The following is a 40,408-nucleotide window of genomic DNA, read 5'->3' as shown; positions in this document are numbered from 1 at the left end:
GCATCGATGGTCTTGGCCGCGTCGGCCGGCGAGATCGTCTTCAGCGCCGCGATCTGCTCACCCGTCACCGGGCTGCGCACGATCAGGTCGCCGCCGACAAGCGCGTCCTTGGCCACACCCAGTTTCGCAAGAAGCGCGGCCGTTTCCTTCGCAATGGTCATTTTTTGTCCCTTTCAGATCCCGTCGCCATCATATGGCGCGGGGTCAAGCCTTGCGCCATGTCGCCCGCGTGCCGAAAGGCACCTCAGGCACTGTCATGGCGTGGCATTACTCGTTCCAGGGGAAAATCGCCACCCCGGCATGGTCCAAGCCGAGAGCAGACCGTTGAACCAGACCAAAAGTCAGTCATTTCGCCGTGCGGGCAGGTCCCCGTACGGCACCGTCTTTCATCAGCCGGTCGATATGCATGCGGATATGGGCGGCTTCCGCGGCCGTGTTGGCAAGCGCGATGGCGCGGTCGAAGGCGACACGCGCCTCTTCGCCCCGGTCAAGCTGCATCAATAGGCCACCCTTGAGGCCGAAGAAGTGGAAATAGCCGGAAAGCCTCTGTTCGAGCGGCTCGATCATGGCGAGCGCCTCCGCCGGTCCACGCACCTTTGAGACCGCGACCGCGCGGTTGAGCGTGATCACCGGCGACGGCTGCATCTGTTCGAGCAGGCCGTAGAGCAGGTCGATCTCCACCCAGTCGGTGTCCTCGGCCTTCTCGGCCCGCGCATGCAGCGCGGCAATCGCGGCCTGCACCTGGTAGGGGCCGGGCTGGCGATGGCGCAGCGCCTTGTCGACCAGCGCCAACCCCTCGTCGATCATCTTGCGGCTCCACAGGCCGCGATCCTGATCCTCGAGCAGCACGATCTCGCCGTCTTCGTCGAAACGGGCCGGCGCACGCGCATGCTGCAGCAGCAACAGCGCCGTCAGTCCCATGATCTCCGGCTCGGTCTGGAACAGCCTGAGCAAAAGCCGCGCCAGCCGGATCGCCTCCTCGCACAGCGGTGCGCGCGCCGGCGCCTCGCCCCTGTTGGTCGAGTAGCCCTCGTTGAAGATCAGGTAGACCATGGCGGCGACAGCGGCGAGCCGTTCCGAGCGCTCGACCGCGCCCGGCGTCTCGAACGGCACGCCGGCGTCGGCAATGCGCGCCTTGGCGCGGGTGATGCGCTGTTCCATGGCGCTTTCGCCGACCAGGAAGGCGCGCGCGATCTGCTTGACGGTGATGCCCGAGACGATGCGCAGCGCCACCGCGATCTGCTGCGTCGGCGACAGATCGGGATGACAGCAAATGAACAGCAGCCGCAAGATGTCGTCGCGGTAATGCGCGCCGTCCAGCCGCTCGGCCATATCGCTCTCGGCATCTTCCAGGTCGGAGATCTGCTCTTCCTCCGGCATCGGCGCCTGCTTGGCACGCTTGCGCACCGCATCGATGCCGCTGTTGCGGCCGACAAAGATCAGCCAGGCCGCCGGGTCACGCGGCGGCCCGTTCTGCGGCCAGTTCTTCAGGGCTCTGAGACACGCATCCTGGAAAGCTTCCTCCGCCGTATCGAGATCGCGGAAATAACGCAGCAGCGCGCCCATCGCCTGCGGACGGGCGGTGTTGATTGTCGAGCTTATCCAGGCGAGTTCGGTCATGCGGGAATCTTGTTGGTGTGAAACATCTGAACCGGCCGGATCTCGTAGGAGCCGCCGCTCGGGTTGACGTCGGACAGTTCACGAGCGAACTCGACAGCCTCGTCCAAATCTGCGCATTCGAGCGTGTAGAAGCCGAGGAATTGCTCCTTGGTCTCCGCGAAAGGCCCGTCGATGACGACGGCTTCGCCCTTGACCTTTCTCAGCGTCGTTGCCGCCGTGGTCGGCAACAGCCGCGCCACTGGGCCAAGTCGTCCGGCCTGGACGTACTTTTCCTGAACGTTGAGAAGCTTGCCTATGACTTCATCGTCCTGCGCCTTGCTCCACGAGCTGACGACGTCTTCGGAGGCATAGCAGAGGATTGCGTAGAGCATGGTTGGTCCTTTTCTCTGTCAAAGGACGAAACACTAGGACCGATCCCGACACGACGTCGATAAAAAAATCTGGGTGCCGCGCATTTGGTAACCGCCCTTGCCGCCGGTTAGCTTTCGCGCACCTTCAGCCATCTCAGCACGAGAGCTTCCTCGCCATCGAGGCCCTCTATCGAGCGCTTGCGCTTGTTGGCTTGCGCCATGTCGTCGAGCAATCGTCCTTGCGACCAGGCCTCGAACACCTGCGGATGGATATAGCATTTGCGGCAGACGGCGCGCGTATTGCCCAGTCGCTCGGCGACCTTGTCGATGAGGCTGTTCATCACCCGCTTTTGCTGCGCCTGGCTTTCCGGCAATTCCGCCTGCGCAAACAGTGACGCGGCGTGGATGGTGCCGCCCCAGGTGCGGAAGTGCTTGGAGCTGAACGCATCGCCAACGGCCTCCCTGATATAGCAGTTGACGTCCTCTGAACGGACCGGCCGCCTGTTGCCGTCTTCGTCGAGATACTGGAACAGTTTTTGGCCGGGCAGGTCCTGTGCGCCGCGCACGATCCCGGCGATGCGGCGATCGACCAGCTTGAGCTTCCACTCCTTGCCGGACTTTCCCTTGAAGGCGAAGCGCAGGCTTGAACCGACGATGTCGACGTGGCGGTCGCGCAATGTGGTCAGCCCGAAACTCTTGTTGTCGCGGGCGTAGGCGGCGTTGCCGACGCGGATCATCGTGTTGTCGAGCAGCCAGACGACGGCGGCGACGACACGCTCCAGCGGCAGGCCGCGACGGCGCAGATCGCTGTCGATCCGGCGCCGCAGGGCCGGCAGGCTTTCGGCAAAGGCGACAAGGCTAGAATATTTGGCGCCGTCGCGTTCTTCGGCCCAATGCGGATGGTAGCGGTATTGCTTGCGTCCGCGCTGGTCCCTGCCGGTCGCCAGGATATGGCCGTCGGCGTCCGGCGAAATCCACACATCCGTCCAGGCTGGCGGAATGACGATAGCCTCGATGCGCGCCCGCGTGACGTCGGGAACTGGCCGCCCGTCCGGTCCCTTGTAGGAAAACCCCTTGCCTGTCTTAAGCCGCCTTATGCCGGGCTCGGCATCGCTGACATAGGTAAGCGATGCATGATCGGCCGAGGTTTGCGCCCCGTTCTTCGGCACAGCATCTTCGTCAGCCGGCCGGCCGTGCGACGATCCGGATTTTTGCAGCATGTCTGCTCCACGCAAATATCCGTAGATAAGCTGCGGGCCGATTGCTGGTTCCAAAGGTCGTGCGAAAAGCCGGCGACAGCGCTGGCGCCGAGCCTGCTTTCAGGCTTTTTCGAGCACGACCGGAATGACGTCGACAGCCTGTTCGCCGACCTGTCCGCCGGTGGTCTTGAGGACGCCGACGATCGGCGCCACGTCCGAATAGTCGCGGCCGTAGCCGACGGTGATGTGGTCGTTGCTGGCCCGCATGCCGTTGGTCGGATCGAATTCCTGCCAGCCGGCGTCGCGCCCGCACCAGACCTTGACCCAGGCATGCATGGCATCGGCGCCTTCCAGCCGAGGCTTGCCTTTCGGTGGGATGGTGCGCAGGAAGCCGCTGACATAGCCGGCCGGAATACCAAGCCCGCGCAGGCCGGCGATCATGATGTGCGAAAAATCCTGGCAGACGCCGCGCTTCAGCCTGAAGGCGTCGCTGGCCCGGGTCCGCACCGTCGTCGCCTCGCCGTCATAGGTGAAATCGCGATGGATGCGATTGCACAGGTCCATCGCCGTTCCGGCGGCCGACCCGCCGACGCTGCCTTGCGCATAGAGGGTGATCGCACCATCGAGGCCGGCATGGGTGCTGCCCGTCAGGAAATGATGCGGTGCATCAGGCGCCAGCGACCGCACCGCTGCGAGCTCCTGCCTGAGCCGGCCGATATCGGGCGACACGTCGAGCCCGGGCTCGGGCCGCGACACCGATACGCGTGCGCTCATCCGGATGTCGAGCGCGTCATGCGCGTCGCGAAAGGCGATCGAGGTGACGTTGTTGCCGAAGAAGTCCAAAAAATCCGAACGCTCGTTGGGCGCCGGCGCAAAGGACAATGACGCGGCGATGACGCGCTGTACTCCGGAAATCGTCGATGGCAGCACGCGGATCTGGTGGCGGCCGCCGCCGGCCGCCGCGGCATAGTCGTAATGGAGATGGAGCCGGATATCGTAAAGCATGCGCTACTTTTCTTGTCTTGGCGCAGGGTCTTGTCGCAAAACCATGTGACCCTTTTGCGGAACCTGCCTAGCCGAAATAGGCTTTGGCGAGGCTGTTGTAGAGGCCGCCGATTTCATAGGCGAGATCGTCCAGCGCCTTTGCCGTCATGTCCGAAGGCTCCTTGATGGCGATCTGGGTGTTGAGCTGCAGGATCTCCTTCGCCGCCGGCGACATGTGCCCCTCGCCGCCGAGCGACGGCAACAGGCCGATCTCGGCCTTCAGCCGTTCGAGCTGGAACAGGATGGAGCGCGGGTTAAGCGGGTCGAGCGCCAAGAGATCGATCACCGTGCGCCGGCCGGCCTGCACCGGATATTGCCGGCGGTGGGTCATCACGCTGTCGCCGATCTCCAGCATCATGTCGAGCGCGCCGTCCGGCGCCTTGGCGCTGGTCAGCCGGGACAGCGTGCGGGCGATCTGGATGCCGCGCTCCAGCCGTCGGCCGATCTCCAGGAAACGCCAGCCCGCGAAGCGGTACATGTTCTCGTGCAGCAGGCCGGAGAAGCCGGCGAGCTTGCGCAGGATGACCGTCATGGCCCGTGTCGCGTCGTCGCCCGGCGCCACCGTGGTTGCGAACTGATGGATGGTCTTCGACAGGTCCTTGAGCGCCAGCCAGCCATCAGGTGAAAAGCGGTCGCGGATCTGCCCGGCGCTGTAGACCGCACTATCCAGCGTGCCGATCAGCCCCGACGGGATCGCCGTCTCGACGTCGATGCCGAACGGTTCGAGATAATCCCTGATGTCGGCGAGCAGCGGCATGTCAGGGTCGGAGGTCTCGGCGAGCCGCACATGATAGGCGCGCAAGATGCGCACCGTATCTTCCGAGCGTTCGATATAGCGGCCGAGCCAGGTCAGGTTTTCCGCCGCGCGGCTGGGCAGGCTGCCCGGCCTGGTGCGGCTGAAGCTGTCGCTCTCTTGCGGCAGCAGCGTTTCGCGCTCCACCGGCCTGTCGCTGACCACCCAGACGTCCGCCGCCTGGCCGCCGCGCTGCATGGCGATCGCCGTCGGGTCAAGCGACAGGCCGACGCGGGCAAAACCGCCCGGCATCACCGTCCAGCCCTCGGGCGTTCGCGCCAGGTAGACGCGCAGGCTCGCCGGCCGCGGCTCCAGCCAGCCGCCGACAAAGACGGGTGTCGTCGAAAGCGTCACCGCCTCCTGGCCGACGAAGGCACCGCCTTCACGTTCGATGCGCGCCACCAGCTCCGCCCGCTCCCCGGCGGACAGCGCCGAGCCGAGCTTCGTCGAATCGTCATCCTCGAAGGCAAGCCGTGTCGACAGCGCCGGACCGATCACCATGCGGTCGATATTGGCCAGCACATGCGCGCGCTCGGTCGCCTGCCCGCACCACCATGTCGCGACGCTCGGCAGCAGCAATTCCTCGCCCCGCAAGGCACGTGAAATCTTGGGCAGGAAGGCGAGCAGCGCGCGCGTTTCCATCAGGCCGGAGCCAAGCGCATTGACGGTCGCGACCGCGCCCTGGCGGATCGCCTCGACCAGGCCAGGCGTGCCGATCTGCGAATCCGAGCGCAGTTCAAGCGGATCGGCGAAGGCTGCGTCAAGCCGCCGCCACAACACGCTGATCGGCATCAGGCCGGAAACCGTGCGCACCATCAGCCTGCCGCCGGAAACGGTGAGGTCCTCGCCCTCGAGCAGCATGATGCCGAGATAGCGGGCGATATAGGCGTGTTCGTAATAGGTTTCGTTGAGCGGCCCCGGCGTCAGGATGGCGACACGGCCTTCGGTTTCCTTGGCCATGCCGATCAGAGCATCGCGAAAACGGCGGAAGAAGCCGGCAAGGCGATGCACATGCATCTCGCCATAGATATCGGACAGCGCGCGTGTGGTGGCGACGCGGTTCTCCAGCGCAAAGCCGGCGCCGGATGGCGCCTGGGTGCGGTCGCCCAGCACCCACCACTGGCCGTCGGGTCCACGGCCGAGCTCGAAAGCGCAGAAATGCAGGAAATGGCCGCCAGCCGGCCTGGTGCCGACGACAGGCCGCAAATATTCGGGGCTGGCCGCGATCAATCCTGCCGGCAAGATGCCTTTTTCGACCAGCCGGTTTGGCCCGTAAATATCGGCAATCGTCTCTTCGAACAGTTCGGCACGCTGCACGAGGCCGGCGCTGATCGCGGCCCACTCGCCCTCTTCGATCAGAACCGGGACATGCGCCAGCGGCCATTCGCGCTCATTGGCGCCGGCCTTGTCATACACGCGATAATAGACGCCGGCGTCGCGCAGATACTGGTCGGCGCGGGCGAAGCGCTGGCCGAGCTTTTCAGCCCCCAGTTCGTCGAGCGCCTCGATGAAGTGCTTCCAAACCGGGCGGGGATTGCCTGAGGCGTCGACCATCTCGTCGACGACGCCGTCGATCGGCTGGTAGTGCTCCAGCAGGCTGTGGACCTGCGGCTTGCCGCGTACCCTCTTGTGATTCCCCTTTGCCATCGTTGATCAGAGTCTTGCCGGCCGCCGAAGGTCAAGGGTCATCGGGAAATCTTCCGCCGGTTGTTCCTCACGCAGCACATAGCCGGACGGCGTATGGCCGCGCGGTTCGAAGCGGGCGAGCCGCCGTGCTTCCGCCTCGTTGCCGTTGACCGGGAACGTATCGTAGTTGCGCCCACCGGGATGGGCGACATGGTAGACGCAGCCGCCGACCGCCCGGCCCGACCAGCGATCGTAGATGTCGAAGACCAGCGGGGTGTTGACCGGCAGTGCCGGATGCAGGCCCGAAGCCGGCTGCCACGCCTTGAAGCGGACGCCCGCCACCGCCACTTCGCGATTGTCGGTGACTTTCATCGGCACGATGCGGCCGTTGCAGACCACCGCATGACGTTCGGGGTTCAGCCCCTCGGTCTTGACCTGCAGCCGTTCGACCGAGGAATCGACGAAGCGCACTGTGCCGCCGATCGCCCCTTGCTCGCCCATCACGTGCCACGGCTCGAGCGCCTGCCGCAGTTCCAGCTTGATGCCGGCGTGCTGAACCTCGCCGCAGAACGGGAAGCGGAATTCGAGCTGAGCATCGAACCATTCCGGACGGAACTCGAAGCCGCTGAGCTTGAGATCGTCGAGCACGTCGAGAAAATCCGCCCAGACATGGTGCGGCAGCATGAAACGATCATGCAGCGAGGTGCCCCAGCGCACGAAGCGGCCGTCGAGCGGGTTCTTCCACGCGCGGGCAATAATGGCACGGACCAAGAGCTGCTGCGCCAAGCTCATGCGCGCATTGGGCGGCATCTCGAAGCCGCGGAACTCGACCAGGCCGAGCCGACCGGTCGGTCCGTCCGGCGAGAACAGCTTGTCGATGCAGATTTCCGAGCGGTGCGTATTGCCCGTGACATCGGTCAACAGGTTGCGGAACAGACGGTCGACCAGCCACGGCAAGGGTGCCGCGCCCTGGTCGGGATGCGGCACCTGCGCCATCGCGATCTCAAGCTCGTAGAGCGAGTCGTGACGCGCCTCGTCGAAGCGCGGCGCCTGGCTGGTCGGGCCGATGAACAGGCCGGAGAACAGATAGGACAGCGACGGATGCCGCTGCCACTGCAGCACCAGGCTCTTCAACAAATCGGGCCGGCGCAGGAACGGGCTGTCATTGGGTGTCGCGCCACCGACGACAACATGATTGCCGCCACCCGTGCCGGTGTGGCGTCCGTCGATCATGAACTTGTCGGCGCCAAGCCGGGTCTGACGCGCCTCTTCGTAGATCGCCGTCGTCGTCGCAACGCAATCCCGCCAGTTGGCGGCGGGATGGATGTTGACCTCGATGACACCGGGATCGGGCGCGACGCGGATGACGTTGAGGCGCGGATCGTGCGGCGGACCATAGCCTTCGATATGCACCGGCAGGCCGATCGCCCGCGCTGCATTCTCGGCGGCAGCGACGAGTTCGAGATAGTCTTCCAGCGCCTCGACCGGCGGCATGAACACGCAGAGCCGCCCGTCGCGCGGCTCGACCGAGAGTGCGGTGCGCACCGCGCCGCCGATCTCGGTGATTTCTTGCTCGACCCGGTCCTGTTGGCCGCTTGCCGCGGTGAACGACACCGCCTGCTGGCGGCGCGCCATTTCGTCGGCGCCTTCGAGTTCGGCCGGAGCCGATTCGGGCAGGATCGCATCGCGCGCCGGCAGCGGCCCGCGCGGCAGCGACGGATCGACCGGCACGATATAAGGGAACTGCGCCGGCGGCACATAGGGAAGCGTGCCAAGCGGCAAGCGATAGCCGACCGGGGAATCTCCCGGCACCAGGAACAGCCGGCCGCGCCGCGTCTTCCACTTTTCCGAACGCCAGCGTGGTCCCGACGCCTGGCTGTTCCAGCGCTGTACCGGCAGCACGTAACCGGACGGCTTGGTCAGCCCGCGTTCGAAGACTTTCGCCATGCGGCTACGCTCTTCCGGATCCTCCAGCTTGGAGTTGGACGGATCGACATTGTCCGGCAGCTTGCCTTCCTTGAGCAGCCATTCGGCCGGATCCTCATAGGCTTCGCTGACCATGGATTTTTCGATGCCGAGTTCGCCGGCAATCGCCGTCAGCAGGTCTTCGGCCTGTTTCGGCCCGACATCGGCCGCGCTTTTTTCACGCGCGATCAGCGACGGGTCGCTCCACACCGGCTCCCCGTCGGCGCGCCAGTAGAGCGAGAAGGTCCAGCGCGGCAGGCTCTCGCCCGGATACCATTTGCCCTGGCCGTAGTGGAGAAAGCCGCCCGGGGCGAAGCGCTCGCGCAGCCGTCGGATCAGCGCATCGGCCTTTTCGCGCTTGGTCGGCCCGACGGCAGCGGTGTTCCACTCCGCGGATTCGAAATCGTCGATCGAGACGAAGGTCGGCTCGCCGCCCATCGTCAGCCGCACGTCCCCTTCCGCAAGCGCTGCATCTACCTTGTTGCCGAGTGCATCGAGCGCCTGCCAGCTTTCATCCGAGAACGGCTTGGTGATGCGCGGATGTTCGGCGATGCGATCGACCCGCATCTCGAAGCCGAAATCGACATTGGCAAAGCTCGCCATGCCGGAAATCGGCGCCGCATTGCGGAAATGCGGCGTGGCGGCGAGCGGCACATGGCTCTCGCCGGTGAGTAGGCCGGAGGTCGGATCGAAGCCGATCCAGCCGGCGCCGGGAAGATAGACCTCGCACCAGGCATGCAGATCGGTGAAGTCTATCGCCGTTCCCGGCGGTCCGTCCAATGCGACGAGATCCGGCTTGAGCTGGATCAGATAGCCGGACACGAAGCGCGCGGCGATGCCGAGATTGCGCAAGATCTGCACCAGCAGCCAGCTTGAATCGCGGCACGAGCCTTTTTTCGCGGCCAGCGTCTCTTCCGGCGAGAACACGCCAGTCTCCATGCGCACGATATAGGCGATTTCGCGCTGCAGCCGGGCATTCAGATCGACGAGGAAATTGACGGTATTCTTTGCGCTGCGGTCGATGGTCCCAAGCAAGGCTGAAAGCAGCGGACCTGCCGGCTCCGGCGTGCGGTAGATGGCGAGATCGTCGCGGATCTCTTCCGGATACTCGAACGGAAACGCCTCGGCTGACGGCTCGACGAAGAAATCGAAAGGATTGTAGACCGTCATGTCGGCGACGAGATCGACCTCGATCTTCAGTTCCGTCACCGGCTCGGGAAAAACGAAACGGGCGAGGAAGTTGCCGTAGGGATCCTGCTGCAGATTGACGAAGTGGTTTGCCGGCTCGACCTTCAGCGAATGGCTCAACACCTTGGTGCGGGAATGCGGCGCCGGCTGCAGCCTGATGATCTGCGGCCCGAGAACAACCGGCCGGTCATATTTGTAATGGGTCAGGTGGTAGACAGCTGCCAGAATTGCCATGGGGCCCCGGAATTCAGCGTTTCAAACGAATTCGCTGAACCCTGACACAAATGGCGGCCATTCTCCAAGCAGAGATGTTGCGGTGCACCTAATTTAAGCAGGTGTTGCCGGCTTAGAAAAACGCCTGCAGGCCCGTCTGCGCCCGTCCAAGGATCAGCGCATGCACGTCATGCGTGCCTTCATAGGTGTTGACGGTCTCCAGATTCTGCGCGTGGCGCATGACGTGGTAGCCGATCTGGATGCCGTTGCCGCCATGCATGTCGCGGGCCTGGCGGGCGATGTCGAGCGCCTTGCCGCAATTGTTGCGCTTGACGATCGAGATCATCTCCGGCGCCATCTTGCCTTCATCCAGCAACCGCCCTACCCGCAGGCTAGCCTGCAATCCAAGCGCGATCTCGGTCTGCATGTCGGCGAGCTTCTTCTGGTAAAGCTGCGTGCCGGCCAGCGGCTTACCGAATTGCTTGCGGTCGAGACCGTACTGGCGGGCGCGGTGCCAGCAATCTTCAGCGGCACCCATCGAGCCCCAGGAAATGCCGAAGCGGGCGCGGTTGAGGCAGCCGAACGGGCCGCCAAGGCCCTTGGCGTTGGGCAGAAGCGCGTCCTCGCCGACCTCGACGCCTTCCATCACCACTTCGCCGGTGATTGAAGCCCGCAGCGACAGCTTGCCGCCGATCTTCGGCGCCGAAAGCCCCTTCATGCCCTTTTCCAGCACGAAACCACGGATCTGGTTGTCATGCGCTGAAGATTTCGCCCAGACGACGAACACATCGGCGACCGGCGAGTTGGAAATCCACATCTTCGAGCCGGAGAGCCTGTAGCCGTTGGCCGTCTTCTCGGCGCGCGTCTTCATGCCGCCCGGGTCGGAGCCGGCATCCGGCTCGGTCAGGCCGAAACAGCCGATCCATTCTCCGCTGGCGAGCTTGGGCAGGTACTTCTTGCGCTGCTCCTCGGAGCCATAGGCGTAGATCGGATACATCACCAGCGACGACTGCACGCTCATCATCGAGCGGTAACCCGAGTCGACACGTTCGACTTCCCGCGCGACCAGTCCGTAGGTCACGTAGTTGGCACCAAGCCCGCCAAACTCCTCGGGAATGGTGATGCCGAGCAGGCCGGCCTCGCCCATTTCGCGAAAGATCGCCGTGTCGAAGGTCTCGTTGAGATAGGCGTCCTCGATCCGCGGCGCCAGCTTGTCGGCGGCGAAGGCCGCGGCACCATCGCGCACCATGCGCTCGTCTTCCGAAAGCTGGTCCTCGATCAGGAACGGGTCTTCCCAGACGAATGCATTCTTGTCGGCGGCCATGTCTCTCTCCCAACTGATGCAAGTCGCCCAAAAGTGTCAGCGGTTTGGGATGACGACACGCATGAGCAAAATCTTGGCCCGGCTTATCGACCCGCGGTCCGAAAAAATCAAACGAAATTGCTTCGCCGATCAATGAGCGTTAGTAATGGATTATGAGTGTCCAGCGCCGTCTCCTGCCCAACATCAGCGCCCTTGCCGCCTTCGAGGCGGTGGCCCGCCTTGGCAGTTTCACCGCCGCCGCCCAGGAACTCGATCTGACCCAGGGCGCAGTCAGCCGGCAGATCAGGCTGCTGGAGGAGCAGTTCGGCCGCCGGCTGTTCGAACGCGACAGCCGCAATGTCAGGCTGTCGACGGCGGGCGAAATCTACGCCGACGCGGTGCGGTCGGCGCTTGGCCAATTGCGTGACGCCGCCCTTGGATTGATGAGCAATCGGCATAGTGGCATCCTGAACCTTGCTATCTTGCCAACCTTCGGCACGCGCTGGCTGATGCCGATGATCCCCGATTTCGTCGAAAGCAATCCCGATATCACCATCAACTTCGTCACCCGCGTCGGCCGCTTCGACTTCGCCCGCGAGCGGCTGGATGCCGCCATCCACTACGGCCTGCCGGACTGGCCGGAGGCCGACTCGACGCTGCTGGTGCGTGAAACGGTGGCGCCGGTCGTGTCGCCCGAATTCCTCGCCGGCCGCGCCATCGCCACACCGGCCGATATCGGCCGCTTGCCGCTGCTGCACATGGCGACGCGCCCTGGCGCCTGGACCGAATGGTTCGAGCACCAGGGCCTGAGCGCGCCGACCGGACCGGGAATGCAGTTCGAACAGTTCGGCACCGCCGCCCAGGCCTGCATGGCAGGGCTCGGCGTCGCCTTGCTGCCGCTGATCCTCATCGCAGGCGAATTGCAGCGTGGCCAACTGGTGCCCGCGCCCGGCCAGCCCATGCAAAGCCGCAGCGCCTACTATCTCGTCGTCCCGCACGACAAGCGCGGCCACCCGCCGGTCGCCAGCTTTCGCGACTGGCTGCTCAATCACCTGGCCGAGTAGCTACTTCCGCTTCAGCGCGTCGGCCAAAGCTGCGCCGAACGCACCTTGCTGCGCCGGCCGTTCCGGCTGGCGCTGCGGCACGGGCGAACGCGGCGCTGGCTTGCCACCCGTGGTGTCACGCGGCCCGCCCCTCGAGGCGCCGCCCTCACCACCATCCCTGCGCATGGAAAGGGCGATGCGCTTGCGCTTGATGTCGACATCGACGACACGCACCTTGACCACGTCACCTGCCTTGACCACCTCATGCGCGTCCTTGATGAAACGGTCGGCCAGTTGCGAGACATGCACCAGCCCGTCCTGATGCACGCCGATATCGACGAAGGCGCCGAAGGCGGCGACATTGGTGACGGTGCCTTCCAGCAACATGCCGGGCTTCAAATCCTTGATGTCGTCGATGCCGTCGGCGAAGGTCGCCGTCTTGAAACCGGGGCGCGGATCGCGGCCGGGCTTTTCCAGCTCCGCCAGGATGTCGCGCACCGTCGGCAAGCCGAATCGCTCATCGACGAAGACACGCGGATCGAGCGCCTTGAGCGCGGCACTGTCACCCATCAGTGTGCGCACGTCGCGGCCGCAGGCGGCGACGATCTTCTTGGCCACGCCATAGGCTTCCGGATGCACCGACGAGGCATCGAGCGGCTCGCTGCCATTGGCAATGCGCAGGAAGCCGGCGGATTGCTCGAAGGCGCGGGGACCGAGCCGCGGCACCTTCAACAGGTCGCGGCGGCTGGCAAACGGTCCAGTCGCATCACGATGCGCCACGATGGCGTCGGCCAGCGATGCGCCAAGGCCCGAAACGCGCGCCAGCAGCGGCGCCGAGGCGGTGTTGAGATCGACGCCGACAGCATTGACCGCATCCTCGACCACCGCTTCCAGCGAGCGGCCAAGCCGGTACTGGTCGACATCGTGCTGGTACTGGCCGACGCCGATCGACTTGGGCTCGATCTTGACCAGTTCGGCCAGCGGATCCTGCAGGCGTCGGGCGATCGACACCGCGCCACGCAGCGACACGTCGAGACCGGGGAATTCCGCCGCCGCCGTCGCCGATGCCGAATAGACCGACGCGCCAGCTTCGCTGACGATCACCTTGAGCGGCTTCGGCCCACCATCCGCCGGCATGTCGGACAGCATGTCCGCCACCAGCTTTTCCGTCTCGCGGCTGCCGGTGCCATTGCCGATCGAGATCAGCTCGACCTTGTGCAGGCGAATGAGTTTTGCGAGCTCCGCCTGCGTGCCGCGCACATCGTTCCTGGGCGGAAACGGATAGACCGTCGTCGTCGTCAGTACCTTGCCGGTGCCGTCGACCACCGCCACCTTGACGCCGGTGCGGATGCCGGGATCGAGCCCCATGGTGGCACGCGAGCCGGCGGGCGCGGCCAGCAGCAGATCCTTGAGATTGCGGGCAAAGACATGGATCGCTTCCTCTTCCGCCCGCTCGCGCAGATCGCGCATCAGATCGAGCGTCAGGTGCAGCGAAAGCTTGATGCGCCAGGTCCAGCCCGCCACCTCCATCAGCCAGCGGTCGCCGGGCAGGCTGCCGCCGATGGCATAGGCATTAGCGATCATCCGCTCGACCGGCTTCACCGGCGACGTGTCATCGGCATCGACCTCGATGTCGAGCGACAGCACTTCCTCGTTGCGGCCGCGCAGCATCGCCAGCGCGCGGTGGCTCGGCACATTTGCCCAACGCTCGATATGGTCGAAATAATCGGAGAATTTCGCGCCGGCCTCCTGCTTGCCGTCGACCACCCTGGCGCGCATGAACGCGCGCTCCTTCATGTAGGTGCGCAGTTTGCCAACCAGGTCGGCATTCTCGGCGAATTGTTCCGACAGGATGTCGCGTGCGCCCTCGAGCGCTGCCTTGGCTTCGGCCACCTCGTCGGTGACATAGGCCAGCGCCAGTTCGGCCGGCACCAGCGAACGGTCGGCAAGGATGGCTTCGGCCAGCGGTCCCAGCCCGCGCTCCCTGGCGATTTCGGCCTTGGTCCGCCGCTTGGGCTTGTAGGGCAGATAGATATCTTCCAGCTCCGCCTTGGTGGTCGCGGCGACGATCTTGCCTTCAAGCTCGTCGGTCAGCTTGCCCTGCTCGCGAATGGAACCAAGAATGGTGTCGCGGCGCGCATCGAGTTCGCGCAGATAGGCGAGACGCTCCGAAAGCAGGCGCAATTGCGTGTCGTCCAGCCCGCCTGTCACTTCCTTGCGGTAGCGTGCCACGAACGGCACCGTCGCGCCCTCGTCCAGCAGTTCGATCGCCGCTGCGGCCTGTTCGGGCCGCGCGGTGATCTCGGCCGCGATGATGGCTGCGATGCGCTTGATGTCGGATGCCATGTCGTTCCTGCTCTCGTCGAAAAGAGCGGCGACCATAGGCGCAGACATTCAGTCCGCCAACCGCCGCGTTTTCATCAGCCCGGCGGGTCCACAGGAAAGCGCGCGCTGATTTGGCGATCAGGCGCGGTCCAAGGTGTGCTGAGATTAGGGTCAGGCTGAGACCATCCGGCTCAGCGCCTCGAAGAAGGCGACGATCTCGACATCGAGGGGATCGTCGACCGGCTCCGGCTGCGACGACATCTTGGCGATCACCATTTCGGTCCTGGGATCGACATAGAGCCATTGGCCGTGGATGCCGATGCCGCAATAGGCGCCGCCCGGCAGACCCGTCTGGTACCATTTGTTCCGATAGCGGCCCTTGGGAAACAGCGGCAGCATCGCACCGCGCTGCCAGGCTTCCGAACTGCCGCCGGTGACGGTCGTATCGCGCACCCATGCCTCCGGCACGATGCGGCGGCCATTGGCCGTGCCGCCTTGCCGCATCATCTCGCCGACACGCGCCAGGTCGCGCGGCGTCACCGAAATGCCGCCGGCGGTGCGCGCCGTGCCTTCCATGTCGACGCCGATCGAGGCTTCGCTGACGGCGCCGAGCGGCAGCCACAGTTTCTCGCGCATCAGGTCGGTGAAGCGCTGGCCCGAGGCGCGCTCGAGCAGGATGCCGAGCAGGTCGGAATTGGGCGAGCGGTAGCGGAAGGTCTGGCCATGCGGCTCGGCAAGGCGCTGCAAGGTCAGGATGAATTCGCGCAGGCTTTCGGTGCCACCGCCCGGATTCCACAGCGTGGCGCGGCGGTAGCGGGCAAAGGCACTTTCCGGATCGAGATAAGCCTCCTCGAAATCGAGGCTGACGCTCATGTCGAGCACATGCCGCACGCTCGCGTCGGCATAGGCCGAGCCGGCGGCTTCCGGAATGTAATGCGTCACCGGCGCTTCCGGGTCGAACACGCCCTCGCCTTCCAATATGCCGGCGACAATGGCGGTGAGCGACTTGCTGATCGAAAAGATGATGTGGCGGGCGCCGAAATCCATATGCGGCGCGAACCAGTCGCCGATGACCTTGCCACCCTTCATCACGGTCAGCGCGTCGGTGCTCGAGCGTGCGAGAAAATTCGCCACCGTCTCCGGCGCGCTGGCGATCGTGACCTTGTCGTCGAGCAGCCCGCTGAGATCCCGCATCGGCGCCTCGACACCACCCGGCGAGCTCGCCACGGGCGCCGTAGGCACCAGTTCGCCGAGATTCTGGAACGACCACCGGTTGAACGGGTTTTCGCGCCAGTTGGCGAGCAGCACCTCATTGCGGCGGAAGCCGAAGCGGGTCTCGAACGCGGTCTTGCCGGTCATGGCGTATCCTTCTGGATTTCTTTGGGTTTCTTAGAGGCTGTTTCGAAAGTCGCTCCGGCGATGGCCGCCAGATTGGTCTCCAAACAGCCTCTCAGGCAAGCGCCGCGGCAATGGCATGCACGGCCTTCACCGTCGCCACCGAATAGGCGACATTGCTGAAATCCGGATAGGTCGAAAGCTTCACCACGACCATACTTGTGTTCCAGTCGATGTGGATCATCTGCCCGAACACGCCCCGGCACATCAGCGCGCGCGAGCGCGGATCCTCGATCCAGAACTGGTTGCGATAGCTGCCTTCGGGCAGGCTGGGATTGAAGTCCGGCCCGTGCCTGCCGTTGCGCGTCGCCTCGATCCAGTCGGCCGGCACCACGCCGCCGCCATTGTCGAGGATCAGCTGGCCGAAGCGGCCATAGTCGCGCAGCGTCGCGTTGAAGCCGCCATCGGCGACCGCATAGCCGGCACTGTCGACGGTGAAACAGGCGCTTTCATCAGCGCCGAGCTTTTGCCAGAGTTCTTCCGATACCAGCTGTGGCAGACGCTTGCCTGTCACCCGCTCCATGATGAAGGCGAGCACATCGGTCTCGATCGAGCGATATTCGAAGGCCGCACCATGCGGGCGGACCGTTTCCGTGAGGCCGAGGATCAGTTCGAACATGTGCGAGGGCCAGCGAAAGGCCGGATCGCTGCCCGGCGGCACCGGTTTCCAGCCGGTGGCGACATCGACCTGGCCGATGTCCGAATAGCGGTCGGTGTACTCCTCGGAAAAACGCACCCCGCTCGTCATGTCGAGCACGTGCTGGACGCTGGCGCCCGCCCAGCCGGTGACGCTCAATTCCGGCAGATAATCCGTCACCGGCCTGGCCGCATCGATCTGGCCGCGGCCGACCAAGATGCCGAACACGGAGCCGGTCACCGACTTGGCCATCGATTGCGACAGATGCAGCGACCGCTCGCCCATACCGTTGAAATAGCGCTCATAGGCTATCCTGCCGTCCTTGAGCACTAGGAAGCCGTCCGTATAGGTCTCGTCAAGCAATCCGGCGAGCGTCGCCGGCTGGCCTGTGCTGCCCTCCACTGCCAGCCCGTCGAGATCGACTTCGGCGCGGTCGAAACGGTGGCGATGGCCATTGCCGCGCCAGACTTCGGCGGTCGGCAGGAACTCTCGGACATGCTGGAACGCCCAGCGGTTCCATGGCGGCCGGTCCCAGTCGAGCTTGGGCAGAACCATGGCCGGCGGCGAGCCCTGCATGATCGGCGGCCGCGGATCGGAATTGCGATAGGAGTCCATGAAAGCCCCGGTGAACGTGAAAGAAAGCCCCGATGAACATCAAAACGGACCCGGCGGCGTGTGCCGCCGGGTCCGTCGAACGCGGTTACTTCTGCAGTTCGGTCCAGATCTTGGTGTAGATGTCCTGAATCTCCGGCGCGCACATCTGCTGCAACTCGGCATGCGGCTTGTCGGCCGCCGGAATGACAACTTCCGGTGCGTCCTTCATGTCGGCAGGCATGTACTTGTCCGAGCCGGTGATGGCGTTGGCGTAGCGGTGGAAAGCCGACAGACCTGCCGCGTTTTCCGGATCCATGATGAAGTTCTGGAACAGTTTGGCGTTCTCGACATTCTTGGCCTCCTTCAGAACGACGACATTGTCGCTCCACAGGCCAAAGCCTTCTTTCGGATAGTTGTAGTGGATGGCCGGATTGGCTAGCCGCTGGCGCAGCGCCGATCCGTTCCAGTCGCTGGTCGCCTTGAAATCGCCGGCGCCCATCTTCTCGATGGTGTTGTACTCCATCGCGATCCAGTTCGGCTTGGCGGCGACAAGCGTGTCGCGCACTTTCTTCAGCACTTCCTTGTCGGTGGTGCACTGCTGGCCGCCGACATACTTGATCGCGGCGAAGATGACGTCGTTCATTTCGGGAACGACATTGACCTTGCCCTTCAGCTCGTCGGGTGTGTTGAAGATGATGCCCCAGCTGTCGGCCGGCCCCTTGTAGGCGTCGGTGTTGACGACCACCCCGACAGTGCCCAGGGCCCACGGCACCGAATATTTGCGGCCCGGGTCGAAATCAGGATTGGCCCATTCCGGCGCGACATTCTTGAAGTTCTCCATCTTGCCCGGATCGGTCTCCAGAACGAGGCCTTCCTTGATCCAGATCGGCACGTAGGTCTGCGACGGAACCGCGATGTCGAAACCGGTACCGCCCTGGCGAACCTTGGCAAGCGCGGTGTCGTTGGAATCGTAGTCGGTGATGGTCACCTTGATGTTGTATTTCGCTTCGAACTTCTTGATCACGTCGGGGCTGGTGTAGTTGCCCCAATTGTAGATGTTCAGTTCGCCATCGGCGCGAGCCAGGCTCGTCGATGCGAGCAGCGCCAACCCCATGGCGGTCGCAGTTGTCTTCCAGTTCATGGTGTTAACTCCCATTTTTCAGATTTAGTCGCGTTTCCTGCTGATGAAGAAGAACAACGTCACGATAGCGACCGACAAGAGCAGGAACACGGTCGATATCGCGTTTATCTCAGGTGTTATGCCGCGGCGTATCTGGCCGAGCATGTAGGTGGGCAGCGTGTCCTGGCCGCCCGATTTGACGAATTCCGTGATGACAACATCGTCGAGCGAGATGACGAAAGCCAGCATCAGTCCGGCCAGAATGCCGGGCCACAGGAGCGGCAGCGTGATGCGCCTGAAGGTTCGCCATGGCGTCGCGTAAAGATCAGCGGCGGCACGCTCCAGCGTCAGGTCCATGTTCTCAAGCCGCGCCCGGATCGGCAGGTAGGCGAACGGAATGCAGAACGCCGTGTGCGCGGCGATCAGGTAACCTAGGCCGGAATAGCCGGTGAAGATCTTGATGCGCGAGAAGAAGATCAGCAACGCCACGCCGGTGACGATCTCGGGCACCATCAGCGGCTGGTTGATCGCCGCATATTTGAAGGTGAGACCGGGATAGGAGGCGGTGCGGGTCGTGGCAAGTGCCGCCATGGTGGCGAAGATGGTCGAGAACACCGCGGCGGTGGCGCCGATCTGGAACGAACGCAGGGTCGCATCGATGACCTGCGTGTTCTGCCACGCCGACTGGAACCATCTGAGCGAGAAGCCGCCCCATTCCGATGTCGAGTTCGCCGCATTGAAGGCATAGACGACCAGCACGATGATGGGCAGGTAGAGCAAGACGAAGCAGGTCGCGGCGATCGCCGTGAATCCCGGCTGATGCTTGATGGAAAAGCGATTAGCCATGACGCACCCCCGACTTGCCGGCATTGCGCACATAGGCAAGCAGCGCCACCATGACGATGATCATGACCGCGATCGACAGCGCTGAACCGAGCGGCCAGTTGCGGCCTTGGCCGAACTGCAATTCGATAAGGTTGGACAGCATCATATTCTTGCCGCCGCCAAGCACGCTTGGTGTCACATAGGCGCCGAGTGCTGGAATGAAGACCAGGATGGAGCCGGCGATGACGCCGGGTTTGACCAGCGGGAAAATGATCTTCCGCAGCACCTTGAAGCGTGTCGCGTAGAGATCGTAGCCCGCCTCGACCAGCCGGAAATCGAGCTTCTCCATGCTGGCGTAGATCGGCAGCACCATCAGCGGCAGATAGACATAGGCCATGCCGATCAGGATCGCCGTATCGGTGAAAAGGATCTGGATCGGTGCCGAGATGATGCCGAGCTTGAGCAGGATCGTGTTGACGATGCCTTCGTTGCGGATGATCTGCAGCACGGCAAAAGTGCGGATCAGAAGGTTGGTCCAGAACGGAATGGTGATCAGGAAGAGCCAGAGATCCCTGGTCTTTTCGCTGCGTGTCGCCATGAAATAGGCGGTCGGGAAACCGAGCGCCAATGTGGCGAGCGTGGTCACCACGGCAAGCTTGATCGAGCGCCAGAAGATGGTGACATGCGCTGCCGCGAGAGAAAGCGTATCGTCAAAAATGTCGCGTTCCATGAACACCGACAACCAGGCATCGGATGAAAACTGCCACTTCACGTCGCCATAGGCGCCGGGCGTCAGGAACGAATAGACAAGCACGATCAGCAATGGGCCGGTCGCGGCGAGAAAAATGACCAGCAGTGCTGGGGCTGACAGAAGCCAGCGATCGCGGATATCGCGTCGCTCTGCTGCCTTGGCGACTTCCTCTGCGGTCGCCATCGTCAGTCCTTCAAGACCTGGGCGGCGTCGCCGCCAATCAGGATGCCGACCTTGCCGCCCTGGACGATGCCGTCGCCGGTGCCACGGCTGTTCTGGCGCCGCACGATGAAGGGCTCACCATCGGCGAGGCGCAGATGGAAATGCGTGTCGGTACCGAGATAGACGATGTTCTCGACCGTGCCCGACAGCGAAGCACTGGGGCTTGCGGCGCTCAACTGCGCATGTTCTGGGCGCACGACGATGGTAACCTTGCCTTTGGGAACCAGGCCCTCCGGCAGCGAGGCCGGGATTTCCGTGCCCGACGACAGTTTTACCGTTGCGCGGCCTGCTGAGACACCAACCACCTCGGCCTTGAGGAAGTTCGACTCGCCGATGAAATCGGCGACGAAGCGTTCCGACGGCCGGTCGTAGATGTCGCGCGGCGAGCCGACCTGCAGGATCTTGCCGGACGACATCACCGCGATGCGATCCGACATCGTCAGCGCTTCCTCCTGGTCGTGGGTGACGAAGATGAAGGTGATGCCGGTCTCGTGCTGCAGCCGCTTCAGTTCGATCTGCATTTCCTTGCGCAGCTTGTAGTCGAGCGCCGACAATGGCTCATCGAGCAGCAGCACTTTCGGCTGTGGAGCGAGTGCTCTGGCGAGCGCCACACGCTGCTGCTGGCCGCCGGAGATCTGGCTGGTGCGGCGCGCGCTGAGCGCCTCCATCTTGACCAGCTTCAACATCGCGTCGACGCGCGCCTTGATCTCGGCCTTCGGCTTGCCCAGCATCTCCAGGCCAAAGCCGATATTCTCGGCCACCGTCATGTGCGGAAACAGCGCATAGGACTGGAAGACGGTGTTGACCGGCCGCTTGAAGGGCGGCAGCGGCGCGATGTCCTGGCCATAGAGCAGGATTTCGCCGGCGGTTGGAAAGTCGAAGCCTGCAATCAACCGCAGCAACGTCGTCTTTCCGCAGCCCGACGGGCCGAGCAGCGTAAAGAACTCGTTTTCGCGGATGGATACCGAGACCGTATCGAGGGCAGCGACTTGGCCCTCTCCTGATCCGAAAATTTTGCTTACTTTGACAACTTCAATCGCATTCCGATCCGGTTTGTCCGGCACGATTACGCCTCACTGTTGACCCCGCTCTTGCTGGCGGAATTTTCCCCTGTTCGATGTGAACACAAGGCCGGTATGTTGGCAAGCCCGGCACTGAATCACAGTTCAATTCGTAATTTGGCTAGCAAGCCTCATGCCACAGTCAGGCCTGATAGGTGACCTTGCCACCACAGATCGTCGTTACCGGATGCACCTTGTGCAACGCCTCCGGCGCGGTCGCCTCGATATCGGCCGAGAGCACCACCAGATCCGCCATATAGCCGGGTTTTATCACCCCCTTGCGGTGCTCGGCGAATTCGGCATAGGCGCCTTCGACGGTGTAGCCGGCGAGGGACTCATACAGCGAGAAACTCTGGTCCGGGTCGCCGTCTGCCCACGGTTTGCGCAACACTGCCGCCTGGATGCCCAGGATCGGATCGATCGGCGACACCGGCCAATCCGACGCGAAGACCACGCGCGCGCCGGCATCCTTCAAGGTCCGCCAGGCATAGCTCAACGGCCACCGCGCCGGCCCGATGCGCGATACGGTCGGCTCCAGCGGAAAATCCATGGCGCCAGGCGGGTGCGGCGGCTGCATGGAAGCGATGACGCCGAGTTCGGCAAAACGCGGAACGTCGGCGGTGGTGGTGACCTCGATGTGCTCAACCCGGTGGCGGCTGTCGCGCTTGCCATTGGCCTTCTGCGCCGCTTCGTAACCGTCGAGCACCGCGCGCACGGCGCCGTCGCCGATCGAATGCACGGCGATCTGCAGCCCGCGTTTGTCGACGGCGACAGCCAGGTCGATGAATTGTTGCGGCGTGAACAGCGGCTCGCCCACCCAGTCCGGACGGTCGGCATAGGGCTCGACCATGACCGCGGTCCAGGAATCCAGCACGCCGTCGTAGAACACCTTGACCATGCCCGATGACAGCCACTCGCTGTTGTAGCGCTCGGCCATGTCGGACGCCTTGTCGAGCATGTCGAGCGTCATGAAATTCTTGTAGTGGAACGGTATCTGCACGCGGCAGGGCAGCCCTTCCTCGGCTTCGATCTCGGCCAGCAGCTCGAGCTGATAGAGATTGCCGTCCATGTTCTGGATCGAGGTGATGCCATGGCGCGCGCACCAGGCAAGACCGCGCCGCATGATATCGCGGTCGGCGGCCCGCTCGGCCGCGGTCGGCATCGGATCCGGCTCGCCGCCGGTGGCCAGGCCCAGCCGCACCCGGCTCTCGCCGGCAAGGTCAAGCACCGGACCGAAGGCTTCGCCCTCGCGCAATTCGCCGCCGGCCAGGCCATCATCGCCCATGACGATCTCGTTGCCCGGGCCGAGCGTGCGCCCATGCAGGATGCCGGCCATTTCCAGCGCCTTGGTGTTGGCCCACATGGTGTGATGATCGGGCGCGGCCATGCAGAAGGGGCGATCCGGCAAAATGGCGTCGAGATGGTGGCGTGTCACCCGCTCACTGCCGAGCACCGTGTAGTCGACGCCCTGCCCGACCAGCATTTTCGCATCCGGCTGGGTTGGCGCATAGTCACGGATCGCCTTTTGCAGCGCCTCGAACCCGTGAATACCGGTGAGCTGGAGGTGGGCAAGCTCAGCCCCGCCTGAAAACAGATGCATATGGGCTTCGATGAAGCCCGGGATCACCGAACCGCCCTTGGCGTCGATGACCTTGGTGGCCGGTCCCTTGAGCTCTTCGATGGAGACGCGGCTGCCGATGGCGATGATGGCGCCGTCCTTGACGGCAACAGCTTCGGTGGCGGGATTGTCATCGTCCATGGTCAGCACGCGACCGTTGATGACGATCAGATCAGCTTTATGACCCGCACCCGTGACAGACATCGCGACTCCGCGCTTTTGACGACTGACTGAGACCGACAACCCTGCGCCCACGAGCGGCCACTCCACCGGAGCGGCGCTACGGACAAAAAACGTTGCCAGCGTGCTGTCTTCGAAATTCCCCTTGTTATCCCTGAGGACAGCGTGGATAAAGAATGCGACTAATTATTCGCGTTTGTCAACATGCGGAATTTGGCATGTATTGTGGACAACACCCTGCGCATGTGTTGGGACCGGGCGGGGAACGGGGACATCAGGCAGTGAAGCGCAGTCTCGACCGCAAAACCAGGATAGCGCTCGAACCGCGCAAGCAGCCGCGCCAACAACGGTCGAGCAAGGTGGTCGACCGAATTCTCGACGCGGCGCTGATCCTGACGCGGGAGCAAGGAACCAAGACGCCGACGACGCTCGCCATTGCGCAGCGCGCAGGCCTGTCGGTCGGTTCGGTCTACCAATACTTCCCCAACAAGGAAGCCATTCTTCTGGACCTCGCCCGGCGCTGGCTGTCCTCCTTTCCCGAAGTGATCGAGAAGCGCATCAAGGTCCCCCGGCCCACCAACCGCGACGAATTCCGGCGCGAAGTGCGCAAGCTCTTTATCGACACGTCCAGTATCTATCTCGAGAACGCGACCCTGATGCCGGTGATCGAGGCCATTTCAGGCAATGCCGATCTCAGGCCTATCCAGGACGAATATGACGAGCAGATCATCGCGCTTTACGCCGCCTGGCTGCGGCATGTGAATCCTGTTCTCGAAGACAAGATCGCCAAACGGCTCGGCCTTGTGATGATGGAGGTCGGGCACGCCTGCCGGCTGGTCGGACTGAAGAGGGATCGCAGGACATACAACCTCATCGAGGACGATGTGGAAACCATGTGGCTCGCCCTGGTGAGCCCCTATCTCAACCTTGACTGATTTCGCATTTCGAGAGGAATTTCATGAAGACTGTCTATTCGCCGCTTCATGCTGGCCATGCCGGCCAGATGGAACTGGTCACCGCCGCGATCGTGCCGGGTTTCGAAATGCCCTCGCGGGCCGAATTCATCAAGGCGCGGGTCGAAAGCGAGAAGCTGGGCCCGATCGTCCTGCCGCTCGAGCACGATCTTGCCGCCGCCAAGCGGATCCACAAGGCCGACTACATCGACTTCCTGCCGACGGTCTGGCCGCAATGGGTGGAAGCCGGTTTCAAGGGCTCGGCGATGCCCTTCACATGGCCGACCCGCGGGCTGCGCGGCGACGTGCCGCCAAAGCGTATCGACGCCCTGCTCGGTTACTATTCCTTCGATGCCGGCGCCACCTTCGTCGAAGGCACATGGGCCGCGATCAAGTCGTCCTATGACGTGGCGCTGACCGCCGCGGGCCTGGTCAACGGCGGCGAGGCATCCGCCTTCGCGCTCTGCCGCCCGCCCGGCCATCATGCGGGAGCCGGATTCATGGGCGGTTATTGCTTCATCAACAACGCCGCCGTCGCCACGCAATGGTTCCTCGACCAGGGTGCCAGCCGTGTGTCCATCCTCGATGTCGACTACCATCATGGCAACGGCACGCAGGAGATTTTCTATGATCGCGCCGACGTGCAGGTCCTCAATCTGCATGGCGATCCGATGGACGAATATCCCTTTTTCCTCGGCCATGCCGACGAACGCGGTTCGGGCGCCGGCGAAGGCTTCAACATCAACTATCCGATGCCGTTCGGCACCGGCTGGGATGCCTGGAATGCCTCGCTTGAGGATGCCTGCGCCAGGCTTGCCGCTTACGCGCCGGACGTCGTCGTCGTCTCGCTCGGCGTCGACACTTTCGAGAAGGACCCAATCAGCCAGTTCAAGCTGAAGACATCCGATTATCCCAAGATCGGCCGCCGCATCGCCAGGCTCGGCCTGCCGACGCTGTTCGTCATGGAAGGCGGCTATGCCGTCGAGGAGATCGGCGTCAATGCCGTCGGCGTGCTGACCGGTTTCGAGGGCAGGTAAATGCCGTCGCCCCAAAGGCGTCAGCGTTTTTAGGGCAACGACAGCAGAAGCAAAACCAGGGACCGGGCGGCGTTGCTGCCCGGTTCTCGCGATCAGGTTGCGGTGCCGGTGCTCGGCACGACCGCTGGTGCGGCTGCCTTGCGTGAGCGGCCGAAATAGTAGACCGCCGCCGCTGCGATGACGCCGGCGGCCAGGATGCCCGCCGCCAGAACCGGCCGATACCAGAACCAGGCTATGGCGATCGTCGTCGTGCCGACCAGAATCGCCAGGAAGAAGGCGATGATGCCGGTCCCCATCCGCGCCATGCTGCCAAGGAACGGAATGACGTCGAGGATCACGCCGATCGGGCTGAGGAACAGGGCAAAGCCGATCGTCAGCAACAGCAGGCCGGCAGCGCGCAGCAGCCAGGTGATCAGCGTGTTTGCGCTGACCGCTTCGGCAAACATCTTGTCGGCCGGGACAGTGCCGGTGTCGACCATCAGCAATTCGTCGCCTGCCATCGTCTGGTAGGGTTCGAACCGGCTGCCGGCCTGTCGCGCCACGATGCTGACCACGCCGAGCGGCGCCAGTTCGTAGCCGATGCGGTAGTCGCCCAGCGCCGGTGTCGTCGTGTCGACGCCGAGATAGATCTTACCGTCGACGATGCTCAGCGGCCTGCTGCCGGTGTACGCGGCCTTGATCGCGGCTGACTGACTGGCCGACAGCGAATAGTCCTTGTCACCCTCGATACGATCGAGCACCGGCTGATCGAGCGTGAAAGCACTGAGCTTGCCTTCCGGGATCTGGAAGGTCCGGCTGTGGATCGCCATCGGCGGATTCTGGTGACCGTCCGGCTTCTTGAAATCCGACGAGTCGATCTGGCTGTCGTCCCACACCCTCGAATAGCTGTAGGTGGTGACCGTCTCTTCGCCGCCGCCAAGCTTCTTGGTGGTCTCGGATTTGGACTCTTCCTTCCACTGATACATCTCGACGTCGCGCGACAGACGCAGCCCTTGCGCCGCGATACCGAAGTCCGGATCGAACAAACCGCTGTCCGCCGTCACCGGCCCGCTGACATGCACCAGCCTGCCATCATTGGCGCTGTCGACGCTGTCGGCGCTGACAGAGACCACGGCGCCAGCCCCTTCGGCGAGCGAGCGTGCCGTCTGCACAGCGCGGCCCTCGTTCCAGAACAGCCCGATCACCATCAGCACGATCAAAAGCAGGCCGAAGATGACCCCACCGACCGCGCGCTTGATCCGCCCAAACCACGAGACGGATGTAACTTCCCGAAATGAATCGCTCATCGTTTCCCCCGAAACCAACAGTGCCAAGATTTGCGCGCGGCAGGCGGCCGCGCATTGAACCGATCAATCGGCGTGGATTTGCGCGGGGGCTGCCGCCCACGCACCGTTCAAGACCGCAAGCACCACCGTGAACGCCAGGAAAACCCGCTTCATGATCGACCCCCATGCCGATGGCCGCGAATAGAGCGCTGCCCATCTCGCCCAGTCCGACCGAAGGGATGCCCATCCCTGCCGGTCGTCGAAAACCTATCGGAATCGATTCGCCCTCGATACGGGAACTTAGCAACAACGTCTGGCTTTTCCGTGTCGGCGTTTCCGTGACCCAAGGGCGGTGAAAGGGCTTGGGAGTCCGCCTCTGAGTCGTATGCGAGTCCACCGGATTCGATTTTGTCAAATCGCGTTTGATGTCAGATTCAACTGCGGGTAGATTAGACCCGAATCAGCCGGTCCTTGGGGGGCGCGGCAACCACCCAAAGTCTCTTGTTCCGGAGTTTTCCGGCACCAGACGCGGACGGCTTCGCGTTCCCTGAATGGATTCGGATCTTGTTGGCGCAGCCCTGCGCCAAGCGTGTGTCTTCGTCAAAGTAATGCGTATTCGGGTTCGGCGGCTGGCACCCAGCATCCGGACAGCAGAAACGATTCCGGCCAAAAGCAACAAGAATGAGCAGTCCCGCCGCGCTTCTTCAATCCGATACATTTGGCTCGCGCCTGAAGTCGCGCGGTGATCTCACAAGCTTTTTCATGCAGCTGACCGCCGAGATCGGCGCCGACAGCTACATGCTGGTCGCTATTGTCCACGACCAGGACCGCAACGATGCGCGCATCGTTTCGTCCAACTGGATTTTCGACGCCATCGAGCTGATCGGCAAGCGGCTGATCGCCGGGCTTGCACAAGGCGCGCTCACCGTCGCGCCCGGCATTCGCCCGAGACCGCTGGTGGCATCGCAGGCGCCCGATACAGACGGGTTGATCACCGGCGAGGAGGCCCGCCTTCTCGATGTGCTCGGTCATGCCGAGGTCTATTCGCTCAAGCTGAATGTCGGCCGTCAGCGCCTGTTCGCTCTGTTCTCGGCAGCGGCCGCCGGCAGCATCGACCAGCCGGCGCTGATGAGGGCGCAGCTGAAATGCTGCTACGCGCTTTCGCACATCCCGCAGCTGATTGCCGCCGCCGCCATGCAGGATCCGCTGTCGGACCGCGAACGCGAATGTCTGTTCTGGGTCTCCGAAGGCAAGACCACCGACGAGGTCGCCGTCATCCTTGGCGTCTCCTCCAACACCGTCAACAGCTACATCACCCACGCCATCCAGAAATTCGCGGCCAGCAACCGCGCGATGGCCATCGCCACGGCGATCAGGAGCGGCATCATTTGAAACAGGCCGATATCAAGGAGGCTGCCGAAGCCCTTTTCAACGAGCAGCGTAACCCGTTCGGCGCCTTCTCGCTCGGCTCCGAGACCCATCACGCCGTCACCATTCCGGACGCCGTGCGCCGCTGCCGCTGGATCGCCGTCGACATCAACGCCTCGGCCTTCGGCCTGTTCTTCGTCAGCCCGTCGGCCGAACGGGCGCGGCTCGTCCCTTGCCTCGATTCCGACTATCCCGGTGTTGCGGTGGCGACCAAATTCATTTCAGGCGCCAATGGCGAGGAGATCGTGCGCCACACCCGCAACTCGACGGAACCGCGCTGGTGGACCGACGACGGCGTCGCCGCCATGGCGGAGACGTTCGGCAATCTCGCCTGGACCGAGCAGATGGCGCCGCTGGCGCCTGGCACCAGCGGCATCGCCTTCCCCGTCCATGCCGAGCGTGGGCAATGCGGCCTTGTCGTCTTCCTGGGGTCCGAGATCGTCCTGCCCCAGGACGCGCTCTACGAGATCCACGCCCGCTGCTTTTCACTGTTCGCCGCTGTCGCCCTCATGCGCCCAAGCGATGCCGGACGCATGCGCGCGATTTCCAAGCGCGAGCTCGAATGCTTGAAGCTGACCGCCAATGGCAACACCAGCGAGGAGATCGCACGGCTGCTGAAGCTCTCGGTGCACACCGCCAATCAGTACCTGACCCAATCCACCCAGAAGCTCAACGCGGTCAACCGCAACCAGGCGGTGGCCAAGGCATTGCGGCTGGGACTTATCGAATAGGGCAATTCGAGGATCTTGCGGCTAATGCATGCCGCTCAAAAGTGGCTTCGGTTTTGAGAAAACGACATGCATAGAAGCAAAGGCTTGAAGCGCGTCGCATGAGTGCGTTTCGACGAGACGCGCTTTAAGGCTCGCAAGCGGCCGATGTTCAGCGAAAGGCCAGCGGCTCGACCTTGCGGATGCGCGCCTGTTCGATCACCGCCTCGAGCAGGGCCGTGTTGTGCTCAGGGTCTTCGCCCGGCTTCTCGAACGAGACATAGTTGACCACCACCGAAGCACCGAGCTCGCTCAGCGTCAGCTGGAAATAGACGGTCACACCCGGCGGCCTCAGCTCCAGATCGAGCACGATGCGCGGGCTGCCCGTCCAGTCGACATGCGCCTCGCCGCCATGGCCGAGCCGCAGCGTGCCCGGCATGAAGAACAGCTCCACCGCCGAATCGACCAGATCCGACAGGCAGGCGAAATGCTCCAGCCGGATGAAGGCGATGTAGTCGGCGACATCGATCAGTCGGAGTTCCCCCACCACTTGCTCAATGGCGCTGGCGACGATGATCTCGCGGGAGTTTGCGTGCGGTTGCCGGTTCATGAAATCTGTCTGCGCTCTGCCTTTTTCGAGTAGACTACCCGCACCAGTTCGGCGACGGCCTGATAGAATTGCGACGGGATCACATTATCGACCGAAACTTGCTTGTACATGGAGCGGGCGAGCGCCACGTCCTCGAAGATCGGGATGTTGTGTTCCCGGGCGATCTCGCGGATTTTCAGCGCCACCAGGTCCTGCCCCTTGGCCAGCACGATCGGCGCCGAATCCTCGTCGCGCACATATTTCAGCGCAATCGAGAAGTGGGTCGGGTTGGCGATGATCAGCGTCGCGCGCGGCACCGCCGTCATCATCCGTTTGCGCGCCCGGTCGCGCGCCAGCGAGCGCAGCCGCGACTTGACGATCGGGTCACCCTCGGACTGCTTGAACTCGTCCTTGACCTCCTGCTTGCTCATGCGCAGGTCCTGCTTCCAGTGGAAGCGCGACCAGACGATGTCGACCGCCGCGATCAGCCCCATGACGAAGACGATCGCCACCAGGATGTCGATGGCGATGCCACGGATGACGAGGCCGAAGGCAACCGGATTGGTGATCATGCCGGCGAGCAGCTTGCGGTGGTCTTCCGACAGCGTGAAGCTCAACACGACGATGGCGAAACCGACCTTGCCGAGAGCCTTCAGGAACTCGACCCAACCCTGGATGCCGAACAGCCTGTTCCAGCCCTTGGCAATCGAGATGCGCGAGAGTTGCGGCCGGATCCGCTCGCCGACGAATTGCGGCATGTTCTGGAACACCGAGGCACCGACACCGGCAACGCTCAGCAGCACCAGCAGGCTGACGATGGCCCGGCCCACCTCCAGGAGGACGATCTTGTAGAGCGCGATGACGTCGGTCTCGGTGTCCATCGGCCAGGCTTCCGGCTTCTCCAGGAACATGGACAGAAACATGCCGAGGTCGATGATGGCGTCCTTGGCGTAGAAGACGGTGAACACCAGTATGGCGACGAAGGATGCCAGCAGCGCCGTTTCCCGCGAATGGGGCAGCTTGCCCTGTTCGATGGTGTCGCGGATCTTCTTTTCCGTCGCCTCTTCGGTTTTCGAATCCTTGTCGACCGCGTCAGCCATGTCGCGGTCTTAGGCGGCGTTCTGGGTCGAGGGAAGTTCGAAGGCGCCTTCGCGCGACAGCCGGATCGTCGTCGTCACGATCGACTTGCGCGCTGCCATGATGTCGGCAAGGGCGACGCCCTCCGACCCTTGTCCGAGTTCGGCTTCGATCATGCGCCGCGACCGCGCGCCGATCGCCGACAGCGCCGCCTCGGCAAGTGCCGCCGAAGTACCGCGCAAGGCCAGCGTGACCAGTTCGGTCGACAGCCCGTCGAACAGCAGCACCCGCGCCTTCTGGGTCAGCAGCGGCAAATCGTCGAAGGCGAACAGGCGGGCGCGGACGCCGTCGAGGTCGGGCGTGCCGGCGGCTTCCAGGTCCTGCATGACCTCCTCGAGCAGCGGCTTGTCCAGTTCGTTGAGAACGCTGGCGACGCGCGCCTGCCCGGCCGAAGTGTCCTTGGTCGAGGTTTCCGTCAGCACGCTGCTGCGCAGCCGGTTTTCGACGATCCTGGCGGCGGCGTCCGGAACATTGGCCATCGTCACCATGCGCTTGATGATTTCGCCGCGCGTCGGCTTGGTCAACGTCAGCAGCACGCTCGCCGCCGTTTGCGGCGCCAGCTTCGACAGCACCATGGCCGCGGTCTGCGGATGTTCGCCGGCCAGGAAGGCGCCAAGCCGCGCCGGTTCGAGTTTTTCGAGCTCGGGCCAGATCGGTGGCGGGCCCTCCGGCGCGACCTCGAATCTTTTGTCGCCCATGATCGCGCTCATCTCTTCGGGCGAGAGCGATTCATTGAGGATGGTGTCCATCCTGTCGGCGGAATCGAGCAGTCCCGCCCCTTCGGTGAACTCGGCCTCGAACTCGGCGACGATGCGCTCGAGATCGCTTTGCGGAATGGTCCGCAGCAGCCGGGCGCCCTCGATCAGCGCCTTCAACTCTTCCTGCTTGAAGAATTTCAAGAGACGGCTGGCCGACGGCTTGCCCATCGCCACCAAAATGGCGGCCGCCTTTTGCGCGCGGGTCAAGGTCACCGGCGTCGTCATGCCTCTCGCCTCCGCTGCCACCGGCAAGCCCCGCAATCCATGTCTAGGCGCCCCTCGTGCCGGCGATGATTTCGGTCAGCCTGATGCCGAAGCGCGACGGATCGCTTTCCAGCACGGTGATCTCGCCACGCGCGATTTTGCGGCCGTTGACCACGACGTCGACGGGTTCGCCGATGCGGCGGTTGAGCGCCACCGTCGACCCCTTCTGCAGCGCCATCAGGTCTGATACCGGCATCTCGGTGCTGCCGAGGATGATCTGGACATCGACGGGGATGTTCATGATGACGCTTGAATTGGCTGATGAAGCGGCCCGGAACGCCGCATCCGGGCGCTGCTCCTCTTCATGCAGGACCCCGCGCAATTCTTCGATGGCACGGTCGAGCTGCTCGTCGGGCTGGTCGAGGTCGGCTTCCGCCTTGGTCTGGGCCATGAATCGTCTCCAAATGCTCAGGCGCGTCCGGCGGCAGCCGGCATCAGCCCGTCGATAAAGTCCTGTCCGGCATCGTAGGGATGCCTGATTCGGACGGTGTAATTCTGACCCAGTTTGCCGAACTCGCATACGAACAGCGTCTTGCCGCGCGCGCTGAGACGCGCCTGCGACTGTGCCGTTTCCTCGAATTCGATGACCTGGCCGATTTCGAAATCGGCAAGGTCGCCGAGCGTCAGTCGTGCAAGCGGCATGGTGGCCTCTAGTGCCACCGTGGATCGCATCACCTCTTCCGAAAAGCGCGCGCGCCAGCTGGCGCTGTGGTCGTCCTGGCTGACACTGGCGGCGCTATCGCGGCTGGCCAGTACGATACGCTGCGGCATCGTCACCGTGACGGTGCCGCTATCGGCCGGCGTCGAGATGCCAAAGACGATGCGGACTGCAGCGCCGTCGCGCAGCACGTGCCGTTTGGCTTCGGTGCCCGACATCGCCCGCGGCACGGGCAGGCGCAGATCGAGCGAGCGCCGTCCGGATCCGTTCAGGGCCTGTGCGACCTGTTGGAACACCATGGTCGAGACATCGACCTCGATCTGCGACAGATCGCGCTCGATCGGCGATGCCGGCATCTCCGGGTCGCCGCCGAACAGCGTACAGACCGTGATCGCGATCGCCGGCGCATCGATCACCACGGTCATGGCATCGGACGACGTGGCTGATGCGACGATGGTCATGGCAAACGTATCGCCGGCATGCGAGCGCGCCTCCGCGACGCGGCTGATCTCGACGGCCCTGAGATCGACGGTGACCGGAACGCCAAGCTCACTGGTCAGGCTCTTCTGCAGCAGCGGCGCGGCGCGCTCGGCCATGCCCCGGCCGGTGCCGATGACCTGGGCGGCCTCGCCGCTGTCACCGACCAGGCGCTCGATGATCAGCGAGCGGGCTTCCGAGGGGCTTCCCGGGCTTGTCATGACAATGCTGGGACCGATCTCTGGCGCATCGTTCAGGCAGCCTTCTTCTCGGCGGTGCCGGTGTTCATCGTGCTCTGCTCGACGGCGTCGATCGTCGGCCGCTCATAGGACGAGATAGTCTTGCGGCCGAACTCGATCGCCACCTGCGGCAGTGCGCCGTTCATGTAGGCCAGCAGCGTCTGCTTGACGATGATGTAGAGGCGGTTGTTCTTCTCGCGCACGGTCTTGATCTTGGTGGCGACCGGCCCGACCACCGCATAGGACAGGAAGATGCCGAGGAAGGTGCCGACCAGGGCCGCGCCAATCAGGCCGCCGAGGATCTCGGGCGACTGGTCGAGCGCGCCCATCGCCTTGACCACGCCAAGCACAGCGGCGACGATACCGAGCGCAGGCAGGCCGTCGCCGACCGCCACCATTGCGTGATAGGCCTTCATCTTGTCGGACTTGATGGTCTGGATTTCCTCGTCCATCAGTGCCTCGATCTCGTGCGAGCGGGCATTGCCGATGATGATGATGCGGCAGTAATCGCAGATGAAATTCATCAAATCGTGATTCTTGAGCACGGTCGGAAAGGCCTGGAAGATCGCTGATTCCTCGGGGTTGTCGATATGCGCCTCGACCTCGCTGCGCGATTTCGAGCGCAGCTCGCGCATCAGGCTGTGCAGCACGCCGAGCGTTTCGAGGTAGTTCTGTTCCTTCGGCACCGCCTGCTTGAACGCCTCGAGGATGGCCTTGCCGGTATCCTTGACCGTCTTCATCGGATTGGCGACCAGAAACGTGCCGAACGCGGCGCCGCAGATGACCACGGCTTCCCACGGCTGGACCAGCACATGAAGATGGCCGCCCATGGCCATGAAGCCGCCAAGGACGCAGCCGAGCGTTACCACCAGTCCAATCAGAATGCCCACAACAGGTCCTTCCGCATTTCACATCGGAAGCAAGGGATAGCCCCCGTGCCTTGTGTGAGGCTTGAATCGAAGCCGCTGGATCCGATTCAGTTTCGCGCAAGGAAGTGGGGGTATTGTGCCGGCATAGCTTCGGCCGGAGGCACCTCTTTGCTTAATACCTTTACCAGCTACCAGCTCATTACCAAGGACATCTCGAAATCGCTCGACAGGATCGAGCAGCAGCCCGTGGTCGACCGCGATACCAAATATTATCTCGCCAACATCACCAAGGTGAAATCGATCGACGATTTCGTCAACAATGACCGGTTGTTCAAATATGCCATGAAGGCCTACGGGCTCGAGGACATGGACTACGCCAAGGCCTTCATGGTCAAGGCGTTGAAGGAAGGCGCCTCCGATCCCAACAGCTTCGCCAACAAGCTGACCGACAAACGCTACGCCGAGTTCGTCAGCGCCTTCAACTTCGCCGCCAACGGCGCCGACGCGACCATCTACAACAAGACGCAGCAGATGGTGACCAAGAACTACGCCACGCAAGCGGCAATCGCTGGCCTTGATCCGAACTCCGCCTATGTGAAGGGCGAGACGACATATTATCTCGCCAACATCACCAAGGTGAAGTCGATCGACGATCTGATGTCGAACAACCGGCTCTATACCTACGCGCTCGCGTCATTCGGCCTCGATGCGGCGACGCAGGACAAGGATCTCATCAAGCGGGTTCTGCAGGGCGGCGTCCGCGACCCCGACAGCGTCGCCAACAAGATGACGGACAAGACCTACGCCGCACTGGCCTCGGCTTTCAATTTCGAAGCCAATGGCGAGAATGCCACCACCATCGTTTCGGCGCAGCAGCCGACCGTCGACAAGTACATGCGCCAGACGCTCGAAGAGGATGCCGGCAACACCAACCAGGGCGTGCGGCTGGCGCTTTATTTCGACCGCAAGGCGCCGACCATCACCAGCTGGTACGACGTGCTGGCCGACACCGCCCTTGCCAGCGTCGTGCGCACCGCGCTCGGGCTGCCCGATTCCTTCGCCACCGCCAACATCGACAAGCAGGCGCAGCTGTTCGAGCAGAAACTCGATATCTCGGATTTCTCCGACCCCGAGAAGCTCGGCAAGTTCCTGACCCGCTTCACCAGCATGTACGAGATAAACAACCCGACCTCATCGGCGGTCAGCTCGGCCAGCGTGCTGTTTGCCCAGCCGATCACGGTCGGCATCTCCACCGACCTGATGATGGCCATGCAGAAATTGAGGTTCTGAGACCATCATGCGGGACAGCCTGTACGTCGCCCTTTCCTCGCAAATCGCGCTCGAGCGCCGCCTCGACACGATCGCCGACAACGTCGCCAACGCCTCGACGATCGGCTTTCGCGCCACCGGCGTGAAATTCGAGGATGTCGTCTCCGGCACCGGGCCGAAGTCGGTATCCTTCGCGTCTTCGGGCAAGACCTATCTTTCGGGCGCGCACGGCGCCTTGACCGAGACCGGCAATCCGTTCGATTTCGCCGTCCAGGGCGATGCCTGGTTCGCCATCGATACGCCGGTCGGCACCGTCATGACCCGCGACGGGCGCTTTTCGATGAACGAGAATGGCGAACTGATGTCGATCGAGGGCCACCCGGTGCTCGACGCCGGCGGAGCGCCGATCCAGCTCGACCCCCGCAACGGTCCGCCCAAGGCCGGGGCCGACGGTTCGCTGCGCCAGAACGACCAGCTTGTCGGCTCCATCGGCCTCTACGATTTCGATCCCGGCGAGAATTTCGTCCGCTACGGCAATTCAGGCATCATTCCCGCGCGCACGCCGGAGCCGGTCACCGATCGCTCGGATACCGGCATCGCCCAAGGCTTTCTAGAAGAATCCAACGTCAATCCGGTGCTGGAGATCACCCGGCTGATCCAGGTGCAGCGCGCGTTCGAGAACACGGCGGCCTTGATGCGGCAGACCGACTCCTCCACCGACGAGGCGATCAAGACGCTCGGCTCGAAATAGTCCATGTCGCTCGACCAGCCATCGCTCCGCGCACCCGAAAGACAGCTTCAGCCGGCTCCGGAAGACCGGCTTGCCGCGCTGGAACGGGTATGGCGGCGTTTCGCCGGCACCGAGGCGCTGCTCAAGCGCGGCGGCCGCGTCGTCGAAGTCACGTCCACACACTACAAGGTGCGCGGCCTTTCCGACTTCGCCAGGCTGGGCGACATCGTCGAACAACGCGGCCATGCTGGCGCGCGCCGTGGCGAGATCGTCAAGATCAGCCGTGACGAGGTCGTCGTGGCACCCTTCGAACGCAGCGCCGATGCCGGCATCGGCGATGCCGTGTTCCGCCGCGGTCCGCTCGCGGTGGCTCCGCATGCCTCGTGGCGCGGCCGCACCATCGACGCGCTCACCAGGGCGATCGATGCCGGCCCGTCACTCGTCAGGGGTGACGACGCGCCGATCGGCGCCCAGACGACGCCCGGCGCCATGGCGCGGCAGCGCGTCGGCACCGCCTTCATGACCGGCGTCAAGGTCATCGACATCTTCACGCCGCTTTGTTTCGGCCAGCGCCTCGGCATCTTTGCCGGCTCCGGCGTCGGGAAGTCGACGCTGCTCGCCATGCTTGCCGGCGCCGACGCCTTCGACACAGTCGTCGTGGCGCTGATCGGCGAACGTGGCCGCGAAGTCCGTGAATTCCTCGAGGATACGATCGGCGACAGCATGGCCAAGACCGTCGCCGTCGTTGCCACCAGCGACGAGAGCGCCATGATGCGCCGGCGTGCGCCGGACACCGCCATGCGCGTCGCCGAGCATTTTCGCGACCAGGGCCACCGCGTGCTTCTGGTGCTGGATTCGATCACCCGCTTCGCCCATGCCTTGCGCGAGGTGGCGACGGGAACCGGCGAGCCGCCCGTCGCCCGCGGCTATCCGGCCTCGGTGTTCACCGAACTGCCCAAGCTGCTCGAGCGCGCCGGTCCGGGCGCCGAAGGCCCCGGCGTCGAAGGCAGGGGATCGATCACCGCCATCATTTCCGTGCTGGTCGACGGCGACGACCACAACGACCCGGTCGCCGACTCCGTGCGCGGCATCCTTGACGGCCATGTCGTGCTCGACCGTGCGATCGCCGAACAGGGCCGCTATCCGCCGGTCAATCCGCTGTCGTCCATATCGCGTCTTGCCGGCAAGGCCTGGAGCGCCGAACAGCGCGCGCTGGTGACAAGGCTGAAGTCGATGATCGCCCGCTTCGAGGACACGCGCGACATCCGTTTGCTGGGCGCCTATCAGGGCGGCGTCGACGCCGAGCTCGATATTGCGGTGCGCCAGGTGCCGCTGATCTACGAGGCGCTGACGCAATCGCCCAAGGACCGTCCGTCCGCCGAACCGTTCTCCGATCTCGCCCGTCACCTCAAGGGTAAGCTGAATGCCGATGCAGGAGACTGAACGCCAGTACACCGAGCGTATCCTGCGCGAGATGATCGCGGAGGCCAACGCTGCGGAACAAGCCAGGGCTGACGAAGCCAGATTTGCCAAGGCAAGGGCTGCCCGCGCCATAGCTGCGAAAGCCGAGGCTGTTTTAGCCCGGGCCGCCAAGCCAATCCTGCCCAGGGCTGCCAAGCCAATCCTGCCGAGGGTTGCCACAGCCGAGCCTGTTCGGTCCAAGGCTGCTGAGGTCGCTCTGCCCAAGGATCCCCAGGCAAAGGCTGGCGAGATGACGCAAGCCAGCCGCGACTCGCTGATCGAGGGCTTGTTCCCCCGCACTGAATGGCCGCAGCCGCCGAAGGCACAGTTTCCCAGGCTGAAAAAACAGTCCGACCGCCGCAGCGATTTCGTCGTTGCTGCGCTCGGCCTCACGCTAGGGCTGATCTGCGCCCTGTTCCCCTGGTACATCTTCTTCAACCAGGAACAGTTTGGCGTCCAGGCGATCAAGTTCGGCGGCACCGGCACCAATTCGGGACGGGCGGGCGGCGGCGTGGTCGCTGAACGCAGCGCACCGCTGACGGTAAAGGACGTTCCGGCGGCCAATCTCGATCTGTTTGCCACTGGAACCGTGCAGGATGACGCCAATCCAGCGCCGGCGCCCGATGAGCAACCCTTCCCGGCCGACGCCGCGAAATTCCGCATGGTTCATGTCGCCAACGGCCGCGCCATGATCGAGGACGATGCCGGACTGTGGATCGTCCAGCGGGGCTCGATACTGCCGGACTCCAGCCAGGTGTCTTCCATCGAGCAGCGCAACGGCAAATGGGTCATGGTCACCAGCACCGACCAGGTGATCGAACTCTCCAGGTAACGCCCCGTCTCGGGCGTCCGGCCATCCGCAAGGTCCGCGCAAGACTGGCGGCCTAGTCTTCGGGAACCCGCCCGGAGATTCCCATGGAGCCCGTTTCCCTTTTCGACCTCGCCGCCAAGCAAGCGCAATGGCTTGCCGTGCGCCAGTCCGCCATTGCCGGCAACATCGCCAACGCCAACACGCCGGGCTACACGGCAAACGATGTCGAGCCGTTCGAAAAGGTGCTCGACCGTACCGCGGTGTCGCTGCAGGCCACGCAGGCCGGCCATCTCGGCAACGCGGCGACCAATGCCGGCTTCACCATCAAGCCGCAGGAAGATAACGGCGTTGTCATGCCGTCCAAGAACTCGGTGGTGCTGGAAGACCAGTTGATGAAGGCCGGTGAAGTGCGCCGCTCCTTCGAGCTCAACACGGCGATCGTCAAGGCGTTCCATTCCATGATGATGATGGCGGTGAAGAGCTGACCATGGACGCGCTGACCGCAGCCCTCAAAGTCGCAGCATCCGGCCTCGGCGCCCAATCGGAGCGCTTGCGCGTGGTTTCGGAAAACCTGGCCAACGCCCAGTCGACCGGCACAACGCCAGGGTCCGATCCCTATCGCCGCAAGACCATCAGCTTCGTCTCCGAGCTCGACCGGGCCTCCGGCAGCTCGACGGTCGAAGTGAACTCGATCGATCGCGATCCCAGTGACTTTCCCGTCGAGTTCCAACCCGGCAACGAGGCCGCCGACGACAAGGGCTATGTCAAGATGCCCAACGTCAACGTGCTGATCGAAATGGCCGACATGACCGAGGCCAACCGTTCCTACGAAGCCAATCTTCAGGTCGTCAAGCAGGCGCGCGACCTGATTTCCATGACCATCGACCTGATGAGGAACCAGTAATGATCAGCGGCATCGGAGCCCTTCAGTTCAAGTCCTCGGTCGGTGGCGACGACGCGGTGACGAGCCTGCTCCAAGGCGGCGCGACACCCTCGGCCGGCGGCAATGTCGGCACCTCCTTCGCCGAGGCGCTGAGCCAAGCGGCCTCCAAGACCGTCAACACGATGGAGAATGCCGAGCAGGTATCGGTGCAGGCGCTCAAGGGCGATGCCGACACCCGTCAGGTGGTCGACGCCGTGATGAGCGCGCAGCAGGCGCTTCAGACCGCCGTCGCGATCCGCGACAAGGTGGTTTCCGCCTATCTCGAAGTCAGCCGAATGGGCATCTGAGGAATTCCGCCATGAAAGCACTCGCCATCGCCGCCACCGGCATGAATGCCCAGCAGACAAATCTGGAAGTCATCGCCAACAACATCGCCAACATCAACACCACCGGCTACAAGCGTGCCCGCGCCGAATTCTCCGACCTGCTCTACCAGGTCGACCGCACGCAGGGCGTGCCCGATCGTTCCAACGCCTCGCTGGTGCCGGAGGGCGTCTCGATCGGCCTCGGCGTCAAGACGACAGCCGTGCGCAACGTGCACACCCAGGGCGAATTGACCAGCACCGGCAACAGTTTCGACCTGGCGCTGACCGGCAGGGGCTGGTTCCAGATCGAAGGCGCCGACGGCGGCACGCTCTACAGCCGCGCCGGCGCCCTCAACACCAATGCCACCGGACAGCTGGTGACGGTGGACGGCGCCAGTGTCATTCCGGCAATCACCGTTCCCACCGACGCCGTCGAGGTCATCGTCAACAAGACGGGCCAGGTCTTCGCCCGCATCGACGGCCAGACCGACCTGCAGAACCTCGGCCAGATTCAGATCGCCAATTTCGCCAACGAGGCGGGCCTCGCCCCGCTCGGCGACAACCTGTTCCAGGAGACCACGGCTTCCGGCCCGGCGAATGTCGGCGTGCCGGGCGATCCCGGCTTTGCCACCATCCAGCAGGGCTATCTCGAGGCCTCGAACGTCGACCCGGTCAAGGAAATCACCGAGCTGATCTCGGCGCAGCGCGCCTATGAAATGAACTCCAAGGTCATCCAGGCCGCCGACGACATGGCCTCGGTCGTTTCCAAGAACATCAGGTAGGGATGATGGCCATGCCGATCTCCTGCTCCGCATTCCGCCGCACCGCGCTTGTCCTTGCGCTGGTGGCCGGCGCCATGCCGGCTTTCGCCCAGGATTCGGCAGATCAATCGGCAGACGAATCGGCCACTCAGATCGCCAGCAATCAACCTGCCGGCGAGGTTGTGTTGATCCCCAACCGGGTCATCTATCCCGGCGAGACCATCGAGCTTGGCGCGCTCAAGCGCGTGACCCTGATCGCCGGCAAGCACAAGCCGGACGCGGTCGCCACGCGGGCCGAGGAACTCGACGGCAAGGTCGCCAAGCGCACGCTGCTGCCCGGCCGCTACATTCCCTCCGCCGCCGTCCGCGAGGCCTGGCTGGTCGAACAGGGCGCGTCCGTGCAGGTCTTCTTCATCGCCGGCGGACTGACGATCTCGGCCACCGCGGTGACGTTGCAGCCGGGTTCCGCCGGCGACCTCGTCAAGGTCCGCAACGTCGACAGCGGCAAGATCCTGTCCGGCACGGTGATGGCGGATGGGACCATCCAGGTCAGCGCTTCATGACGCGCGGACTTGCTCTGATCCTGGCAGCCGTGCTCGGCCTGCAGCCGGCGCTGGCCGACGGCCTGACGCCCAAGGCCAAGCGCGACCTCGCCGCCAAGAATGGCGGCGTCTA

General features: G+C 63.8%; 37 protein-coding genes and 1 pseudogene (1 of these 38 only partly in view). 15 read left to right on the top strand and 23 right to left on the bottom strand.

From position 1 onward, the window contains the following. The 8 genes and pseudogenes from AC1DZU_RS15685 to AC1DZU_RS15650 form a co-directional block, all read right to left on the bottom strand. Positions 1-161, bottom strand: a pseudogene (locus AC1DZU_RS15685) (aldehyde dehydrogenase family protein); the annotation flags it as partial. 184 nt (positions 162-345) lie between these two features. Further along, entirely contained in the window at positions 346-1,620 is a 1,275-nt protein-coding gene (locus AC1DZU_RS15680) for an RNA polymerase sigma factor (RefSeq protein WP_477286058.1), read from the bottom strand. Further along, positions 1,617-1,991 (bottom strand): YciI family protein, encoded by a 375-nt coding sequence (locus AC1DZU_RS15675; RefSeq protein WP_095084477.1) that lies wholly within the window; start codon positions 1,989-1,991, stop codon positions 1,617-1,619. Before AC1DZU_RS15675 ends, AC1DZU_RS15680 begins: the two co-directional genes overlap by 4 nt. Positions 1,992-2,098: 107 nt before the next feature. Then, entirely contained in the window at positions 2,099-3,190 is a 1,092-nt protein-coding gene (locus AC1DZU_RS15670) for a DNA topoisomerase IB (protein WP_477286056.1), read from the bottom strand. A gap of 99 nt (positions 3,191-3,289) precedes the next feature. Further along, the gene (locus tag AC1DZU_RS15665) at positions 3,290-4,174 is read right to left on the bottom strand and encodes a transglutaminase family protein (RefSeq protein ID WP_477286053.1); all 885 of its coding nucleotides are present in this window, start codon (positions 4,172-4,174) and stop codon (positions 3,290-3,292) included. A 67-nt stretch (positions 4,175-4,241) separates the two neighbouring features. Next, positions 4,242-6,653, bottom strand: a complete 2,412-nt coding sequence (locus AC1DZU_RS15660; protein ID WP_477286051.1) for a circularly permuted type 2 ATP-grasp protein — start codon at positions 6,651-6,653, stop codon at positions 4,242-4,244. Between the two features lie 6 nt (positions 6,654-6,659). After that, positions 6,660-10,019, bottom strand: a complete 3,360-nt coding sequence (locus AC1DZU_RS15655) for a transglutaminase family protein (protein WP_477286049.1) — start codon at positions 10,017-10,019, stop codon at positions 6,660-6,662. Between the two features lie 112 nt (positions 10,020-10,131). Next, entirely contained in the window at positions 10,132-11,322 is a 1,191-nt protein-coding gene (locus AC1DZU_RS15650; protein ID WP_477286047.1) for an acyl-CoA dehydrogenase, read from the bottom strand. A 152-nt stretch (positions 11,323-11,474) separates the two neighbouring features. Between AC1DZU_RS15650 and AC1DZU_RS15645 the strand changes: the two genes are divergently transcribed. Continuing rightward, positions 11,475-12,365: a LysR family transcriptional regulator gene (locus AC1DZU_RS15645; protein ID WP_477286045.1), complete on the top strand. Its 891-nt coding sequence runs from the start codon at positions 11,475-11,477 to the stop codon at positions 12,363-12,365. Here the strand turns inward: AC1DZU_RS15645 and AC1DZU_RS15640 are convergent, their stop codons facing one another. The 8 genes from AC1DZU_RS15640 to AC1DZU_RS15605 form a co-directional block, all read right to left on the bottom strand. After that, positions 12,366-14,690 (bottom strand): Tex family protein, encoded by a 2,325-nt coding sequence (locus AC1DZU_RS15640; protein ID WP_477286088.1) that lies wholly within the window; start codon positions 14,688-14,690, stop codon positions 12,366-12,368. Between the two features lie 150 nt (positions 14,691-14,840). Further along, positions 14,841-16,028 (bottom strand): serine hydrolase domain-containing protein, encoded by a 1,188-nt coding sequence (locus AC1DZU_RS15635; RefSeq protein ID WP_477286043.1) that lies wholly within the window; start codon positions 16,026-16,028, stop codon positions 14,841-14,843. A gap of 91 nt (positions 16,029-16,119) precedes the next feature. Next, positions 16,120-17,316, bottom strand: a complete 1,197-nt coding sequence (locus AC1DZU_RS15630; protein ID WP_477286041.1) for a serine hydrolase domain-containing protein — start codon at positions 17,314-17,316, stop codon at positions 16,120-16,122. An 85-nt stretch (positions 17,317-17,401) separates the two neighbouring features. Next, positions 17,402-18,436 carry an extracellular solute-binding protein gene (locus tag AC1DZU_RS15625; RefSeq protein ID WP_477286039.1) on the bottom strand — a complete coding sequence of 345 codons (1,035 nt, stop codon included), beginning with the start codon at positions 18,434-18,436 and terminating at the stop codon, positions 17,402-17,404. A gap of 24 nt (positions 18,437-18,460) precedes the next feature. Further along, positions 18,461-19,261, bottom strand: coding sequence for an ABC transporter permease (locus tag AC1DZU_RS15620; protein ID WP_477286037.1), 801 nt, complete (start codon positions 19,259-19,261; stop codon positions 18,461-18,463). Continuing rightward, positions 19,254-20,174, bottom strand: a complete 921-nt coding sequence (locus AC1DZU_RS15615) for an ABC transporter permease (RefSeq protein WP_477286035.1) — start codon at positions 20,172-20,174, stop codon at positions 19,254-19,256. The genes AC1DZU_RS15620 and AC1DZU_RS15615 overlap by 8 nt, the downstream gene beginning before the upstream one ends. 2 nt (positions 20,175-20,176) lie before the next feature. Then, positions 20,177-21,277, bottom strand: a complete 1,101-nt coding sequence (locus AC1DZU_RS15610; protein WP_184876476.1) for a polyamine ABC transporter ATP-binding protein — start codon at positions 21,275-21,277, stop codon at positions 20,177-20,179. A gap of 139 nt (positions 21,278-21,416) precedes the next feature. Beyond that, entirely contained in the window at positions 21,417-23,096 is a 1,680-nt protein-coding gene (locus AC1DZU_RS15605) for an amidohydrolase (RefSeq protein ID WP_477286033.1), read from the bottom strand. A gap of 257 nt (positions 23,097-23,353) precedes the next feature. Between AC1DZU_RS15605 and AC1DZU_RS15600 the strand changes: the two genes are divergently transcribed. Both AC1DZU_RS15600 and AC1DZU_RS15595 read left to right on the top strand, forming a co-directional pair. Beyond that, the gene (locus AC1DZU_RS15600; RefSeq protein WP_477286031.1) at positions 23,354-24,007 is read left to right on the top strand and encodes a TetR/AcrR family transcriptional regulator; all 654 of its coding nucleotides are present in this window, start codon (positions 23,354-23,356) and stop codon (positions 24,005-24,007) included. A 23-nt stretch (positions 24,008-24,030) separates the two neighbouring features. Then, a complete protein-coding gene (locus AC1DZU_RS15595) occupies positions 24,031-25,062 on the top strand; it encodes a histone deacetylase family protein (RefSeq protein WP_477286028.1) in 1,032 nt (343 codons plus the stop codon). 92 nt (positions 25,063-25,154) lie between these two features. Here AC1DZU_RS15595 and AC1DZU_RS15590 read toward each other — a convergent pair whose 3' ends face one another. After that, positions 25,155-26,348, bottom strand: coding sequence for a TMEM43 family protein (locus AC1DZU_RS15590; RefSeq protein WP_477286026.1), 1,194 nt, complete (start codon positions 26,346-26,348; stop codon positions 25,155-25,157). Positions 26,349-27,008: 660 nt separating this feature from the next. On the opposite strand from AC1DZU_RS15590, the gene AC1DZU_RS15585 reads away from it, so the two are divergent. Both AC1DZU_RS15585 and AC1DZU_RS15580 read left to right on the top strand, forming a co-directional pair. After that, on the top strand, positions 27,009-27,719 hold the full coding sequence (locus AC1DZU_RS15585; protein WP_477286024.1) for a helix-turn-helix transcriptional regulator: 711 nt from the start codon (positions 27,009-27,011) through the stop codon (positions 27,717-27,719). Beyond that, the gene (locus tag AC1DZU_RS15580; protein ID WP_477286022.1) at positions 27,716-28,486 is read left to right on the top strand and encodes a helix-turn-helix transcriptional regulator; all 771 of its coding nucleotides are present in this window, start codon (positions 27,716-27,718) and stop codon (positions 28,484-28,486) included. The genes AC1DZU_RS15585 and AC1DZU_RS15580 overlap by 4 nt, the downstream gene beginning before the upstream one ends. Positions 28,487-28,634: 148 nt before the next feature. Here the strand turns inward: AC1DZU_RS15580 and AC1DZU_RS15575 are convergent, their stop codons facing one another. From AC1DZU_RS15575 to motA, 6 genes are read right to left on the bottom strand one after another with little or no spacing between them, the layout of a single operon-like run. Beyond that, positions 28,635-29,072 carry a hypothetical protein gene (locus tag AC1DZU_RS15575; RefSeq protein ID WP_477286020.1) on the bottom strand — a complete coding sequence of 146 codons (438 nt, stop codon included), beginning with the start codon at positions 29,070-29,072 and terminating at the stop codon, positions 28,635-28,637. Next, complete coding sequence (gene flhB / locus AC1DZU_RS15570; RefSeq protein WP_477286018.1) at positions 29,069-30,151, bottom strand: flagellar biosynthesis protein FlhB; 1,083 nt, start codon at positions 30,149-30,151, stop codon at positions 29,069-29,071. The genes AC1DZU_RS15575 and flhB overlap by 4 nt, the downstream gene beginning before the upstream one ends. Before the next feature lie 9 nt (positions 30,152-30,160). Beyond that, positions 30,161-31,171: a flagellar motor switch protein FliG gene (locus AC1DZU_RS15565; RefSeq protein WP_477286016.1), complete on the bottom strand. Its 1,011-nt coding sequence runs from the start codon at positions 31,169-31,171 to the stop codon at positions 30,161-30,163. A gap of 43 nt (positions 31,172-31,214) precedes the next feature. Then, positions 31,215-31,601 carry a flagellar motor switch protein FliN gene (gene fliN / locus AC1DZU_RS15560; protein WP_477286014.1) on the bottom strand — a complete coding sequence of 129 codons (387 nt, stop codon included), beginning with the start codon at positions 31,599-31,601 and terminating at the stop codon, positions 31,215-31,217. 17 nt (positions 31,602-31,618) lie between these two features. Continuing rightward, positions 31,619-32,566, bottom strand: coding sequence for a FliM/FliN family flagellar motor switch protein (locus AC1DZU_RS15555; protein WP_477286012.1), 948 nt, complete (start codon positions 32,564-32,566; stop codon positions 31,619-31,621). Positions 32,567-32,598: 32 nt separating this feature from the next. Then, positions 32,599-33,474: a flagellar motor stator protein MotA gene (gene motA / locus AC1DZU_RS15550; RefSeq protein ID WP_095084502.1), complete on the bottom strand. Its 876-nt coding sequence runs from the start codon at positions 33,472-33,474 to the stop codon at positions 32,599-32,601. A 147-nt stretch (positions 33,475-33,621) separates the two neighbouring features. Here motA and AC1DZU_RS15545 point away from each other — a divergent pair, with 147 nt between their 5' ends. From AC1DZU_RS15545 to AC1DZU_RS15500, 10 genes are all read left to right on the top strand, one after another. Then, a complete protein-coding gene (locus AC1DZU_RS15545; RefSeq protein WP_477286010.1) occupies positions 33,622-34,743 on the top strand; it encodes a DUF1217 domain-containing protein in 1,122 nt (373 codons plus the stop codon). Positions 34,744-34,750: 7 nt separating this feature from the next. Continuing rightward, a complete protein-coding gene (gene flgF, locus AC1DZU_RS15540) occupies positions 34,751-35,473 on the top strand; it encodes a flagellar basal-body rod protein FlgF (RefSeq protein WP_184876499.1) in 723 nt (240 codons plus the stop codon). 3 nt (positions 35,474-35,476) lie between these two features. Next, entirely contained in the window at positions 35,477-36,895 is a 1,419-nt protein-coding gene (gene fliI, locus AC1DZU_RS15535) for a flagellar protein export ATPase FliI (protein ID WP_477286007.1), read from the top strand. Beyond that, the gene (locus tag AC1DZU_RS15530; RefSeq protein ID WP_477286005.1) at positions 36,876-37,745 is read left to right on the top strand and encodes a hypothetical protein; all 870 of its coding nucleotides are present in this window, start codon (positions 36,876-36,878) and stop codon (positions 37,743-37,745) included. The genes fliI and AC1DZU_RS15530 overlap by 20 nt, the downstream gene beginning before the upstream one ends. A gap of 83 nt (positions 37,746-37,828) precedes the next feature. Then, positions 37,829-38,209: a flagellar basal body rod protein FlgB gene (gene flgB, locus AC1DZU_RS15525; protein WP_477286003.1), complete on the top strand. Its 381-nt coding sequence runs from the start codon at positions 37,829-37,831 to the stop codon at positions 38,207-38,209. Between the two features lie 2 nt (positions 38,210-38,211). After that, a complete protein-coding gene (flgC, locus tag AC1DZU_RS15520; RefSeq protein WP_477286001.1) occupies positions 38,212-38,628 on the top strand; it encodes a flagellar basal body rod protein FlgC in 417 nt (138 codons plus the stop codon). Continuing rightward, the gene (gene fliE / locus AC1DZU_RS15515) at positions 38,628-38,954 is read left to right on the top strand and encodes a flagellar hook-basal body complex protein FliE (protein ID WP_184876509.1); all 327 of its coding nucleotides are present in this window, start codon (positions 38,628-38,630) and stop codon (positions 38,952-38,954) included. Before flgC ends, fliE begins: the two co-directional genes overlap by 1 nt. Positions 38,955-38,965: 11 nt before the next feature. Continuing rightward, on the top strand, positions 38,966-39,754 hold the full coding sequence (gene flgG / locus AC1DZU_RS15510; RefSeq protein ID WP_477285999.1) for a flagellar basal-body rod protein FlgG: 789 nt from the start codon (positions 38,966-38,968) through the stop codon (positions 39,752-39,754). A gap of 5 nt (positions 39,755-39,759) precedes the next feature. After that, positions 39,760-40,296, top strand: a complete 537-nt coding sequence (gene flgA / locus AC1DZU_RS15505) for a flagellar basal body P-ring formation chaperone FlgA (protein WP_477285997.1) — start codon at positions 39,760-39,762, stop codon at positions 40,294-40,296. After that, positions 40,293-40,408, top strand: partial view of a flagellar basal body P-ring protein FlgI gene (locus tag AC1DZU_RS15500; protein WP_477285995.1) — the beginning only. The gene runs 1,126 nt beyond the window's last position; the window shows 116 of its 1,242 coding nt (coding positions 1-116); the start codon lies at positions 40,293-40,295; its stop codon lies beyond the right edge, outside the window. The genes flgA and AC1DZU_RS15500 overlap by 4 nt, the downstream gene beginning before the upstream one ends.

The sequence above is a fragment of the Mesorhizobium sp. P2_A12 genome, from assembly GCF_056405075.1.
This window is presented reverse-complemented; position numbering and strand designations above follow the sequence as displayed.

Coding starts and splice junctions, on each gene's coding strand:
- AC1DZU_RS15630 (WP_477286041.1), bottom strand. CDS start 17,316: ATGGACTCCTATCGCAATTCCGATCCGCGGCCGCCGATCATGCAGGGC.
- AC1DZU_RS15660 (WP_477286051.1), bottom strand. CDS start 6,653: ATGGCAAAGGGGAATCACAAGAGGGTACGCGGCAAGCCGCAGGTCCAC.
- fliN (WP_477286014.1), bottom strand. CDS start 31,601: ATGGCCCAGACCAAGGCGGAAGCCGACCTCGACCAGCCCGACGAGCAG.
- flgB (WP_477286003.1), top strand. CDS start 37,829: ATGGAGCCCGTTTCCCTTTTCGACCTCGCCGCCAAGCAAGCGCAATGG.
- AC1DZU_RS15530 (WP_477286005.1), top strand. CDS start 36,876: ATGCCGATGCAGGAGACTGAACGCCAGTACACCGAGCGTATCCTGCGC.
- AC1DZU_RS15585 (WP_477286024.1), top strand. CDS start 27,009: ATGAGCAGTCCCGCCGCGCTTCTTCAATCCGATACATTTGGCTCGCGC.
- AC1DZU_RS15665 (WP_477286053.1), bottom strand. CDS start 4,174: ATGCTTTACGATATCCGGCTCCATCTCCATTACGACTATGCCGCGGCG.
- fliI (WP_477286007.1), top strand. CDS start 35,477: ATGTCGCTCGACCAGCCATCGCTCCGCGCACCCGAAAGACAGCTTCAG.
- flgC (WP_477286001.1), top strand. CDS start 38,212: ATGGACGCGCTGACCGCAGCCCTCAAAGTCGCAGCATCCGGCCTCGGC.
- AC1DZU_RS15645 (WP_477286045.1), top strand. CDS start 11,475: ATGAGTGTCCAGCGCCGTCTCCTGCCCAACATCAGCGCCCTTGCCGCC.
- AC1DZU_RS15565 (WP_477286016.1), bottom strand. CDS start 31,171: ATGACGACGCCGGTGACCTTGACCCGCGCGCAAAAGGCGGCCGCCATT.
- flhB (WP_477286018.1), bottom strand. CDS start 30,151: ATGGCTGACGCGGTCGACAAGGATTCGAAAACCGAAGAGGCGACGGAA.
- fliE (WP_184876509.1), top strand. CDS start 38,628: ATGATCAGCGGCATCGGAGCCCTTCAGTTCAAGTCCTCGGTCGGTGGC.
- AC1DZU_RS15635 (WP_477286043.1), bottom strand. CDS start 16,028: ATGACCGGCAAGACCGCGTTCGAGACCCGCTTCGGCTTCCGCCGCAAT.
- AC1DZU_RS15625 (WP_477286039.1), bottom strand. CDS start 18,436: ATGAACTGGAAGACAACTGCGACCGCCATGGGGTTGGCGCTGCTCGCA.
- AC1DZU_RS15555 (WP_477286012.1), bottom strand. CDS start 32,566: ATGACAAGCCCGGGAAGCCCCTCGGAAGCCCGCTCGCTGATCATCGAG.
- AC1DZU_RS15655 (WP_477286049.1), bottom strand. CDS start 10,019: ATGGCAATTCTGGCAGCTGTCTACCACCTGACCCATTACAAATATGAC.
- AC1DZU_RS15595 (WP_477286028.1), top strand. CDS start 24,031: ATGAAGACTGTCTATTCGCCGCTTCATGCTGGCCATGCCGGCCAGATG.
- AC1DZU_RS15670 (WP_477286056.1), bottom strand. CDS start 3,190: ATGCTGCAAAAATCCGGATCGTCGCACGGCCGGCCGGCTGACGAAGAT.
- AC1DZU_RS15680 (WP_477286058.1), bottom strand. CDS start 1,620: ATGACCGAACTCGCCTGGATAAGCTCGACAATCAACACCGCCCGTCCG.
- AC1DZU_RS15575 (WP_477286020.1), bottom strand. CDS start 29,072: ATGAACCGGCAACCGCACGCAAACTCCCGCGAGATCATCGTCGCCAGC.
- AC1DZU_RS15590 (WP_477286026.1), bottom strand. CDS start 26,348: ATGAGCGATTCATTTCGGGAAGTTACATCCGTCTCGTGGTTTGGGCGG.
- AC1DZU_RS15620 (WP_477286037.1), bottom strand. CDS start 19,261: ATGGCTAATCGCTTTTCCATCAAGCATCAGCCGGGATTCACGGCGATC.
- flgG (WP_477285999.1), top strand. CDS start 38,966: ATGAAAGCACTCGCCATCGCCGCCACCGGCATGAATGCCCAGCAGACA.
- AC1DZU_RS15650 (WP_477286047.1), bottom strand. CDS start 11,322: ATGGCCGCCGACAAGAATGCATTCGTCTGGGAAGACCCGTTCCTGATC.
- AC1DZU_RS15640 (WP_477286088.1), bottom strand. CDS start 14,690: ATGGCATCCGACATCAAGCGCATCGCAGCCATCATCGCGGCCGAGATC.
- AC1DZU_RS15615 (WP_477286035.1), bottom strand. CDS start 20,174: ATGGCGACCGCAGAGGAAGTCGCCAAGGCAGCAGAGCGACGCGATATC.
- AC1DZU_RS15675 (WP_095084477.1), bottom strand. CDS start 1,991: ATGCTCTACGCAATCCTCTGCTATGCCTCCGAAGACGTCGTCAGCTCG.
- flgA (WP_477285997.1), top strand. CDS start 39,760: ATGGCCATGCCGATCTCCTGCTCCGCATTCCGCCGCACCGCGCTTGTC.
- flgF (WP_184876499.1), top strand. CDS start 34,751: ATGCGGGACAGCCTGTACGTCGCCCTTTCCTCGCAAATCGCGCTCGAG.
- AC1DZU_RS15605 (WP_477286033.1), bottom strand. CDS start 23,096: ATGTCTGTCACGGGTGCGGGTCATAAAGCTGATCTGATCGTCATCAAC.